The 55,983-nt window shown below is 63.2% G+C and carries 54 protein-coding genes and 1 other RNA gene (2 of these 55 only partly in view); 16 read left to right on the forward strand and 39 right to left on the reverse strand.

What is annotated here, in order from left to right; all coding sequences use genetic code 11:
• The 14 genes from V3314_RS02555 to V3314_RS02620 all read right to left on the reverse strand — a co-directional run.
• Positions 1-593: the 5' portion of a sigma 54-interacting transcriptional regulator gene (locus V3314_RS02555; RefSeq protein ID WP_085601839.1), read on the reverse strand. It extends 238 nt beyond the left edge of the window; 593 of the gene's 831 nt are visible here — the first part of the coding sequence; its start codon is at positions 591-593; its stop codon lies off the left edge, out of view.
• Positions 594-657: 64 nt separating this feature from the next.
• A complete protein-coding gene (locus tag V3314_RS02560; RefSeq protein WP_046613601.1) occupies positions 658-1,239 on the reverse strand; it encodes an alpha/beta hydrolase in 582 nt (193 codons plus the stop codon).
• A gap of 273 nt (positions 1,240-1,512) precedes the next feature.
• Complete coding sequence (locus V3314_RS02565; protein ID WP_046613602.1) at positions 1,513-1,914, reverse strand: biopolymer transporter ExbD; 402 nt, start codon at positions 1,912-1,914, stop codon at positions 1,513-1,515.
• Between the two features lies 1 nt (position 1,915).
• Complete coding sequence (locus V3314_RS02570; RefSeq protein ID WP_046613603.1) at positions 1,916-2,635, reverse strand: MotA/TolQ/ExbB proton channel family protein; 720 nt, start codon at positions 2,633-2,635, stop codon at positions 1,916-1,918.
• A 30-nt stretch (positions 2,636-2,665) separates the two neighbouring features.
• Positions 2,666-3,457: an energy transducer TonB gene (locus V3314_RS02575; RefSeq protein ID WP_025341026.1), complete on the reverse strand. Its 792-nt coding sequence runs from the start codon at positions 3,455-3,457 to the stop codon at positions 2,666-2,668.
• A 318-nt stretch (positions 3,458-3,775) separates the two neighbouring features.
• Positions 3,776-4,765, reverse strand: a complete 990-nt coding sequence (locus tag V3314_RS02580) for a sulfate ABC transporter ATP-binding protein (protein ID WP_013974693.1) — start codon at positions 4,763-4,765, stop codon at positions 3,776-3,778.
• A 3-nt stretch (positions 4,766-4,768) separates the two neighbouring features.
• The gene (gene cysW / locus V3314_RS02585) at positions 4,769-5,641 is read right to left on the reverse strand and encodes a sulfate ABC transporter permease subunit CysW (RefSeq protein ID WP_025341027.1); all 873 of its coding nucleotides are present in this window, start codon (positions 5,639-5,641) and stop codon (positions 4,769-4,771) included.
• 11 nt (positions 5,642-5,652) lie between these two features.
• Positions 5,653-6,471, reverse strand: a complete 819-nt coding sequence (gene cysT / locus V3314_RS02590; protein ID WP_046613605.1) for a sulfate ABC transporter permease subunit CysT — start codon at positions 6,469-6,471, stop codon at positions 5,653-5,655.
• 185 nt (positions 6,472-6,656) lie between these two features.
• Entirely contained in the window at positions 6,657-7,664 is a 1,008-nt protein-coding gene (locus V3314_RS02595) for a sulfate ABC transporter substrate-binding protein (RefSeq protein WP_046613606.1), read from the reverse strand.
• 48 nt (positions 7,665-7,712) lie between these two features.
• Positions 7,713-7,895: a sulfur starvation response protein OscA gene (gene oscA, locus V3314_RS02600; RefSeq protein ID WP_003258557.1), complete on the reverse strand. Its 183-nt coding sequence runs from the start codon at positions 7,893-7,895 to the stop codon at positions 7,713-7,715.
• 238 nt (positions 7,896-8,133) lie between these two features.
• The gene (locus V3314_RS02605; RefSeq protein WP_046613607.1) at positions 8,134-11,199 is read right to left on the reverse strand and encodes an efflux RND transporter permease subunit; all 3,066 of its coding nucleotides are present in this window, start codon (positions 11,197-11,199) and stop codon (positions 8,134-8,136) included.
• On the reverse strand, positions 11,196-12,263 hold the full coding sequence (locus tag V3314_RS02610; RefSeq protein WP_046613608.1) for an efflux RND transporter periplasmic adaptor subunit: 1,068 nt from the start codon (positions 12,261-12,263) through the stop codon (positions 11,196-11,198). The genes V3314_RS02605 and V3314_RS02610 overlap by 4 nt, the downstream gene beginning before the upstream one ends.
• Entirely contained in the window at positions 12,260-13,348 is a 1,089-nt protein-coding gene (locus V3314_RS02615) for an efflux RND transporter periplasmic adaptor subunit (RefSeq protein ID WP_046613609.1), read from the reverse strand. The genes V3314_RS02610 and V3314_RS02615 overlap by 4 nt, the downstream gene beginning before the upstream one ends.
• Before the next feature lie 215 nt (positions 13,349-13,563).
• Complete coding sequence (locus V3314_RS02620; protein WP_046613610.1) at positions 13,564-13,785, reverse strand: DUF3077 domain-containing protein; 222 nt, start codon at positions 13,783-13,785, stop codon at positions 13,564-13,566.
• Between the two features lie 464 nt (positions 13,786-14,249).
• Here V3314_RS02620 and V3314_RS02625 point away from each other — a divergent pair, with 464 nt between their 5' ends.
• Positions 14,250-14,705: a transposase gene (locus tag V3314_RS02625; RefSeq protein WP_085601833.1), complete on the forward strand. Its 456-nt coding sequence runs from the start codon at positions 14,250-14,252 to the stop codon at positions 14,703-14,705.
• A 106-nt stretch (positions 14,706-14,811) separates the two neighbouring features.
• On the opposite strand, the gene V3314_RS02630 is transcribed toward V3314_RS02625, so the two are convergent.
• The 7 genes from V3314_RS02630 to V3314_RS02660 all read right to left on the reverse strand — a co-directional run bounded on the left by V3314_RS02630 (position 14,812) and on the right by V3314_RS02660 (position 23,120).
• Positions 14,812-15,705, reverse strand: coding sequence for an ABC transporter permease subunit (locus tag V3314_RS02630; protein ID WP_046613611.1), 894 nt, complete (start codon positions 15,703-15,705; stop codon positions 14,812-14,814).
• Complete coding sequence (locus V3314_RS02635; RefSeq protein ID WP_015272217.1) at positions 15,702-16,622, reverse strand: ABC transporter permease subunit; 921 nt, start codon at positions 16,620-16,622, stop codon at positions 15,702-15,704. Before V3314_RS02635 ends, V3314_RS02630 begins: the two co-directional genes overlap by 4 nt.
• Entirely contained in the window at positions 16,619-17,761 is a 1,143-nt protein-coding gene (gene potA / locus V3314_RS02640) for a polyamine ABC transporter ATP-binding protein (protein WP_046613612.1), read from the reverse strand. The genes V3314_RS02635 and potA overlap by 4 nt, the downstream gene beginning before the upstream one ends.
• Positions 17,762-17,832: 71 nt before the next feature.
• The gene (locus tag V3314_RS02645; RefSeq protein WP_044047171.1) at positions 17,833-18,927 is read right to left on the reverse strand and encodes a polyamine ABC transporter substrate-binding protein; all 1,095 of its coding nucleotides are present in this window, start codon (positions 18,925-18,927) and stop codon (positions 17,833-17,835) included.
• Between the two features lie 158 nt (positions 18,928-19,085).
• Entirely contained in the window at positions 19,086-20,183 is a 1,098-nt protein-coding gene (locus V3314_RS02650) for a polyamine ABC transporter substrate-binding protein (protein ID WP_338459904.1), read from the reverse strand.
• A gap of 170 nt (positions 20,184-20,353) precedes the next feature.
• Positions 20,354-21,715, reverse strand: a complete 1,362-nt coding sequence (locus V3314_RS02655) for an aspartate aminotransferase family protein (protein ID WP_046613614.1) — start codon at positions 21,713-21,715, stop codon at positions 20,354-20,356.
• A 46-nt stretch (positions 21,716-21,761) separates the two neighbouring features.
• The gene (locus V3314_RS02660; RefSeq protein ID WP_046613615.1) at positions 21,762-23,120 is read right to left on the reverse strand and encodes a glutamine synthetase family protein; all 1,359 of its coding nucleotides are present in this window, start codon (positions 23,118-23,120) and stop codon (positions 21,762-21,764) included.
• A 41-nt stretch (positions 23,121-23,161) separates the two neighbouring features.
• Between V3314_RS02660 and V3314_RS02665 the strand changes: the two genes are divergently transcribed.
• Entirely contained in the window at positions 23,162-23,422 is a 261-nt protein-coding gene (locus tag V3314_RS02665; protein WP_075046702.1) for a hypothetical protein, read from the forward strand.
• 272 nt (positions 23,423-23,694) lie between these two features.
• A complete protein-coding gene (locus V3314_RS02670) occupies positions 23,695-25,071 on the forward strand; it encodes a glutamine synthetase family protein (RefSeq protein WP_015272222.1) in 1,377 nt (458 codons plus the stop codon).
• 89 nt (positions 25,072-25,160) lie between these two features.
• On the opposite strand, the gene argA is transcribed toward V3314_RS02670, so the two are convergent.
• Positions 25,161-26,459, reverse strand: coding sequence for an amino-acid N-acetyltransferase (argA, locus tag V3314_RS02675; RefSeq protein WP_013974710.1), 1,299 nt, complete (start codon positions 26,457-26,459; stop codon positions 25,161-25,163).
• 124 nt (positions 26,460-26,583) lie between these two features.
• A complete protein-coding gene (argE, locus tag V3314_RS02680) occupies positions 26,584-27,726 on the reverse strand; it encodes an acetylornithine deacetylase (RefSeq protein ID WP_085601829.1) in 1,143 nt (380 codons plus the stop codon).
• A 220-nt stretch (positions 27,727-27,946) separates the two neighbouring features.
• Between argE and V3314_RS02685 the strand changes: the two genes are divergently transcribed.
• Positions 27,947-29,314 carry a CYTH domain-containing protein gene (locus V3314_RS02685; protein ID WP_338459905.1) on the forward strand — a complete coding sequence of 456 codons (1,368 nt, stop codon included), beginning with the start codon at positions 27,947-27,949 and terminating at the stop codon, positions 29,312-29,314.
• Positions 29,315-29,401: 87 nt separating this feature from the next.
• Here V3314_RS02685 and V3314_RS02690 read toward each other — a convergent pair whose 3' ends face one another.
• Positions 29,402-29,869 (reverse strand): Lrp/AsnC family transcriptional regulator, encoded by a 468-nt coding sequence (locus V3314_RS02690; RefSeq protein WP_085601828.1) that lies wholly within the window; start codon positions 29,867-29,869, stop codon positions 29,402-29,404.
• A gap of 126 nt (positions 29,870-29,995) precedes the next feature.
• Between V3314_RS02690 and V3314_RS02695 the strand changes: the two genes are divergently transcribed.
• The 3 genes from V3314_RS02695 (at position 29,996) to V3314_RS02705 (ending at position 32,604) form a co-directional block, all read left to right on the forward strand.
• Positions 29,996-30,301 (forward strand): hypothetical protein, encoded by a 306-nt coding sequence (locus V3314_RS02695; protein ID WP_108480284.1) that lies wholly within the window; start codon positions 29,996-29,998, stop codon positions 30,299-30,301.
• A 214-nt stretch (positions 30,302-30,515) separates the two neighbouring features.
• Positions 30,516-32,201, forward strand: coding sequence for a GspE/PulE family protein (locus V3314_RS02700; protein ID WP_338459906.1), 1,686 nt, complete (start codon positions 30,516-30,518; stop codon positions 32,199-32,201).
• 88 nt (positions 32,202-32,289) lie between these two features.
• Positions 32,290-32,604, forward strand: a complete 315-nt coding sequence (locus tag V3314_RS02705) for a DUF2388 domain-containing protein (protein WP_003259356.1) — start codon at positions 32,290-32,292, stop codon at positions 32,602-32,604.
• 111 nt (positions 32,605-32,715) lie between these two features.
• On the opposite strand, the gene gcvP is transcribed toward V3314_RS02705, so the two are convergent.
• From gcvP to V3314_RS02755, 10 genes are all read right to left on the reverse strand, one after another.
• A complete protein-coding gene (gcvP, locus tag V3314_RS02710; RefSeq protein ID WP_338459907.1) occupies positions 32,716-35,589 on the reverse strand; it encodes an aminomethyl-transferring glycine dehydrogenase in 2,874 nt (957 codons plus the stop codon).
• 193 nt (positions 35,590-35,782) lie between these two features.
• The gene (gene gcvH, locus V3314_RS02715) at positions 35,783-36,166 is read right to left on the reverse strand and encodes a glycine cleavage system protein GcvH (RefSeq protein WP_135002109.1); all 384 of its coding nucleotides are present in this window, start codon (positions 36,164-36,166) and stop codon (positions 35,783-35,785) included.
• Positions 36,167-36,217: 51 nt separating this feature from the next.
• A complete protein-coding gene (gene gcvT, locus V3314_RS02720) occupies positions 36,218-37,300 on the reverse strand; it encodes a glycine cleavage system aminomethyltransferase GcvT (RefSeq protein WP_046613623.1) in 1,083 nt (360 codons plus the stop codon).
• Between the two features lie 125 nt (positions 37,301-37,425).
• Entirely contained in the window at positions 37,426-39,048 is a 1,623-nt protein-coding gene (locus tag V3314_RS02725) for an iron ABC transporter permease (RefSeq protein ID WP_085601823.1), read from the reverse strand.
• Between the two features lie 174 nt (positions 39,049-39,222).
• Entirely contained in the window at positions 39,223-40,224 is a 1,002-nt protein-coding gene (locus V3314_RS02730) for an extracellular solute-binding protein (RefSeq protein WP_085601822.1), read from the reverse strand.
• A 122-nt stretch (positions 40,225-40,346) separates the two neighbouring features.
• Positions 40,347-41,564 carry a 2-octaprenyl-3-methyl-6-methoxy-1,4-benzoquinol hydroxylase gene (locus tag V3314_RS02735; protein WP_196174599.1) on the reverse strand — a complete coding sequence of 406 codons (1,218 nt, stop codon included), beginning with the start codon at positions 41,562-41,564 and terminating at the stop codon, positions 40,347-40,349.
• 9 nt (positions 41,565-41,573) lie between these two features.
• Positions 41,574-42,059 carry a DUF4442 domain-containing protein gene (locus V3314_RS02740; protein ID WP_046613627.1) on the reverse strand — a complete coding sequence of 162 codons (486 nt, stop codon included), beginning with the start codon at positions 42,057-42,059 and terminating at the stop codon, positions 41,574-41,576.
• A complete protein-coding gene (gene ubiH / locus V3314_RS02745; protein WP_338459908.1) occupies positions 42,056-43,255 on the reverse strand; it encodes a 2-octaprenyl-6-methoxyphenyl hydroxylase in 1,200 nt (399 codons plus the stop codon). The genes V3314_RS02740 and ubiH overlap by 4 nt, the downstream gene beginning before the upstream one ends.
• Complete coding sequence (pepP, locus tag V3314_RS02750; RefSeq protein ID WP_108480288.1) at positions 43,252-44,586, reverse strand: Xaa-Pro aminopeptidase; 1,335 nt, start codon at positions 44,584-44,586, stop codon at positions 43,252-43,254. Before pepP ends, ubiH begins: the two co-directional genes overlap by 4 nt.
• Before the next feature lie 21 nt (positions 44,587-44,607).
• Positions 44,608-45,162 carry a YecA family protein gene (locus tag V3314_RS02755; RefSeq protein WP_046613630.1) on the reverse strand — a complete coding sequence of 185 codons (555 nt, stop codon included), beginning with the start codon at positions 45,160-45,162 and terminating at the stop codon, positions 44,608-44,610.
• A 181-nt stretch (positions 45,163-45,343) separates the two neighbouring features.
• On the opposite strand from V3314_RS02755, the gene V3314_RS02760 reads away from it, so the two are divergent.
• The 4 genes from V3314_RS02760 to V3314_RS02775 all read left to right on the forward strand — a co-directional run bounded on the left by V3314_RS02760 (position 45,344) and on the right by V3314_RS02775 (position 46,728).
• Positions 45,344-45,526, forward strand: a complete 183-nt coding sequence (locus V3314_RS02760; protein ID WP_046613731.1) for a TIGR02449 family protein — start codon at positions 45,344-45,346, stop codon at positions 45,524-45,526.
• Positions 45,523-45,843, forward strand: coding sequence for a cell division protein ZapA (locus tag V3314_RS02765; RefSeq protein WP_003259368.1), 321 nt, complete (start codon positions 45,523-45,525; stop codon positions 45,841-45,843). The genes V3314_RS02760 and V3314_RS02765 overlap by 4 nt, the downstream gene beginning before the upstream one ends.
• 17 nt (positions 45,844-45,860) lie before the next feature.
• Positions 45,861-46,040, forward strand: a non-coding RNA gene (ssrS, locus tag V3314_RS02770) — 6S RNA.
• A gap of 79 nt (positions 46,041-46,119) precedes the next feature.
• Complete coding sequence (locus V3314_RS02775; protein WP_338459909.1) at positions 46,120-46,728, forward strand: 5-formyltetrahydrofolate cyclo-ligase; 609 nt, start codon at positions 46,120-46,122, stop codon at positions 46,726-46,728.
• Positions 46,729-46,747: 19 nt separating this feature from the next.
• Here V3314_RS02775 and V3314_RS02780 read toward each other — a convergent pair whose 3' ends face one another.
• Positions 46,748-46,900: a hypothetical protein gene (locus V3314_RS02780; protein WP_013974724.1), complete on the reverse strand. Its 153-nt coding sequence runs from the start codon at positions 46,898-46,900 to the stop codon at positions 46,748-46,750.
• A 178-nt stretch (positions 46,901-47,078) separates the two neighbouring features.
• Between V3314_RS02780 and V3314_RS02785 the strand changes: the two genes are divergently transcribed.
• From V3314_RS02785 to V3314_RS02800, 4 genes are all read left to right on the forward strand, one after another.
• Positions 47,079-47,528 (forward strand): EVE domain-containing protein, encoded by a 450-nt coding sequence (locus V3314_RS02785; RefSeq protein WP_046613632.1) that lies wholly within the window; start codon positions 47,079-47,081, stop codon positions 47,526-47,528.
• A gap of 227 nt (positions 47,529-47,755) precedes the next feature.
• The gene (locus V3314_RS02790) at positions 47,756-48,715 is read left to right on the forward strand and encodes an HlyD family efflux transporter periplasmic adaptor subunit (protein ID WP_046613633.1); all 960 of its coding nucleotides are present in this window, start codon (positions 47,756-47,758) and stop codon (positions 48,713-48,715) included.
• The gene (gene rbbA / locus V3314_RS02795; protein ID WP_338459910.1) at positions 48,712-51,432 is read left to right on the forward strand and encodes a ribosome-associated ATPase/putative transporter RbbA; all 2,721 of its coding nucleotides are present in this window, start codon (positions 48,712-48,714) and stop codon (positions 51,430-51,432) included. Before V3314_RS02790 ends, rbbA begins: the two co-directional genes overlap by 4 nt.
• A gap of 1 nt (position 51,433) precedes the next feature.
• Entirely contained in the window at positions 51,434-52,546 is a 1,113-nt protein-coding gene (locus V3314_RS02800) for an ABC transporter permease (RefSeq protein WP_046613635.1), read from the forward strand.
• A 159-nt stretch (positions 52,547-52,705) separates the two neighbouring features.
• On the opposite strand, the gene V3314_RS02805 is transcribed toward V3314_RS02800, so the two are convergent.
• Entirely contained in the window at positions 52,706-53,140 is a 435-nt protein-coding gene (locus V3314_RS02805; protein ID WP_046613636.1) for a type II toxin-antitoxin system PemK/MazF family toxin, read from the reverse strand.
• 163 nt (positions 53,141-53,303) lie between these two features.
• On the reverse strand, positions 53,304-53,708 hold the full coding sequence (locus V3314_RS02810) for a flagellar basal body-associated protein FliL (protein ID WP_025341058.1): 405 nt from the start codon (positions 53,706-53,708) through the stop codon (positions 53,304-53,306).
• Positions 53,709-53,876: 168 nt separating this feature from the next.
• Here V3314_RS02810 and V3314_RS02815 point away from each other — a divergent pair, with 168 nt between their 5' ends.
• Positions 53,877-54,854, forward strand: a complete 978-nt coding sequence (locus tag V3314_RS02815; protein WP_046613637.1) for an NADPH:quinone oxidoreductase family protein — start codon at positions 53,877-53,879, stop codon at positions 54,852-54,854.
• Positions 54,855-54,906: 52 nt separating this feature from the next.
• On the opposite strand, the gene V3314_RS02820 is transcribed toward V3314_RS02815, so the two are convergent.
• On the reverse strand, positions 54,907-55,557 hold the full coding sequence (locus V3314_RS02820; protein ID WP_046613638.1) for a gamma-glutamylcyclotransferase: 651 nt from the start codon (positions 55,555-55,557) through the stop codon (positions 54,907-54,909).
• A gap of 245 nt (positions 55,558-55,802) precedes the next feature.
• Positions 55,803-55,983, reverse strand: the 3' portion of a protein-coding gene (locus V3314_RS02825; protein ID WP_338459911.1) for a CDP-6-deoxy-delta-3,4-glucoseen reductase. The gene runs 788 nt beyond the window's last position; 181 of the gene's 969 nt are visible here — the last part of the coding sequence; the start codon falls outside the window, past its right edge; it ends in the stop codon at positions 55,803-55,805.

Below are 55,983 nucleotides of genomic sequence, written 5' to 3' on the forward strand. Positions count from 1 at the left end.
GGCGGCAGCTCCAGCGCCCCCTCGCGCAGGTACTGGTACAGGCGCTCGTTGAAGCGTCCCGCGCGCACCACCCGCGCCAGGTCGATGCTGGTAGCAGCCACCAGGCGCACGTCCACCGGCTGCGGCTGCTGTGCACCCACCCGGGTAACCTCGCGGTTTTCCAGGGCTGCCAGCAGCTTGCCCTGGATGGCCAGCGGCAAGTCGGCGATCTCGTCCAGGTACAACGTGCCGCCATTGGCCGAGCCGAACCAGCCGGCGCGGCTGCTGGCTGTGCCGCCCTGGCTGCCCGCACTGTAGCCGAACAGCTCGGCATCGGCGTAGGTGGGGCTGATGGCCGCGCAGTTGACCGACACGAACAACCCGCTGCGGTCACTGGCACGGTGGATCTGCCGGGCCAGCAGTTCCTTGCCAGTGCCGGTTTCGCCGCGGATCAGCACTGGCAAGGGCTGTGGCGCCAGGCGCTCGAGCTCCTCGCGCAGCTGCTGTGACCGTGGGTCGATGAACACCAGTGCCTTGGCGCGGATGCTCAGCGGGCTCTTGTCCAGCTCAGGGAAGGTCAGCAATGGCTGGCCAAAAGGGTTTTGAAAAGTCATGACGAACTCCCGCCCCAGGCCTGCAATGGCCGGGCGTCAGGCAAGCGGTAAACAGTAAGGGCGATCAGGCGCGGCGCAGTGCGCGCTGCTCGACCCGGCTCTGCAAGCGATACAGGTAGGCGAAACCTTGTTCCCAGCGCTCATGGCCGGACTTGACGTTGATGTGCCCGGCATTGGTCAGCAGCCCTGCTTCGGCGCCCCAGACCTGGGCCAGGTATAACGCCCTTGGCACGCTCACGGCCGGGTCGTTGTCCGAGCTGACCACCTGGCTGGGAAATGGCAGTGCTTCGGTCGGGATCGGCGCGAAATTGCGCAGAGCCGGCGCGCAGGTCGGCCGCTCTACGTCTGCTGGCGCCACCAGCAGCGCGCCCCGTACCCGCCGCAGCAGGGCCGGGCTGGCTTGCGCGGCCCAATGAGCGACGGTTATGCAGCCCAGGCTATGGGCAATCAGAATCACCGGCGAGCGCTCGGCGGCAATCGCCTGCTCCAGTGCCTGCACCCAGTCCTGGCGTTGCGGGGTCAGCCAGTCGTGCTGCTCGACCCGGGTGCTATTGGGCAGGGTGCGCTGCCAGTGACTTTGCCAATGGTTGTCTGGCGATCCTTGCCAGCCCGGCACAATCAGGTAACGAATCGACTCATTGCGCATGGGGACGCCTCCAGTGAGTTTGCGTGCTTGGAGACAAGTATAGGGAGGGAGTTATATCAGTAAAGGAATAAGAAGCTATTTATTAATAACCGAAATGCAATCCCTGTGGGAGCGGGTTTATCCGCGAATGCGTCGGTGATACCTACATCGCATCCGCGGGTGAAACCGCTCCCACAGGGGGCATTGATAGCCATGAAATCCTGGCAAAAAAAAGGGCCATCCCCTGCCAAGAGATATGGCCCCTAAGCACTTGCCTGAAGAAAGTCGACGAGATCAGCGCGCGGTAATCACTGCCAGCTTGCTGATCCCGGCACGTTCGATAGCCGCCATGGCCCGCGCCACTTCGCCGTAGTTCACACCGTCATCGGCCTGCAGTTGTACGCGCACGTCCGCGTCCTTGCTTTTGGCGGCCTTGAGGCTGGTTTCCAGCAAGTCGGGCTGGATCTCATCCTTGTTGATGAACAACTTGCCGTCACCATCGATGCTGACCACCAGCGGGTCCTTCTGCTCCACCGGGGCCACGGCCTCGGTCTTGGGCAGGTTGATGGGTATGGCATTGGTCAGCAGCGGCGCGGTAACGATGAACACCACCAGCAACACCAGCATGACGTCCACCAACGGCGTGACGTTGATTTCACTGAGGACTTCATCACTGTCCTGGGTCGAAAAGGCCATGTCAGGATGCCTCCTTCACAGGCTGGGTGAAACCGGCCTGGGGCCTGTGCACCGCCGGGTGCACCAGCACGCGGAAGGCACTCTTCTGCGCCAGGCTGTAGAAGTCGTGGGCGAAATCATCGAGGTCGGCGGCGGTAAGCTTGAGGCGGCGCAGGAAGTAGTTGTAGACCAGCACCGCCGGCACCGCGACGGCGATACCCACGCCGGTGGCCACCAGTGCCGCGCCAATCGGCCCGGCCACGGTTTCCAGGCTGGCGGAACCGGCCGCGCTGATGCCCTTGAGCGCTTCCATGATGCCCCACACGGTGCCGAACAGGCCGATGAAGGGCGAGGTACTGCCAATACTGGCGACCACCGCCAGGCCGGTTTCCAGCGAACGGCGCTCACGCACGATCTGCTGGCGCAGGGCGCGTTCCAGGCGGTCCTGGTGATTGATGGCGTGGCTCAGGTCATTGGCCTGGCTGTCACCGACGGCGATGGCGGCATAACCGGCCTGGGCAACACGGGCGGCAGGGCCAGGCAGTTCGTGGCTAGGCTCGGCAGCCGAGTCCAGGCTCGAAGCGGCCCAGAACTGCTGGTGGAAGCGCTTGTCCTGGTTCTTCAGCCGCACGAACTGCACGACCTTGACCAGGGCCAGGCCCCAGGTGACGACAGAAAAACCGACCAGCAGCCAGATGACTGCGCTTTCAACGGATTCGAGGGGGGATGCCAGCAGGCTCATGATGATGTCTTCCTGTGTTCTGCGAAAAAGTTAGCGAAGCTTGAAATCGATCGGCACGCTGACCCAGCCGGTCTGGGCCACGTCGCCCTGCTTGGCAGGCACGAAGCTCCAGCGCTTGACCGCAGCCAGTGCGGCAGCGTCGAGGGCATCGCGGCCGCTGCTCTTCTGGATCTGGATCTGCCCGGGCTTGCCGCTGGGCAGCACCTCGACGCGCAGCAGCACGGTGCCTTCCCAACCGCGGCGCTGAGCCATCTGCGGGTACTCGGGCGCCGGATTCTTCAGGTACGCAGCGTTGGCCGATGCCGGGGTGACCGGGGCCGGCGCGGGTGGCGCTGGCGGTGCCGGAGCGGCTACAGGGGCTGGCGGCGGGGCCTCGACCGGCTTGGGCTGCGGTTTTGGCTGTTGCTTGACCACCGGCTTGGGCACGGGCTTTGGTTTGGGTTTGGGCTTGGCGGCCAGTTCGTCGACAACAGGCGGCGGTGGCGGCTGGACTACCGGCGGTGCCGGGGCTGGTGGCGGTGGCTCGACCACAGGCGGTGCCGGCGCGGCGAACTCGATGGTCATCGGTGGTACTTGCGGTGGCACCACCGGCAGCTCGGGCGTTGGTGCCTGGCTGACCCAATACGCTGCTGCGCCATGCAAGGCCAGCACCAGCAGGCCCAACACCAGCTTGTCGCGGCGCTTGAGCCCACTGACGGGCGTGCGTTGCAGGCGCAGCTGGCCAAGCGGGAGGCGAAGCGTGCGTCCAAGGTCGACCAGGTCGCCCGGGGCCGGGCGCCATGGCTGGTCGTAGGCCCTGACGGCCGACTGGACATTACCCATTGATCAAACTCCTGGGGTCTCGATTCAGGTGTGTGGCTGAATCATCGGGGTCAGGGGCTTATCTCTTAAAGTAATGTTTAAAATTATGGTTAGAACTTTACTGAATATATATTTTGGCAAGTTTTCTCAACGCCGCGAGTTACGCGGGGTGTAGCAGAGCGAGCCGTGAATCATGCTTTGCAGGCATTCAAAATATTCGCGCAAGGCATGAGATTGCCGCGAGGGCTTGCCGGCGATGGGCTGAAAAGCAGCCCCGACAATCTCCCAGGCAATAAAAAACCCGGGACCAATCCCGGGTTTTCCATCATCAAAGGCGTCTCAGATATCCGCTACCTTCTGCCAAACCTTCGGCCGGAAGAACAATGTCTCCCCCCGCGCCAACCCGGTCAGGCTGTCATGGTCCTTGACCACTTCGGCCTCGATCAGCTCGCTCTGCCCCTCCACCTTCAAGGTCACCCGCGTGGTCGCGCCCAGCGGCCGAATATCCCTCACCTCGGCTGCATGGTGCCCTTCGGTCTCGTGCCGCGACAGCGACACCTCATGCGGGCGGAACAGCACATGATGCCCTTCGCTCAAGGCCAGGCGGTTGGAGTCACCAAGGAAGTGGTAGACGAAGTCGTTGGCCGGGTGCTCGTACACCTCGCCCGGCGAGCCGATCTGCTCGATCACGCCCTTGTTCATCACCACGATGCGGTCAGCCACTTCCATGGCCTCTTCCTGGTCGTGGGTGACGAACACCGACGTCAGGTTGATGTCCTCGTGCAGGCGCGCCAGCCAGCGACGCAGCTCCTTGCGCACCTTGGCATCCAGCGCACCGAACGGCTCGTCCAGCAGCAGCACCTTGGGCTCCACCGCCAGCGCACGAGCCAGGGCGATACGCTGGCGCTGGCCACCGGACAACTGCTCGGGGTAGCGGTCGGACAGCCAGTCCAGCTGCACCATGTTCAGCAGTTCATGCACCTTCTCGGCAATCTTGCTCTCGCTCGGACGCTCGCCCTTGGGCTTCATGCGCAGGCCGAAGGCGACGTTGTCGAACACACTCATGTGGCGGAACAACGCGTAGTGCTGGAACACGAAACCGACGTTGCGGTCGCGAACGTCATGGCCGGACACGTCCTCGCCATGGAACACGATATTGCCCTGGTCCGGGGTTTCCAGGCCGGCGATGATGCGCAGCAGGGTGGTCTTGCCGCAGCCGGACGGGCCGAGCAGGGCCACCAGCTCGCCGCTGTTGATGTCCAGGTTGATGTTGTCCAGGGCCTGGAAGCTGTTGAAGCGCTTGCTGACGTTACGAACTTCGATCGACATGAATCATTCCTCCGCGGCGCTGTGGCGCAGGCGGTTAATACGGTTCTCGCTCCACTGCTTGAGCAGCAGGATGAAGAGCGCCAGGATCAGCAGCAGGCTGGCCACGCTGAAGGCCGCGACATGGTTGTACTCGTTGTAGAGGATCTCCACGTGCAGCGGCAAGGTATTGGTCACGCCGCGAATGTGGCCCGACACGACCGACACCGCACCAAACTCGCCCATTGCCCGCGCAGTGCACAGCACCACGCCATAGATCAGGCCCCATTTGATGTTCGGCAGGGTCACGTGCCAGAACATCTGCCAACCATTGGCACCGAGCAGGCGCGCGGCCTCCTCTTCCTGGGTGCCCTGCTCCTGCATCAGCGGTATCAGCTCACGGGCCACGAACGGTACGGTGACGAAGATGGTGGCCAGAACGATGCCCGGCAGGGCGAACACGATCTGGATATCGTGGTCCTGCAGCCACGGCCCGAACAGGCCTTGCGCACCGAACATCAGCACGTAGACCAGGCCGGCGATCACCGGCGACACCGAGAACGGCAGGTCGATCAGGGTGACCAGGATACTCTTGCCACGGAAGGTGTACTTGCTCACGCACCAGGCGGCGCTGACGCCGAACACCAGGTTCAGCGGCACCGAAATGACCACGGCGAGCAGGGTCAGCTTCAGCGCCGACAACGCATCCGGCTCGAAGATCGCCTCGAAGAAGGTGCCAAAACCGTTCTTCAGTGCCTGCGATACCACGATCACCAGTGGCAGCAGCAGGAACAGCGCGAACACCAGCCAGCCTAGGCCGATCAAGATACGCCGCGAAGTGGCGCTGCCCCGGCGGGCGGCGTTGGCGGCGGCGGTTGCATTCAGGGATGAACTGGACATGCCGGCCTCCTTCAAGGGGTTTCGATGCGGCGCTGCAGCAGGTTGATCAGCAGCAGCAGGATGAAGGAAACCACCAGCATCAGCACGCCAATGGCGGTCGCGCCGGTGTAGTCGTACTGGTCGAGCTTGACCATGATCAGCAGCGGCAATATCTCGGTCTTCATCGGCATGTTGCCGGCAATGAAGATCACCGAACCATACTCGCCCACGCCACGGGCGAAGGCCAGGGCAAAGCCTGTCAGCCAGGCAGGCAGCAACGCTGGCGCCAGCACGTGGCGGAACACTTGCAGCGGCTTGGCGCCCAGGCAGGCGGCGGCCTCCTCCACTTCACGCGGAATGTCGGCCAGTACCGGCTGCACCGTCCGCACCACGAACGGCAGGGTGACGAAGGTCAGCGCCAGGGTGATACCCAGCGGGGTGTAGGCGATCTTGAAGCCCAGGTCGGTGGCGAACTGGCCAACCCAGCCCGAGGGTGCGTACAGGGCGGTCAGGGCGATACCGGCTACGGCCGTGGGCAGGGCGAACGGCAGGTCGATCATCGCATCGATGATCTTGCGCCCAGGGAAGGTGTAGCGCACCAGCACCCATGCCAGCAGGGTACCGATCACACCGTTGATGATGGCGGCGAACAGGGCGGTGCCGAAACTCAGCTTGAGCGCGGCAATCACCCGCGGCGCGCTGATGACGTTCCAGAACTGCTCCCAGGTAAGCTGCGCGGCATGCACGAACATGGCGGCCAGCGGTATCAGCACGATCAGGCTGAGGTACACCAAGGTGTAGCCCAGCGTCAGCCCGAAGCCGGGTATGACGGGGGAAATGCGGCGTGACATAAATATCCCTGGTTGAACGCACGAAACCCGGAATCAATCCCGGGCCGGTGCAGGCTTCTGAATCTTGGGGCTGCTTTGCAGCCCAATCGCGACGCAAGGCCGCTCCCACAGGAGATTGCGGTTCCTTGTGGGAGCGGCCTTGCGTCGCGAATGGGCCGCATGGCGGCCCCGCTTTTCCTTGGCGATTACTGTGCCTGATAGATCTGGTCGAACACACCGCCATCGTTGAAGAATTTCGGTTGTGCAGTTTTCCAGCCACCAAAGTCCTTGTCGATGGTTACCAGCTCAAGTTTCGGGAATTGCTTGCCGAACTCGGCAGCGACCTTCTCGTCACGCGGGCGGTAGAAGTTCTCGGCGGCAATCTTCTGCCCGGCCGGGCTGTACAGGTGCTTGAGGTATTCGGTGGCAATCTCGGTATTGCCCTTCTTCTCGGCGTTCTTGTCCACCACCGCCACCGGCGGCTCGGCGAGGATCGACAACGACGGCACGACGATGTCGAACTTGTCGGCACCACCGTCTTCCTTCAGCGCCAGGAAGGCCTCGTTTTCCCAGGCCAACAGCACATCGCCCTGGCCGTTATTGACGAAGGTGATGGTCGAGCCACGGGCGCCGGTATCCAGCACCGGAACGTGCTTGAACAGCTCCTGCACGTATTCCTTGGCCTTTGCTTCGCTACCGCCGGCCTTCAGGCCATAGGCCCAGGCAGCCAGGAAATTCCAACGGGCGCCGCCGGAGGTTTTCGGGTTGGGGGTGATGACCGAAACGTCTTTCTTGATCAGGTCGCCCCAGTCCTTGATGCCTTTCGGGTTGCCCTTGCGCACCAGGAACACAATGGTCGAGGTGTACGGGGTGCTGGCATTCGGCAGGCGGCTCTGCCAGTTGTCCGGTAGGCTCTTGCCGAGCTTGGCGACTTCATCGATGTCGCCGGCCAGGGCCAAGGTCACCACGTCGGCACGCAGTCCGTCGATCACCGCACGGGCCTGCTTGCCCGAACCGCCGTGGGATTGCTGGATCTTCACCTTGTCGCCCGGGTGAGCCTGCTGCCAGTGCTTGATGAACTCGGCGTTGTATTGCTGATAGAGCTCGCGGGTCGGGTCGTAGGACACGTTCAGCAGTTCGTAGTCCTTGGCGATGGCGGAACCGGCAAAAACAGCACTGGCCAGGGCGGCGAGCGCATAACGGCGGATGGACATGGTGAAGCTCCCGATTGGCATTTTTCTAGTTTTGAATGTGTGGCGCGATCAGCCGGTCTTGTTGCCGGGCTGCTGCAGGCGGAACTTCTCCTTGCGCTCGATCTGTACGACCTGAGCGTTGTGCACGGTAATCTCCACCGCACCGAATCGCAGGTCGCGCAGAGCGCTCTGGATTTCACGCAGAATGGTGGCTTCGTCCTGACCGTCGATGCTACGCAGAGATGCACTCATGCTCGTTCTCCTTGGAGTGAGGGTGCCGGGCTGAGGTTTGAAGGGGGATTTGCGCCTGGCTTGAGGGCAATAGTAGTGAGGCGGGGTTATTCTTAAAAATAATGTTTAAGAATGTTTATATAACCGAAAATAAAAGCTCGTTTTCAAGACAACAGAAGGCCCTGTGGGAGCGGGCGTGCCCGCGAATGCGTCAGTAAATTCACCATCGCATTCGCGGGCACGCCCGCTCCCACAGGGTTCAGTGCTGGGTTTCGGTCTTGTGTTCAGGCTCGCGGATCTTGTACCAGGCCACATACAGGGCCGGCAGGAACAGCAGCGTCAGCAGGGTCGCCACGATGATCCCGCCGATCATGGCGTAGGCCATCGGCCCCCAGAACACCTCGCGGGCAATCGGGATCATGCCCAGGCTCGCCGCCGCCGCAGTCAGCAGAATCGGCCGGCGCCGATGGTTGGTGGCCTCTACCACCGCATCCCACGGCGACAAGCCCTGGGCTTCGAACTCGTCGATCTGGGTCACCAGGATCACCGAGTTACGAATGATGATGCCCGCCAGCGCGAGAATGCCGAGAATCGCCACGAAGCCCATGGGCGTACCTGTGGGCACCAGCGCGATGATCACGCCAATCAGCCCCAGCGGCGCCACGCTGACCACCAGGAACAGCTTCTGCACGCTGTGCAGCTGGATCATCAGGAACGTCGCCATCAGGAACAGCATCAGCGGGATGACCTTGCGGATCGGCCCCTGCGCCTTGGCGCTTTCTTCCACCGTACCGCCGGTGGCCACTTCGAAGCCCACCGGCAACTTGCTGGCGAACTCGTCGATCTTCGGCTTCAACTGGGCCACCAGGTCGGTTGGCTGGATGTCGCCGTTGACCGAGGCCTTGATGGTGATGGTCGGCTTGCGGTCACGGCGCCATACCAGCGGCTGCTCCAGCTCGTAGCGCACGGTGGCGAACGCCAGCAGCGGGATCGAGGTGCCGTTGGGTGTCAGGATCTGCAGGTTCTGCAGCGTATCGGGCGAGCCACGCTCGCTATCCTCGGCACGGGCGACCACGTCGACCAGGTAGATGTTGTCGTTGACCTGGGTGATCTGCACACCGCTGACGATGCTGTTCATCACATTGGCCACATCCTCCGACGACAGGCCCAGCTGGCGCGCCTTGTCCTGGGCGATTTCCACGCGCAACACCTTCCCCGGCTCGTTCCAGTCGTAGATCATCTCGCCAATGTGCTCGTTCTGGTCGAGCAAGGTGGCTAGCTCGATGGCATGTTTGCGCACCTCGTCGATATTGGCGCCGCTGACCCGATACTGGATCGGCCGGCCCACCGGTGGGCCCATTTCCAGCGATTGCACGTTGGTGCCGATGCCAACGAACTCTTCATGCAGGATCTTCTGCAGGCGGTCCATCATGGCCTGGCGTTCCTCGAAGCCCTTGCTGACGATCACCAGCTGCGCGTAGTACGGGTTCTGCAACTGCTGGTCGAGGGGCAGGTAGAAGCGGATCGCGCCCTGGCCGATGTAGGTACTCCAGTGCACCAGGTCCGGGTCGTCCTTGATCCGCGCCTCGAAGCGGTCGACCACCTTGCGCGTCTCCTCGATCGAGGCGTTCTGCGGCAGGTTGAGGTCGACGAGGATTTCCGGGCGGTCCGAGGACGGGAAGAACTGGTTCTGCACGAAGCGCTCGCAGAAGATCGCCAGGGCGAACAGCACCACGGTGCCGATGATGGTCAGCCAGCGGTTGCGCATGCACCACAACAAACCATGCTCGAAGGCCCGGCCGACACGGCCCGGCTCGGCCTCATGGGGCTTGAGCTTGGCGCTGCTGAGAATGTGCACACCTAGCACCGGGGCGAAAAACACCGCCACAACCCACGACACCATCAGTGCCACGGCAATTACCGCAAACAGCGTGTAAGTGTACTCACCCGCCGAACTGGCATTGAGGCCGATCGGCACGAAACCGGCCACCGTCACCAAGGTGCCGGTGAGCATGGGGAAGGCTGTGGAGGTATAGGCAAAAGTCGCCGCCTGCTCCTTGCTTTCGCCCATTTCCAGCCGGGTGACCATTACCTCCACGGTGATCATCGCATCGTCCACCAGCAGGCCCAGGGCGATGATCAGCGCGCCCAGCGAAATCCGCTGCATGGTGATACCGCTGTATTCCATGAACACGAACACCATGGCCAGCACCAGCGGGATCGAACAGGCCACCACCAGCCCGGCACGCACGCCGAGGCTGACGAAGCTCACCGCCAGCACGATCACCACCGCCTCGAACAGCGCACTGGTGAAGCCGCCCACCGCTTGCTTGACCACCACGGCCTGGTCGGAAACAGTGTGCACCCCGACGCCCACCGGCAAGTCTTCGATCACCTTGTCCATGCGCTTTTTCAGAGCCGCGCCGAACACCTGGATATTGCCGCCGGCCTTCATGCCGATGGCCAGGCCCAACGCCGTCTGGCCGTTGTAGCGGAACATCGGCGAAGGAGGGTCGACGTAGCCGCGCTCGATATCGGCGATATCGGCCAGGCGGAAGAAGCGGTCGTTGATCTTCAGGTTGACGGTTTGCAGGTCCTTTTCCGAGGTGAACTGCCCGGAGGTACGCACCGAGATACGTTCCGGCCCGGCCTCGATCACACCGGCAGGGGTCACGGCGTTTTGCGATTGCAGGGCCTGCATGACCTGGCGCTGATCGATGCCCAAGGCTGCCAGCTTGCGGGTGGAGAAGTTCAGGTACAGCACTTCGTCCTGGGTACCGATCAGCTCGATCTTGCCGATGTTGGGCACATCGCGCACTTCGGCCCGCGCCTGTTCCACGTAGTCGCGCAGCTGGCGCAGGGTCAGGCCGTCGGCGGTGAAGGCGTAGATCGAACCGAACACATCGCCGAATTCATCGTTGAACCCTGGCCCCTGGATGCCCGCAGGGAATTCACCGCGAATGTCCTGGATCTTCTTGCGCACCTGGTACCAGATTTCCGGGATGTCCTTGGCCTTGGTGGTGTCGCGCAGGTACACGTAGACCGTGGATTCGCCGGGGCGGGTGTAGCTTTTGGTGTAGTCGAGGGAGTCGAGTTCCTCTAGCTTCTTCTCGATACGGTCGGTGACCTGGTACAGGGTTTCGTCCTGGGTCGCGCCGGGCCAGCGGGTCTGGATGACCATGGTCTTGATGGTGAAGGACGGGTCTTCCTCACGGCCCAGGTTGAAGTAGGAGAAGATCCCCATCAGCAGGCCAACGAACATCAGGTACCAGACGAACGATTGATGCTTGAGTGCCCAGTCGGACAGGTTGAAGCTTCCTTTCATTGCGCATCCTCGTCGAAGGTGACCTTCTGGCCGGGCTTGAGGCTGTTCACGCCCGCTGTCACCACCCGCTCGCCGGGCTGTACGCCCGAAGTCAGGACGATGCTGTCGGCGGTGCGGCCGATCAGGGCCACGTCACGAGTGGCCACGGTCTTCTGCTGCGTATCGATCACCCATACCTGGGTCTTGCCGTCGCGCTCGAGCAAGGCACTCAAAGGCAGTTCGCTGCGTGGCGATACCTCCGAACTCAGGGTCACGCTGATGGCGGTGCCCAGGTGGAAGGCCGCCGGGGTGCTGGCCAGGGTCAGGCGAGCGCGGCGGGTGCGAGTGGTGGCGTCGGCTTGGGGTTCCAGTTCCCGCAGGCTGGCGGTGGTGTTGATGGTCGGGTCCAGCTGCGAAGCAACGGTGAAGGTCAGGCCTTTGCTCAACTGCTCGGCCAGGCCGATCGGCAGGTCGATCACTGCTTCCTTCACATCCGGCCTGGCCAGGGTTACCACGGCCTGGCCGGCGGTGACGGTTTGCCCGGCTTCGGCCTGCCAGGCAGTGATTACCGCAGCGTGGTCGGTGCGCAGGGTACTGTAGTCGAGCTGGTCACGCGCCTGGCTGAGCGCGGAGCGCGCCTGCTCCAACGCCGCGCTGGTGGTTTTCAGGTTGGTCTGGGCGATATCCAGCTGGGCCTGGGCGCCTACGCCACGGTCGTAAAGCTGTTGCTGGCGGCGGGCATCGGCCTGGGCGTTGATCCACTGCGCCTGCACCTTGGCCAGGTCGCCTTCGGCGGCGCGCAACTGGTTCTGCTGGTCGGTCGGGTCGAGGGTGGCCAGGATGTCACCCGGTTTCACCTGAGCGCCCACATCCAGCCAGCGCCGAGCAATACGCCCGGAAACCCGGAAGCCCAAGGTGCTTTCGAAACGCGCCTGGATACTGCCGGCGAAACGGCCCAACTGCGACTGCACCTGGGGTTCGACCTTGACCGACAGCACCGGCCGAATCGGCTCTGGTGCTTCGTCCTCGCTACTGCAACCGGCCAGCAGCACGCCGGCCGACAGGATCATCAGCAGGCGATTCATAGCTCCCCCCCTTGGGCGCTGGCATCTACCTTCTGCACCTGCATGCCGGGGTGCAGCAACTGCCCGCCATTGACCACCACGGTTTCGCCGCCTTTCAGGCCACTGGCGACCACGATCCTGCCGGTGAGATAACGGCTGACCTCGACCTTGCGCAGCTCTACCTTGTCACCCTCGCCCACTACCCAGACGGCGGGTTCATGCAGGGCCTTGGTCAGTGCCGACCATGGCAGCTCGATGCTTGGCCGACCCTGTGCATTGGTGGTGGCCGTCACCGGTGCACCCAGTTGCATCCCTGGCGGTACATCCCGCAATCCGACCTTGACCTGTACCGTGCCGCTTTGCGCAGACACTGTTGGAGTGATTTCGCGCACGAAGCCACGGGCCTGGACCTTGGGGTCGTCCAGCAGGCTGACGATCACGCCGGCATCGCTGGCTGGAGCCACCAGCAGCGATTCGTAGACATTGAACACAGCATCACGGTCGCCATCGGTGGCGAGGCTGAAGATTGGCATGGTCGCCTGCACCACCTGGCCGACCTCGGCCTGGCGCTCGGTGATGACCCCATCGGCCTCGGAGACCAGCGCGGTATAGCTCAGTTGTTCGTTGGCGTTGGCCAATTGCGCCTGTGCGGCCTTGAGCGCGCTCTGGTTGCTACGCAGCGCGGCTTCGGCGGAATCGTATTCGCTCTGGCTGGTGTAGCCCTTGGGCAACAGCTTCTGCTGACGAACGAAGGCAGCGCTGGTCTGGGTGACCCGCGCCTGCGCGGCGAATACCTCGGCCTTGGCCGAGTCGACATTGTTCTGCAGGTCTTTCGGGTCCAGCCGCGCCAGCACTTGGTTGGCCTTTACGTGGTCACCGACATCGACACTGCGCGAAATGATCTTGCCGCCCACACGGAACGACAGGTCGGTCTGCACCCGCGCCTGTACATCGCCGGTCAAGGTGACCCTGGCCGCGAAGTCGGTGGGTGATACCTGTTGCACGCCTACGCGAGGCAGTGTTTCGGTGGTTTCTTCCTTACTACAGCCCGACAGCAGGGACACAAGCCCCAGGCAGACGACCAACAGCGGACGCATCAACGTCATGCAGGCTCCTTGCTTGCGCGCAAATGATTCGTGGGATGCGACTGTTAGCGTAGATCAGGGTTCGATAAACATCACTGACCGCGACCAAGCTGGCACTTTCGGCGCCTGCGCGAGCCTCTTCGCGGGTAAACCCGCTCCCACAGGGCATGCGCAAGCCCTGAAGGCTGCACAGTCCCTTGTGGGAGCGGGTTTACCCGCGAAAGGGCCGGTACAGGTCAGAGCTGAACTGAAGCCTTGTTCAGCCCCAGTTCGATGTCATCGATCAGTGCTTTGGCAAAGCCGCTGAGAATTCTCGCGGCACTACCGGCCAGCCGGTCATTTTCCATCTCGGCTTCAGTCGTCAGGTGATTGATGCACCCGAGCATTACGGAGAGTTCGGAGAAGGCATGGTTGAAGGGAATATCTCCTATATCTGGACAAGGAGTTGCCACCTTCATCTTTCTCACGGATCAGGGCGGCAACCGTACGCGAGGTGAGAAACCGCGGATATAGGAACGCAGCCAGACGTAAGTCTGCCCGCGCACGGTTGCCATGACGAAAGCACTATATCGTTGGGTTCTCACACCCAGTCCCAAGTACGTTATCCCTGAGGCATTTCCCCAGCAACAGAGCAGCTTCCACACGGCTCGTAGGATAATTCCCAAGCCGATCCAACTGAAGCCTTTGGTTTGAGTTGATGAAAAGTCGTACGCCTCGAGGGCCTCTTCGCGGGCATGCCCGCTCCCACAGGAATGTCGCCAGCCCCAGGCCAGTGCTGTACCTGTGGGAGCGGGCGCGCCCGCGAAGAGGCCGGCACAGCAACGCATAAGCTTCTGCCATATTCAGAAACCATCAGCCACCCGGTGGCCTCCGCTTCAGCCACTACCTTTCAAAAGGAGGTTCAATTTCAAGGAAGATCACAATGCCATTAGCCGAATCCCACCGACTGCGTCGTGGGCGCTACTCCGAGCCAGGCAGGCTCTACCTGCTGACTACCATCACGCACAAACGAAAACCACTGTTCCATGACTTCGACAATGCTCGCCTGGTGGTCAAACATCTGCGGGTTTCAAATGACATTCAGGATTGCCATTCTTTGGCCTGGGTAGTGATGCCGGACCACCTGCATTGGCTGGTCGAGCTGAAGGATGTGGCATTGGGAACGTTGATGCGCAAGTTCAAATCACGCACGGCCATTGCGTTGCGCAAGGCAGGTGTCAGGCACAAACCGATCTGGCAACCCGGTTACCATGACCATGCGCTGCGACGGGAAGAATGTGTGGTGCATGTAGCCCGGTACATTGTTGCCAATCCCTTGAGGGCTGGATTGGTCAGGAGTGTCAGGGACTATCCACACTGGGATGCGGTATGGCTTTGAGTCGGCGTTGGGGCCTTCGCGGGCTTGCCCGCTCCCACAGGGATCATCACAAGCCTGAAGGCTGTGATGTCCTTGTGGGAGCGGGCAAGCCCGCGAAAGGGCCGGATCAGACCGACGCAGCCACCTGCGCCGGGCGCTTGACCTGTGGCTGCGAAGCATTCGCCGCAGCGCCCTCTTCGATCGCCTGCTGAATCGCCTTGCGACGACGCTCTTCGGCCTGGCGGCTGAAGTACCAGACGAAGAAGGTCACCAGCGACACCGACAGCAGGATCAGGCTTGCCACGGCGTTGATCTCCGGTTTCACGCCCAGGCGCACTGCCGAGAACACTTCCATCGGCAAGGTGGTAGAACCAGGGCCTGACACGAAGCTGGCCAGCACCAGGTCATCCAGCGACAGGGCGAACGACATCATGCCGCCCGCCGCCAGCGACGGCGCGATCATCGGGATGGTGATCAGGAAGAACACCTTCCACGGCTTGGCACCCAGGTCCATCGCCGCTTCCTCGATCGACAGGTCCAGCTCACGCAGGCGTGCCGACACCACCACCGCCACATACGCCGCACAGAACGTGGTGTGGGCGATCCAGATGGTGACGATGCCGCGCTCCTGCGGCCAGCCGATCATCTGCGCCATGGCCACGAACAGCAGCAACAGCGACAGACCGGTGATCACCTCGGGCATCACCAGCGGCGCGGTGACCAGGCCACCGAACAGCGTGCGGCCCTTGAAGCGGGTGACCCGGGTCAACACGAACGCCGCCAGGGTACCCAGCGCCACCGCCGCCACCGCCGTGTAGCAGGCGATTTCCAGCGAACGCATCACCGAACCCATAAGCTGGGTGTTGTCGAGCAAGCCGACGTACCACTTCACCGACCAGCCGCCCCATACCGTCACCAGCTTGGAGGCGTTAAACGAGTAGATCACCAGGATCAGCATCGGCAGGTAAATGAACAGCAAGCCGAGCACAAGCATCAGCTTGGAGAAACTGAAGCGCTTCATGCCCTGCCCTCCATTTCTTTGGCCTGGCTGCGGTTGAACAGCAGGATCGGCACGATCAGGATCGCCAGCATCACCACCGCCAGTGCAGAGGCCACCGGCCAGTCACGGTTGTTGAAGAACTCTTGCCACAGCACCTTGCCGATCATCAGGGTTTCCGGGCCGCCGAGCAGTTCAGGGATCACGAACTCACCCACCACCGGGATGAACACCAGCATGCAGCCGGCGATGATGCCGTTTTTCGACAGCGGCACGGTGATCTTCCAGAAGCTGTTGAAGGTGCTCGAACCCAGGTCCGAAGCGGCCTCGAGCAGGCTCGGGTCGTGCTTCACCAGGTTGGCGAACAGCGGCAGGATCATGAACGGCAGGTATGAATAGACCACACCGATGTACACCGCCAGGTTGGTGTTGAGGATCTGCAGCGGCTGGTCGATCAACCCGGTCCAAAGCAGGAAGCCGTTGAGCAGGCCGTTGTTGCTGAGAATGCCCATCCAGGCATAGACGCGGATCAGGATCGCGGTCCAGGTCGGCATCATGATCAGCAACAGCAGGACCGTCTGGGTTTCCTTCTTGGCGTTGGCAATGGCATAGGCCATCGGGTAGCCGATCAGCAGGCACAGCAGGGTGCTGAAGAAGGCCATCTTCAGCGAGCCAAGGTAGGCCGAGATATACAGCTCATCCTCGGTCAACAGGCCATAGTTGGCCAGGTTGAGCACCAGCTGGACCTTGTCTTCGACGTAGCTGTAGATCTCGGTATACGGCGGGATCGCCACGTCGGCTTCGGCGAAGCTGATCTTCAACACGATGAAGAACGGCAGCATGAAGAACAGGAACAGCCAGATGAACGGCACGCCGATCACCAGGTGCCGCCCCTCCGGGGTAATACGCTGGAAGGCTCGCTTGAGCTTGCGCAGTTTCATGACCGCAGTACCACGCCGCTGTCGTCTTCCCACCACACGTACACTTCATCGCCCCAGGTCGGGCGCGTGCCCTGGCGCTCTGCGTTGGCGACGAACGACTGGACGACCTTGCCGCTCGGCAACTCGACGTAGAACACCGAGTGCCCACCCAGGTAGGCAATGTCGTGAACCTTGCCACGCGACCAGTTGTGCTCGCAGGTCGGTTGCTGGGTGGTGACCAGCATCTTTTCCGGGCGCAGGGCGTAGGTGATGTGCTTGTCTTCTACCGAAGTGGTGATGCCGTGGCCGACATAGATCTTGCGCTCCAGCTCCGGGCTGGCAATGATCGCGTGGCCTTCGGCGTCGTCGACCACTTCACCTTCGAACAGGTTGACGTTGCCGATGAACTCGCACACCAGGCGGCTGGTAGGCGTCTCGTAGATATCCACCGGCGAGCCGATCTGGGCGATCCAGCCCAGATGCATGATGGCGATACGCTGGGCCATGGTCATGGCCTCTTCCTGGTCGTGGGTCACCATCACGCAGGTCACGCCCACGCGTTCGATGATCTCTACCAGTTCCAGCTGCATCTGCGAACGCAGTTTCTTGTCCAGCGCACCCATCGGCTCGTCGAGCAGCAGCAGCTTGGGGCGCTTGGCCAGCGAGCGGGCCAGGGCCACGCGCTGGCGCTGGCCGCCGGACAGCTGGTGCGGCTTGCGCTTGGCATACTGTGTCATGTGCACCAGCTTGAGCATCTCGGCCACACGGGCCTCGATCTCTGCCTTGGGCATCTTGTCCTGCTGCAGGCCGAAGGCAATGTTCTGCGCCACGGTCATGTGCGGGAACAGCGCGTAGGACTGGAACATCATGTTGATCGGCCGCTCGTAGGGCGGCATGTCGGTGATGTCGACGCCATCGAGGAAGATCCGCCCTTCGGTCGGGCGCTCGAAGCCGGCCAGCATGCGCAGCAAGGTGGACTTGCCGGAACCGGAGCCACCCAGCAGGGCGAAGATCTCGCCCTTGCGGATTTCCAGGGACACATCGTCCACGGCTACCGTTTCGTCGAACTTTTTCGTGACCCGGTCGATCTTGACCAGCACCTGCTTGGGTTGCTGGCCACCCTCGAGGGCTTTTTTATAGGCACCGGAGGCAACTGCCATGAGTGAAACTCCCAACAAGATTTTTGTGCCCGCGAGCCCTGTTCTACAGGTGCCGCCACGGGCCTGGATTTTTACTTGCCCGACTTGACCTTGGTCCAGCTACGGGTCATCAGCCGTTGCACCTTGGGTGGCAACTCTGAGTTCACGAACATCTTGTTCAGCACTTCCTGCGGTGGGTAAACCGCGGCGTCAGTCCTCACGGCCTGGTCCATCAGGTCGCCAGCCTTGGGGTTCGGGTTGGCGTAACCGACGTAATCACTGACCTGGGCGATAACCTCAGGCTTCAGCAAATAGTTGATGAAGGCATGCGCCTCTTTGACGTTTTTGGCGTCCTTGGGAATCGCCAGCACATCGAACCAGAGGTTGCCGCCTTCCTTGGGAATTGCGTAGGCCAGGTTCACGCCCTTCTTCGCTTCTTCGGCGCGCGCCTTGGCCTGGAACACATCACCCGAGAAACCTGCCGCGACGCAGATGTCGCCGTTGGCCAGGTCGGTGATGTACTTGGACGAGTGGAAGTAGGTCACGTACGGGCGTACCGCCAGCAGCTTTTTCTCGGCGGCCTGGTAGTCCTTGGCATTGGTGCTGTTGGGGTCCAGCCCCATGTAGTTGAGCACCGCCGGCAGCATCTCGTCCGCCGAGTCGAGGAAGGCCACGCCGCACTTGGCGAGCTTCTTCATGTTCTCGGGCTCGAACAGCACTGCCCAGGAGTCAATGGTGTCCACGCCCAGCGCGGCCTTCACCTTGTCGACGTTGTAACCGATGCCGTTTGTGCCCCACAGGTAAGGCACGGCGTACTGGTTGCCCGGGTCGTTCCTTTCCAGGCGCTTCATCAGCGCCGGGTCCAGGTTGGAATAGTTGGGCAGCAGGTTCTTGTCGAGCTTCTGGAACGCGCCCGCCTTGATCTGCTTGCCGAGGAAATGGTTGGATGGCACGACCACGTCATAGCCGGTGTTGCCGGCCAGCAGCTTGCCTTCCAGGGTTTCGTTGGAGTCGAACACGTCTTGCACGGGTTTGATGCCCGTGGCTTTCTCGAAGTCCGCGAGTGTGGTCGGGCCGACGTAGTCGGACCAGTTGTAGAAGTGCACCGTAGGCGCCGCTTGGACGCTGCATGCCAGCGTCAGGCCCGCTCCAGCCATCAAGGCCTTGCGGAATACAGAAATGGACAAGTGGGTGGTCCTCACAATCAGTGCCTGGGTAGCGACAATGCTGCCGCACACGCAAAACCGGCGCGCAACTTACCTTCGCAGCTTCGATGCCGCAATCATCAATTGCCTTTCACTGGCTCTGGGCCGGGGTTCCCCGGCCCAGAGGTACCGCATCGGGCTTATTTGCCCGACTTGATCTTGGTCCAGCTGCGGGTGATCACACGCTGGGCAGACGCTTCAGGCGCAGCGATCGCGTACAGCTGCTTCTTCACGTCAGCTGGCGGATAGATGCTCGGATCGCTGGTGATTTCCTTGTCCACGAACTGAGTGGCGGCAGCGTTGCCGTTCGGGAAGCGCACGGCGTTGGTGATCTCGGCCATGATTTCCGGCTGCATCAGGAAGTTCATGAACTGGTAGGCAGCGTCTTTATGCTCGGCATCCTTGGGGATGGCGACCATGTCGTAGAAGGTACCGGCACCTTCCTTCGGAATGACGTAGTCCACTTTTACCTTGTCGCCGGCTTCGTGGGCACGGGCCTTGGACTGTTCCAGGTCACCCGAGTAACCGACAGCTACGCAGATGTTGCCGTTGGCCATGTCGCCGATGTACTTGGACGAGTGAAAGTAGGTGATCGAAGGACGGATCTTGAGGAACAGGTCCTCGGCGGCCTTCAGGTCTTCCTTCTTGGTGCTGTCGGTCGGCAGGCCCAGGTAGTGCAGCGCGGCCGGCAGCATTTCGGTCGGGGCATCCAGGAAGCTCACACCGCAGCTCTTGAGCTTGGCGATGTTCTCAGGCTTGAACACCACGTCCCACGAGTCGATCTTGTCCACGCCCAGCGCGGCCTTGACCTTCTCCGGGTTGTAGCCGATGCCGATCGAGCCCCACATGTACGGGAAGGCGTGCTTGTTGTCCTTGTCGCTGGCATCGCCAACGGCCTTGAGCAGGTCAGGGTCGAGGTTCTTCCAGTTCGGCAGCTTGGAGCGGTCCAGTTCCTCGTACACGCCAGCCTTGATCTGCTTGGCCAGGAAGTTGTTAGAAGGCACGACGATGTCATAGCCCGACTTGCCTGCCAGCAGCTTGGCTTCGAGGGTTTCGTTGCTGTCGAAGACGTCGTACTTGACCTTGATGCCCGACTGCTTCTCGAACTTGGCGATGGTGTCCGGAGCGATGTAGTCCGACCAGTTGTAGACGTTCAACACCTTGTCTTCAGCCTGAACAGCGGTAGCCATGGCACCCATCAGGGCGGCGGCCAGCAACGTCTTGCCTATTTTATTCATGCGTAATGCTCCAGAATTTTTTATTTAGCCATCTGTTCAGCAGCCAGGACCTACGGTGCAGAGCGCGCGGCGACTGAAACAGTCGCTAGTCTGGCAAGTTACAAGGCTCTGTATCAAGGAAAGCAGGGCCTTGTAACGACTTAATGTCACATCGCTAGCCTAGCAAACTGTCAACGAATCGCTTCAAGCGTCAGGTCCAGGCATTTGCGTGCCTTTTCCACCAGTTCGTCGATCTCTGCATGGCTGATTACCAGCGGTGGCGCAATGATCATGGTGTCACCCACCGCGCGCATGATCAGGCCGTTGTCGAAGCAGAAGGTGCGGCAGATCATGCCCACGCCCTTGCCTTCGTAACGGCTGCGGGTGGCTTTGTCCTTGACCAGCTCGATAGCGCCGAGCAGGCCCAGGCCGCGTACTTCACCCACCAGAGGATGGTCCTGCAGTTCACGCAAACGCTTTTGCAAATACGGTGCCGCTTCTGTGCGCGCCTTCTCGACGATTTTCTCGTCACGCAGGATGCGCAGGTTTTCCAGGCCTACGGCGGCCGCTACCGGGTGGCCCGAATAGGTGAAGCCGTGATTGAAGTCGCCGCCTTGGCTGAGTACCTGGGCCACGGTGTCACGCACGATCACACCGCCCATGGGGATGTAACCGGAAGTCAGGCCCTTGGCGATGGTCATCAGGTCGGGCTTGAGGTCGTAGTAGTCAGAGCCGAACCACTCGCCGGTACGGCCGAACCCGCAGATCACTTCGTCGGCGACGAACAGGATGTCGTACTTGGCGAGGATCTCCTTCACCTTCGGCCAGTAGGTTTCCGGCGGGATGATCACGCCGCCGGCGCCCTGGATCGGCTCGGCGATGAAGGCGGCGACATTGTCTTCGCCGACTTCGAGGATTTTCTGCTCCAGCTGCTCGGCCGCCCACACCCCGAACTCATCCGGGGTCATGTCGCCGCCTTCGCCGAACCAGTAAGGCTGCGGGATATGCACGATGCCCGGGATCGGCAGGCCACCCTGCTCGTGCATGCCGCTCATGCCGCCCAGGCTGGCGCCAGCCACGGTGGAGCCGTGGTAGCCGTTGATGCGGCCGATGATGGTCTGCTTCTGTGGCTTGCCTTTCAGCGCCCAGTAATGGCGGACCATGCGCAGCACGGTGTCGTTGCCTTCCGAGCCGGAGCCGGTGAAGAACACATGGGTCATGCCTTGCGGCGCCACGTCGGAGATTGCCTTGGCCAGTTCCAGCGCAGGCGGGTGGGCAGTCTGGAAGAACAGGTTGTAGTACGGCAGCTCGCGCATCTGCTTTTCTGCCGCCTGCACCAGTTCTTCACGGCCATAACCCACTGCCACGCACCACAGGCCAGCCATGCCGTCGAGGATCTTGTGCCCCTCGCTATCCCACAAATGCACACCCTGGGCCTTGGTGATGATGCGCGGCCCCTTCTCCTTCAGCTGCTTGTAGTCACTGAAGGGCGCGAGGTGGTGCTCCCCGCTCAGGGTTTGCCATTCACGGGTTTGCGGGTTGTTGACGCTCATGTGCTTCTCCGTTGTTCGACAGCCGCGTCCTGCGGCACCAAGTTGATCAGACAGCAAACAGCAGGAACTCACGCTCCCAGGAACTGATGACTCGCTTGAAGTTCTCGTGCTCGGCGCGCTTGGTGGCGACGTAGCCGGTAATGAACTTCTTGCCCAGGTACTGCACCAGTGCACGGCTGTTTTCCATGCGTTCCAGGGCATCTTCGATGGTCAATGGCAGGCGCAGGTTGCGGCGTTCGTAGCCACGGCCCTGCACCGGCGCGCTGGCATCGATGCCTTCGACCATGCCGATGTAGCCACACAGCAGGCTGGCGGCGATGGCCAGGTAAGGGTTGGCGTCGGCGCCCGGCAGGCGGTTCTCGACCCGGCGGCTTTGCGGGCCGGCGTCCGGCACGCGCAGACCGACGGTACGGTTTTCCTCGCCCCATTCCACGTTCACCGGTGCCGAGGTGTCGGGCAGGAAGCGGCGGAACGAGTTGACGTTGGGGGCGAACAGCGGCAACGCCTCGGGGATGAACTTCTGCAAACCACCAATGTGGTGCAGGAACAGTTCGCTCATGCTGCCGTCGTCGTTGCTGAAGATGTTCTTGCCGGTGGTCACGTCGACCACGCTCTGGTGCAGGTGCATGGCACTGCCTGGCTCGCCGGTCATGGGCTTGGCCATGAAGGTGGCGGCCACATTGTGCTTGAGCGCGGCCTCGCGCATGGTGCGCTTGAACACCAGGATCTGGTCGGCCAGGTGCAGGGCGTTGCCATGACGGAAATTGATCTCCATCTGCGCCGTGCCGTCTTCATGGATCAGCGTGTCGAGGTCCAGCTGCTGCAGTTCGCACCAGTCGTAGACGTCTTCGAACAGCGGGTCGAATTCGTTGGCGGCTTCGATCGAGAACGACTGACGGCCGGTTTCCGGGCGGCCCGAACGGCCTACCGGGGGCTGCAACGGGAAGTCCGGGTCTTCGCTGCGCTTGGTCAGGTAGAACTCCATCTCCGGCGCGACGATCGGCTGCCAGCCCTTGTCGGCGTAAAGCTTGAGGACTTTCTTCAGCACGTTGCGCGGCGACAGCTCGACCGGGTTGCCCTTCTTGTCATAGGTGTCGTGGATCACTTGGGCGGTCGGCTCGATGGCCCATGGCACAAGGAACACGGCGTTCTCGTCGGGGCGGCAGATCATGTCGATGTCCGCCGGGTCCAGCAGTTCGTAATAGATGTCGTCATCGACATAGTCGCCGGTCACGGTCTGCAGCAGCACGCTCTCGGGCAGGCGCATGCCTTTTTCGGCGATGAACTTGTTGGTAGGCGAAATCTTGCCGCGCGTGATGCCGGTCAGGTCACTGATCATGCATTCGACTTCGGTGATCTTGTGCTCTTTCAACCAATCGGTGAGCTGGTCGAGGTTGTTACTCATAAATACCTCAGGAGGTAAGGTGGTCCGCGCACTGATTCTGGATGGAGTACATTGCTAAAGCAAAAACCCCCGCGCAGAGCCACAGTGGATACACTGAAAACAGGTGCGTCCGTAATGAGTTCGAAGGGCAGGAAGACGAAACGAAGGGCGGCAAGCCGCTACGAGGGCAGGTCCGGGAGCGCCAAACGTCAATTATTGCGGCCAGGGCGGCCACGCCATCGACGAAGCTTGCAAAAATGACGGATGTACCCGATGGCACCGCGCAGGCAGTGCTTTCAGGTCTCGGCAAGCGGACCATGTGACCCTCGTATTATTGTGTTCTGGGTTGAGACCGAGCTTAGCCTTGTTCATTTTTTTACACAACACCTCCGTAAAAAATAAAACACGGTTGGTCGGAGATAGCCCTTTGCGCGGGAAATAGCGGATAATGGCTTGCCCCGAGATGCAGCAAATCTGCCGTCGATGTGCCATTTCAGGGCATCATGGGGTTGGCTTGACATCAGTTTGTCTTTTCGATTGACTGGTCTTGCAAGCCCCCCTTGATTGATATTTTTAACAACAAAGGTGTTGCATCATGTCGGTACCCCCGCGTGCCGTTCAGCTTAACGAAGCGAACGCGTTCCTTAAGGAACATCCTGAGGTTCTCTACGTTGACCTTCTGATTGCAGATATGAATGGTGTGGTGCGTGGCAAGCGCATAGAGCGCACCAGCCTCCACAAGGTTTACGAGAAAGGCATCAACCTGCCTGCCTCCCTCTTCGCCCTGGACATCAACGGTTCCACCGTTGAAAGCACCGGGCTGGGCCTGGACATCGGCGATGCTGACCGCATCTGCTACCCGATCCCCGGCACCCTCTCCAACGAACCCTGGCAGAAGCGCCCGACCGCCCAGCTGCTGATGACCATGCACGAGCTCGAAGGCGAGCCATTCTTCGCCGACCCGCGTGAAGTGCTGCGCCAGGTGGTCGACAAGTTCACCGAGATGGGCCTGACCATCTGCGCCGCGTTCGAGCTTGAGTTCTACCTGATCGACCAGGAGAACGTGAACGGCCGCCCGCAGCCACCGCGCTCGCCAATTTCGGGCAAGCGCCCACAGTCGACCCAGGTGTACCTGATCGACGACCTCGACGAATATGCAGACTGCCTGCAGGACATCCTGGAAGGCGCGAAGGAGCAAGGCATCCCGGCCGACGCCATCGTCAAGGAAAGCGCCCCGGCGCAATTCGAAGTGAACCTGCACCACGTGGCCGACCCGCTCAAGGCCTGCGACTACGCGGTACTGCTCAAGCGGTTGATCAAGAACATCGCCTACGACCATGAAATGGACACCACCTTCATGGCCAAGCCCTACCCGGGCCAGGCAGGCAATGGCCTGCATGTACACATTTCCGTGCTGGACAAAGATGGCAACAACATCTTCACCAGCGAGGATCCCGAGCAGAACGCCGCGCTACGTCACGCTGTCGGCGGTGTGCTCGAGACCCTGCCCGCGTCCATGGCGTTCCTTTGCCCGAACGTCAACTCGTACCGCCGCTTCGGCGCGCAGTTCTATGTACCGAACGCGCCAAGCTGGGGCCTGGACAACCGCACCGTGGCCCTGCGCGTGCCGACCGGCTCGCCGGACGCCGTGCGCATCGAGCACCGCGTGGCCGGTGCCGACGCCAACCCGTACCTGATGATGGCCGCTGTACTGGCCGGTGTGCACCATGGTCTGACCAACAAGGTCGAGCCGGGTGAGCCGATCGAAGGCAACTCGTACGAGCAGCTGGAGCAGAGCCTGCCGAACAACCTGCGCGATGCCCTGCGCGAGCTGGACGACAGCGAAATCCTGAACAAGTACATCGATCCGAAGTACATCGACATCTTCGTCGCGTGCAAGGAGAGCGAGCTGGAGGAGTTCGAGCACTCGATCTCCGACCTTGAGTACAACTGGTACCTGCATACCGTGTAAACGAAAACGCCGCCCACAAGGGCGGCGTTTTTGTTCAAGATCGGTGTCGCCTGCTTCGCGGGTAAACCCGCGAATAGGCCCGTACAGGTTTACAAGGGCTTCTCGAAGATCTTCGAATTGCGCTGGTAGTTGTACAGCGAAGCCCGCGCCGCTGGCAGCCGCTCGACCCCGCTCGGCGCAAACCCGCGTTCGCGGAACCAGTGCGCGGTACGCGTCGTCAGCACGAACAGGGTGTTCAGCCCCAGCTGTCGCGCCCGGCTTTCGATGCGCTCCAGCAGCTCGTCACCACGCCCGCCATGGCGGTACTCCGGGTTCACCGCCAGGCACGCCAGTTCGCCGGCGTCGGAGTCGGCAATCGGATACAACGCCGCACAGGCGATGATCATGCCTTCGCGCTCGACCACGCTGAACTGCTCGATCTCCCGCTCCAGCACCTCACGCGAGCGGCGCACAAGGATGCCCTGCTCTTCCAGCGGGCTGATCAGTTCCAGCAAACCGCCCACGTCCTCGATGGTCGCCTCGCGCACCACTTCGAACTGCTCCTGCGACACCAGCGTGCCACCACCGCCACGGGTGAACAGCTCGGTCAGCAAGGCGCCGTCCTCGGCATAGCTGACGATATGGCTGCGTGCCACGCCGCCCTTGCAGGCTTCGGCCGCAGCATCCAGCAATTCGCCCTGGTAATCGCTGCCCAGGCGCTGCAGATGCGGGGCAACCTGCTGCGGGCGCAGCTCACGCACCAGCTTGCCATCGGCATCCAGCAGGCCTGGCTCGGCACCGAACAGCAGCAACTTGTCGGCCCCCAGTTCGATGGCGGCGCGGGTGGCCACGTCTTCGCAGGCCAGGTTGAAGATTTCACCCGTGGGCGAGTAGCCCAGCGGCGACAACAGCACGATGGAGCGCTCGTCTAGCAGGCGGCTGATGCCCTTGCGGTCGACCCGGCGCACCTCGCCGGTATGGTGGTAGTCCACACCTTCGAGCACACCAATCGGCCGCGCCGTGACCAGGTTGCCGGACGCCACGCGCAGGCGCGAGCCCTGCATGGGCGAAGCGGCGATGTCCATCGACAGGCGTGCCTCGATGGCCAGGCGCAGGGCGCCGACGGCATCGATCACGCAATCCAGGGTGGCGGCATCGGTGATACGCAAGCCCCGGTGGTAGTGCGGGGTCAGGCCGCGATCAGCCAGGCGGCTTTCGATCTGCGGGCGCGAGCCATGCACCAGTACCAGGCGCACGCCCAGGCTGTGCAGCAGCACCAGGTCGTGGACGATGTTGCCGAAATTAGGGTGTTCCACCCCATCGCCAGGGAGCATGACCACGAAGGTGCAGTCGCGATGGGCATTGATATACGGGGAGGCATGACGCAGCCAGTTGACGTAGTCGGGCATGACAGGGCCTGTGGATAAGTGGACGGAGAACGGCGATACAGGGGGCGTTCAGGATCATCGTCGGAACAGGCTTGCGGTCACGCGCGGTCTCCTCTAGGCAGGAACGAAACAGTTCGGTTGACGTTTAGTCCAGGCAATAGTGCCGGATCAGGTCACGCAATAGACGCACGGTAGGCTCGATTCGTGACATTTCCAGGTATTCGCCGGGCTGGTGGGCACAGGCGATATCGCCGGGGCCCAGCACGATGGTCTGGCAACCCAGTTGCTGAAGATAAGGCGCTTCGGTGCCGAACGCCACCGCTTCGGCGCGATGGCCGGTCAGGCGCTCCGCCACTTGCACCAGCTCGGCGTCGGCGGCCTGCTCGAATGGCGGCACCTCCGGGAACAGCGGCGCATAGTCGATGCGCACCTCAAAACGCTCTGCCACCGGCACCAGCTTGGCGCGGATGGCTGCGCGCAGTTGCTCCACGTCCATGCCTGGCAGCGGGCGCAGGTCGAATTCCAGGGCGCACTGGCCGCAGATACGGTTGGGGTTGTCACCGCCGTGGATGCAGCCAAAGTTCATGGTCGGGGTCGGTACGGTGAATTGCGGGTTGCGGTAGGTTTGCTGCCATTGCTGGCGCAGGCCCATCAGCTCGCCCATCACCGCGTGCATGGCCTCCATGGCGCTGCGGCCCAGGCTTGGGTCCGAGGAGTGGCCGCTGCGCCCGAGGATGTCGATGCGGTCCATGAGGATGCCCTTGTGCATGCGGATCGGCCGCAGCCCGGTGGGCTCGCCGATCACCGCCGCACGGCCGAGCGGCTGGCCGGCCTCGGCCAAGGCGCGGGCGCCGGACATGGAGCTTTCTTCGTCACAGGTGGCGAGGATCAGCAGCGGTTGCTTGAAATCGTGCTCGAGCAGCGGGATGACCGCCTCGATGACCAGGGCGAAGAAGCCTTTCATGTCGCAGCTGCCCAGGCCGACCCAGCGGCCATCGGTTTCGGTGAGCTTCAGCGGGTCGCTGGCCCACAGCTGTTCGTCATAGGGTACGGTGTCACTGTGCCCCGCCAGCACCAGGCCCCCCGGGCCGGTGCCACGGCTGGCCAGCAGGTTGAACTTGCCGGGGCTGACCTGCTGGATGTCGCACTTGAAACCCAGGTCGCCCAGCCAGCCGGCCAGCAGGTCGATGACCTGGCGGTTGGACTGGTCCAGCACAGGTTGGGTGCAACTGACCGAGGGCGCGGCGATCAGGGCGGCGAACTGGTCTTTCAGCGTCGGCAACGGCATGCGCGTACTCCTCGGAAGCGTTGCCCATCATAGCAATGCCGTCCAACCGTGTGGGCCTCTTCGCGGGTAAACCCGCTCCCACAGGGAAAGCGCCACACCTGAGGGCAGCACAGAAACTGTGGGAGCGGGTTCACCCGCGAAGAAGGCCACCACGATCCAACAGACGAGAGCCGACTCCTGTAGACTGCTGGGCAACCACGCCCCCTCCTTCGAGCCTGTGATGCACAAAGAAACCGAACTCAAGCTCCGCGCCAGCCGCGAGACCCTTGCCGCCCTGCGCGAGCACCCTCTGCTGAAAAAGCGCAACAAGTCCGGCTGGCAGACCCGCGAACTGCTCAACCAGTACTTCGACACCCCCGAGCGCGAGCTCTCCGCCGCCCGTGTCGCTCTGCGCCTGCGCCGCGATGGCGAGGCCATCATCCAGACCCTCAAGTGCCGCGGCACCAGCGTGGCCGGCCTGTCCGAGCGCAACGAGCACGAATGGCAACTGGACAAGGTCAAGCTCGACCTGAAGAAGCTCGACGACAGCTGCTGGCCCGCGCAACTGGCCAACCTGGACAAAAAGACCATCAAGCCGCTGTTCACCACCGACTTCAGCCGTGAATACGCCGAAATCGCCTGGGGTCGCGGCAAGAGCAAGGTGGTGATCGAGGCAGCGCTGGACCAGGGTTTCGTGATCGCCGGCAAGCGCAAGGAAGAGATCTGCGAGCTGGAACTGGAACTGCGTGAAGGCGAGCCACAGGCTCTGCTGGAGCTGGCTGCCGAGCTTGCCGCCAGCCTGCCGCTGATGCCATGCGACATCAGCAAGGCCGAGCGTGGCTACCGCCTGCTGGAGCCGGACAGCTACGAGCTGGACCTGCCGCACACCGAACTGGAAGCCGAAATGGCCGTGGACGACGCCTACGCCGCACTGGCCTGGCAACTGCTGGGCAGCAGCCAGCGCCTGGCCGAGCAATACCGCCACAACGGCCACTGGCGCCTGCTGCAGGACTGGGTCGAGTGCCTGAGCGAGCTGCGTGCCATTACCGCCAGCCTGGGCCAGGCCGCGCCGCGCGCCACCACCCGCGATCTGCGCAGCAGCCTCGACGCCCTGCTCGAAGACTGGCGCCCGCTGGTGCAGGCCGGCAACGAAGACGAAGATATCCGTCGCGCCGCCCCCGAGCAGTTCGCCGAAGAGCTGGAAGACGTGCGCTGGGGCCAGTTCTCGCTGGAAACTTCACGCTGGTTGCTGGCCCGTGCCTGGACCGTGGAGCGCAAAGGCCGTGGCGAGCGCCAGGGCAAGGCGCAGCTGGCAAGCTGGCTGGCGCACCTGTTGGGCGAAGAAGGCCGAGCGTTGAAGCTGCCGTTGTACACACAGCGTCCGGAAGACCTGGCCGAGCAACTGCCGCGCATCGAACAGCTGCTGGCCTGGCTGCACCATGCCCGTCAGGTGCTGGAAGCGCCGCAGATGGACCGCCTGTATGGCGACCTGAAGAAGCTGCATGAGCTGGCTGAACAGCCGATCAGCGATGAAGTGCTGGAAGCGCGTATCGAACAGGCTCGGGCGGTGGACCAGAGCCGCGGTTGGAAGCACCTGCTCAAGGCGTGATACCGAGTCGCCTGCTTCGCAGCGCAAGGCTGCTCCTACAGGTCACCGATATCCCTGTAGAAGCAGCCTTTTGCTGCGAAAGCCTCATCACGAAAGTGGCAGGCTGGTGGTGGACTTGATCTCAGACAGCGCCACGATCGAGTTCACCTCCTGTATCCCCGGCACGTTCGACAGTTTTTCGAAGAAGAACCGTTCATAAGCCTCGATATCCGGGGTGACGATGCGCAACAGAAAGTCCACCGACCCCATCAGCACATAACACTCCAGTACCTCCGGAAACCCGCGGATTGCGTCGGTGAACTCGTTGAAGTTGGAGCGCCCGTGAGCGTTCAGTTTCACCTCGGCGAATATCTGCGTGTTCAGGCCGACCTTCTTGCGGTCCAGCAAGGTCACCTGCCCGCGAATCACTCCCTCCTCCTTCAACCGCTGGATACGCCGCCAGCACGGCGATTGCGACAGCCCCACTCGCTCGGCGATCTGCGCACTGGACAGCGAAGCGTCCTCCTGAAGCAGCTCGAGGATACGGCGATCATAGGCGTCCAGCTCGCTGCGCATAAATAATTCTCCTGAAAAGGATTTAATGGCTAGAACAATTCGCCAGCACAGCGAAACGATCAAATCATAGCGAAAAAATACCACCTCCAACGTGCAAGAATTTCTCCTACATTTGCGGAGATCAGCATGAACGCACAGCCCCGTACCGACGCCTGGGCCGCCAACAGCGCCCACAGCACCGTGCACTATCGCCTGCAGGCCGAGGCCGAGCCTGACAGCCTGTGCCGGGTGCTCAATCTGTTTGCCCTGCAGTTCCTGACCCCGCACAGCGTGCAGGTGAGCCAGCAGGATGACTGGCTGGATATCGAGGTCGGCATCGGCGGCCTGAGTTGGCACCGGGCCGAGGTGATTGCGCAGAAACTGCGTAACCTGGTGTGCGTGGGTGAGGTGAGCCTGAGCAACCTGCAGCGGGTGGAGCTGGCGGTGGTCTGAGCCATGCTCGGTGCTTGTGCCGGCCTCTTCGCGGGTAACCCCGCTCCCACAGGTACTGCAAAACATTCAGGTTTGTGCGGTCCTGTGGGAGCGGGTTTACCCGCGAAGAGGCCGGCACAGGCACTGCAAGATTCCGAAACCTTTCTCCCTCGGTAACCCTCCCTTGCCCGGCTAGCCTTGAGCAGGACTCCCCTATCAGGCACGGACGCCAACCATGCATACCCCCGACAACGCGGCACTCGATCTCAAGCACGTGCTCCAGGCCCTGCTCGCCGACCAGCACCTGCACGCCAACGACACCCTGCAGGTCCTCGAGCATGCCGTCACCCACCCCACCGCACACCCGCTGGAACAGATCGCTGCCTGCGCCCTGGAAGACCGCGAACATCCTGGCCAGCTCTTGGACCTGGACCGACTCTGCCAATGGCTGGCCAACAAGGTCGGCCAGCCCTACCTGCGCATTGACCCGCTGCAACTGGACCTGCCCCAGATCGCCGGCCTGATTTCCCCGGCCTTCGCCCAGCGCCACGGCATCCTTATCGTCGCCGCCGATGCGTCCAGCGTCACCGTCGCCAGCGCCCAGCCCTACCAGGATGACTGGCTGGCCGACCTCACCCGCAGCCTGGGCCGGCCGGTCCGTCGCGTGCTGGCCAACCCGCAGCAGGTCCGCCAGGCAGGGCAGTCGTTTCATCGCCTGGCCCAATCGGTAAAAGGCGCGCAACACCAGCAGTCAGCCAGCCTGGGCGAACTCGAACAGCTCCTGGAGCTTGGCAAGCGCCAGGCCGAGGCCAGTGCCGACGACGCGCACATCGTGCATATCGTCGACTGGCTGCTGCAGTACGCCATCGAGCAACGCGCCAGCGATATCCACCTGGAACCACGCCGCGAGCAGGGCCAGCTGCGCTACCGTATCGACGGCCTGCTGCACAACGTCTATGCCTTCCCCGCCGGGGTGACCCTGGCGCTGGTCAGCCGCTTGAAACACCTGGGGCGCATGGACGTCGCGGAAAAGCGCCGACCGCAGGATGGCCGGCTGCAAAGCCGCCTGCCTGGCGGCGGCGAGGTGGAACTGCGGCTGTCGACCTTGCCGACCCCGTTCGGCGAAAAACTGGTGCTGCGCCTGTTCGACCCGCAACAGCTGCAAGAAGGCTTCGACCGGCTGGGCCTGGATGGGCCGCAACTGGATCAGTGGCAAGGCCTGCTACGCCAACGCCAGGGCATCATTCTGGTCACTGGCCCCACCGGGTCCGGCAAGACCAGCACGCTGTACGCCAGCCTCAAGCTGCTGGCCACGCCGCAGGTCAACCTGTGCACTATCGAAGACCCGATCGAGCGCCTGGACCCCGCCTTCAACCAGTTGCAGGTACAGCCCGCCCTGGACCTGGGTTTCGCCAACGGTGTGCGGGCCATGCTGCGCCAGGACCCGGACATCATCATGATCGGCGAAATCCGTGACCGCGAGACTGCCCTGGTGGCGGTGCAGGCTGCCCTGACCGGGCACCTGGTGCTGTCGACCCTGCATACCAACGACGCCTGTGGCGCGATCACCCGTCTTCAGGAACTGGGTGTGGCCGACTACCTGATCAAGGCGACGCTGGTGGGGGTGATGGCCCAGCGCTTGGTGCGTACTCTGTGTGCGGATTGCCGCGGTGGTGCGACGCTGGCCGAAGGCCAGCCGTGTCGTACCTGTCGTGGCACGGGGTTCCATGGCCGCACAGGATTGTTCGAGCTGCTGGTTCCCAGCGACAGCCTGCGCGCCCTGATAGGTCCGGGCAGCGATCTGGCCAGTTTAAGGCGCCAGGCCGTGGCCGATGGATTGCTGGATCTGCGCCGCTGCGGCGAAGCCAAGGTAGCCTGCGGGCAGACCCGCCAAGAGGAAGTGCTGCGGGCCTGTTCCTGAGCAAAAATCCCTTGTATTCAAGGAACTTGCAACCCCGCTGCAGATCAAATCGCGCATCTTCAACCCTCACCCTTCGAGGTGTTTCAACATGCGTTTCAAAACCGCCATCGCTGCCGCTGCCTTGCTTTCGCTGCCTATCGGCTCGGCCATGGCCGATACCTTCTGGCGTAACGTGATGACTACCGGTGCTACCACGGCATCGAGCTACCTGACCTCCGGGGATCACAAGCTGGTGATGGCGGCGCAGGATGACGCCGGCAGCTTCGTGGCCAGCGAAGGCGCGATCCGCGGGCCGTTCCTTGAAGCGGCGATTCGCCAGGCCCGCGCAGAGAACCCGGGGATGCAGGCTTCCGACATGGAACTGGCAAATGCCATCCTGGCCAAGAATGCGGTAGCCGAGTAACCACGTCGCCTGCTTCGCGGGCGCGCCCGCTCCCACAGGGACCGCACAAGGCTTGAATCTTGTGCAAGTGCTGTGGGAGCGGGCAAGCCCGCGAAGAATCCAGCACCGATCTCAGCGATACGCCTCCACCGGCACACAAGCACAGAACAGGTTCCTGTCCCCATACACATTGTCCACCCGGTTCACCGCTGGCCAGTACTTGTGCTGGCGCACGTGAGCACTGGGCGCCACCGCCTGTTCCAGGCTGTAGGGCCTGTCCCACACCGCCAGCACATCGGCCAGGGTATGCGGTGCATGCTTGAGCGGGTTGTTTTCCGCCGGCCAGTTGCCCTCCTGCACTTCGCCAATTTCCGCCCGAATCGCCAACATCGCCTCGACAAAGCGGTCCAGTTCAACCTTGGACTCACTCTCGGTCGGCTCGACCATCAGCGTGCCCGGCACCGGGAACGACATGGTCGGCGCATGGAAGCCATAGTCCATCAGGCGTTTGGCCACGTCCTCTTCGCTTATGCCGGTCAGCGCTTTCAGCGGCCGCAGGTCGAGGATGCACTCATGCGCCACGCGCTGGTTGCGCCCGCGGTAGAGCACCGGGAAGGCTCCACCCAGCTGGCTGGCCAGGTAATTGGCCGACAGGATCGCCACCTCGCTGGCATCGGCCAACTGCGGCCCCATCATGGCTATGTACATCCAGCTGATCGGCAGGATGCTTGCACTGCCCCAAGGCGCGGCACTGACCGCGCTGTTGTTCGGGTCCAGGCCGGGTACCGGCACCACCGGGTGGCTGGCGACGAACGGCTTGAGGTGCGCGCGAATGCCGATCGGGCCCATGCCCGGGCCGCCACCACCGTGGGGAATGCAGAAGGTCTTGTGCAGGTTCATGTGTGAAACGTCAGCGCCGATATCCGCCGGACGCGCCAGGCCCACTTGGGCATTGAGGTTGGCGCCATCCATGTACACCTGGCCACCGTGCTGGTGGACCACTTCGCAGATTTCGCGGATCCCCTCTTCATACACGCCGTGGGTCGACGGGTAAGTGATCATCAGGCACGACAACCGATCCCCGGCCGAGTGGGCCTTGGCCTTGAGGTCGGCCAGGTCGACGTTGCCATCATCGTCGCAATCGACAATCACCACCTCCATGCCGGCCATTTGCGCCGACGCCGGGTTGGTGCCGTGGGCCGACGACGGGATCAGGCACTGCGTGCGTTGTGGCTGGTGGCGGCTGCGGTGGTAGCGAGTAATGGCCATCAGGCCGGCGTACTCGCCCTGGGCGCCGGAGTTGGGCTGCATGCAGATGGCATCGAAGCCGGTAATGGCGCACAGCCAGCTTTCCAGCTCGTCGATCATTGCCTTGTAACCGGTGGCCTGGGCCGCCGGGGCAAACGGGTGCAGTTGGGCAAAGCCAGGCCAGGTAATGGGGATCATCTCGCTGGTGGCGTTGAGCTTCATGGTGCACGAACCCAGCGGGATCATCGACTGGTTCAGCGCCAGGTCCTTGTTCTCGAGCTGCTTGAGGTAGCGCAGCATCTCGGTTTCGCTGTGGTGCAGGTTGAACACCGGGTGGGCGAGGAACGGCGTGCGCCGCACCAGGCTTGCGGGGATGCCTTCGGGCAGGGCCAGCTGGTCAAGTGCGGCTATATCCAGGCCGTGGTTCACCCCCAGGAAGATGTCGAACAGGCGCAGCACCGTCTGCTCCGAGCAAGTCTCGTCCAGGCTCACGCCCAGGTGCCCGCGGCCAAGGATGCGCAAGTTGATCTGCGCGGCCTCGGCGCTTTCGATGATTGCCGCCTGGGCACCGCCGACGTCCAGGGTAAGGGTGTCAAAGAAGTGCTGGTTGAGGCGCTTGATGCCCTTGGCCTCGAGGCCGGCTGCCAGGATGAAGGTCAGCCGGTGCACGCGCTGGGCAATGCGCTGCAGGCCTTCCGGGCCGTGGTACACCGCGTAGAAGCCGGCAATGTTGGCCAGCAGCACCTGGGCCGTGCAGATGTTGGAGTTGGCCTTCTCGCGGCGGATATGCTGCTCGCGGGTTTGCAGGGCCATGCGCAAAGCGGTGTTGCCACGGGCATCGCGCGACACGCCGATGATGCGCCCCGGCATGGCTCGCTTGTAGTCATCGCGGCAGGCGAAATAGGCCGCGTGGGGGCCGCCATAGCCCATCGGTACGCCAAAGCGCTGGGTCGAGCCCAGCACCACATCGGCGCCCAGTTCCCCGGGCGGTGCCAGCACCACCAGGCTGAGCAGGTCGGCGGCTACGCAGGCCAAGGCATGCTGGCTGTGCAAATGGTCGATTTGCGGGCGCAGGTCGCGCACCTCGCCGTGGGTATCCGGGTACTGCAACAAGGCCCCGAAAACCGCGTGTTTGCCAAGGTTATCCACAGAGTCGACGATCAGCTCGAAGCCGAAGCCCTCGGCACGGGTCTTGAGTACCGACAGCGTCTGCGGGTGACAGTGCTCGTCGGCGAAGAAGGCATTGCTCTTGTTGCGCGCCACCCGCTTGGCCAGGGCCATGGCCTCGGCGGCGGCGGTGGCTTCGTCGAGCAGCGAGGCGTTGGCCAGGGCCAGCCCGGTGAGGTCGATGACCATCTGCTGGAAGTTCAGCAGTGCTTCCAGCCGGCCTTGGGCGATTTCAGGCTGATAGGGCGTGTAGGCGGTGTACCAGCCCGGGTTTTCCAGCACGTTGCGCAGGATGACCGTGGGGGTGATGGTGCCGTGGTAGCCCATGCCGATCAGGCTGGTCCAGACCTGGTTCTGCCCGGCGTAGCCGGCGAGCTTGGCCAGGGCGGCCTGTTCGTCCAGTGCCGGCGGCAGGTCCAGGGGGCGATTGAGGCGGATGTCTGGCGGTACGGTCTGCTCGATCAGCTCACTGCGGCTGGCGACACCCAGCGCATTTAGCATGGCCTGCTGCTCCGTGGCATCCGGGCCCAGGTGGCGACGCAGGAAAGGGTTGAGCTCTTGCAGTTGATGCAGGGATGGCGACTGGGACATGACGACGCTCTCTTCCTGGAACAGCTCTCATGGAGACTTACAAGTCTAGGAAGGGATTGCCGATTTTGCGGGGAAACTTGTTTTGCCAGTACCGGCCCTATCGCCGGCAAGCCAGCTCCCACAGGTAACCACAGGCCCTGAGGCGCGCGCTATCTCTGTGGGAGCTGGCTTGCCGGCGATGAGGCCTGAAGCCTTATTCGCCGATAGCGGCTGCGTAACCAGCACCATCCAGCAGCTTGTCCAGCTCTGCCGGGTTGCTTGGCTTCAGCTTGAAGATCCACGACTCGTAAGGTTCTTCGTTGAGCAGCTCTGGGCTGTCGGCCAGCTCTTCGTTGACCGCGATCACTTCGCCACCGACCGGGGCGTAGATGTCCGAAGCGGCCTTGACCGACTCGACCACACCGGCAGCATCGCCAGCGCCAAACACCTTGCCGACTTCGGCCAGCTCGACGAACACCACGTCACCCAGGGCTTCCTGAGCGTGGTCGCTGATACCCACGGTCACGGTGCCGTCGGCTTCCAGGCGAGCCCACTCGTGGCTTTCGGCAAAACGCAGGTCGGCGGGGATATTGCTCATGTCTTGAATTCCTCGATTGGCTCAGCGGTACGCCCGCCGGTTAAAAATTGTTCAGATCAGGATCTTGCCGTGGCGCACGAAGGTCGGTTTGACCACCCGCACCGGGTACCACTTGCCGCGGATTTCCACCTCGGCCCGGTCGCCGGTGGCCATGGGCACGCGTGCAAGTGCAATGGACTTGCTCAGCGTAGGCGAGAAACTACCACTGGTTATCTCCCCTTCGCCAATCCCGGCTACACGCACCACCTGGTGGGCACGCAGCACGCCACGCTCTTCCAGTACCAGGCCGACCAGTTTTTCCTGCACGCCATGTTCGATTTCCGCCAGCAGACCGGCGCGGCCGATAAAGTCACGCCCGGCCGGCTCCCAAGCGATGCTCCAGCCAAGGTTGGAGGTGAGCGGGGTGTGGGTTTCGTCAATGTCCTGGCCGTACAGATTCATGCCAGCTTCCAGGCGCAAGGTATCGCGGGCACCAAGGCCGCTGGGGGCGATTCCGGCACCGACCAGGTCGTTGAAGAACGCCACCGCCTGGTCGCCGGGGAGGATGATCTCCAAGCCGTCTTCACCGGTGTAACCGGTGCGGGCAATGAACCAGTCGCCTTCGGCAAAACCTTCGAACGGACGCAGTTCGCGGATCAGCGCGGCACGCGCGGGGCTGAGCAGCGCTGCAACCTTTTCTCGGGCATGCGGGCCCTGGATGGCAAGAATGGCAAGGTCGGGGCGGACCTTGAAGTCCACGGCAAAACCGTCACGCTGCAGTTGCAGCCAGTCGAGCACCTTGGCGCGGGTGGCGGCGTTGGTGACCAGACGATAGCCATCTTCCGTGCGGTAGACGATCAGGTCATCGATCACCCCGCCCTGCTCCTGCAACAGCGGGCTGTACAGCGCCTTGCCGGTGTCGTCGAGGCGGGCCACGTCATTGGCCAGCAGACGCTGCAGCCAGGCGGTGGCTTCGCTACCATCGACATCGATAACGGTCATGTGGGAAACATCGAACACCCCGCAATCGCTGCGCACCTGATGGTGCTCCTCGACCTGCGAGCCATAGTGCAGGGGCATGTCCCAGCCACCGAAATCGACCGTCTTGGCGCCAAGCGCCAGGTGCAGGTCATACAAAAGCGTGCGCTGTCCCATGGGTTTCTCCTTCCGGGCGTGGCGAAGCGGCGGCGGTCGATGACGTCGGGTCGTCAGCTCTTCTTGTGTAGGACCCGCCGCGCGAATGCCGCGCATTGTAGCCGCAAGGGCGCGGGCTGGCACCCTTAGTGACTGTGACCGGGTCGACGTGCCGAACGGCGGATCAGGCCGATGACCGGCAGCAGGCCCACCAGCACCAGGGTCAGTGCCGGCAACGATGCACGCGCCCACTCACCCTCGCTGGTCATCTCGAACACCCTTACCGCCAAGGTATCCCAGCCGAACGGGCGCATCAGCAAAGTGGCCGGCATTTCCTTGAGCACGTCGACGAACACCAGCAGGGCGGCGCTGAGCGCGCCAGGCACCAGCAGCGGTAGATACACCTTGAAAAACAATCCCGCGCCACCGACGCCCAGGCTACGGGATGCCTCGGGCAATGACGGGCGGATACGCTCCAGGCTGCTCTCCAGCGGCCCGTAGGCCACCGCGATGAAGCGCACCAGGTAGGCCAGCAGTAACGCCGCCAGGCTGCCCAGCAGCAGCGGCTTGCCGGCACCGCCCAGCCAGCTGGACAGCGGGATGACCAGATGGTTGTCGAGGTAACTGAAGGCAAGCATGATCGACACCGCCAGCACCGAGCCGGGCAAGGCATAACCCAGGTTGGCCAGGCCTACCCCGGCGCGGATACCGCCCGTCGGCGCCTGGCGCCGGGCAAAGGCCAGCAGCAACGCCACGCACACCGTGACCAGCGCCGCCATGCCACCCAGGTACAGGGTGTGCAGCACAAGGCCGACATAACGCTCGTCCAGGTCATGCCGGCCGCGCTGCCAGAACCACGCCAGCAGTTGCAGCAGCGGGATGACGAAGGCGCAGGCGAACACCAGCAGGCACCAGCCACTGGCCAGCAACGCCTTGAACCCGCGCAGGTGGTACAGCGCCTGCCCGCGCGGCCGCTCGTTGCCGCTGCGGCTGGCCCCCCTGGCACGGCGCTCGCCATACAGCACCAGCATCACCGCCAGCAGCAACAGGCTGGCCAGCTGGGCCGCGCTGGACAGGCTGAAGAAGCCGTACCAGGTCTTGTAGATGGCCGTGGTGAAGGTGTCGAAGTTGAATACCGCCACCGCGCCGAAGTCGGCCAGGGTTTCCATCAGGGCCAGGGCAATACCGGCGCCAATCGCGGGCCGAGCCATGGGCAGCGCCACACGCCAGAACGCCTGCAGCGGGGACAGCCCCAGCACTCGCGCCGCTTCCATCAGGCCCTTGCCCTGGGCCAGGAATGCGGTACGCGCCAGCAGATAGACATAGGGGTAGAACACCAGCACCAGGACGACGATCACCCCGCCGGTGGAGCGCACCCGGGGCAGGCGCATCGGCCCGAACACCTCGCGCAGGGCGCTCTGCACCGGGCCGGCGAAGTCCAGCAGGCCGACGAAGACGAACGCCAGCACATAGGCCGGGATGGCGAACGGTAGCATCAGCGCCCAGTCCAGCCAGCGCCGGCCAGGGAACTCGCATAGGCTGGTCAGCCAGGCCAGGCTGACGCCCAGCACGGTGACGCCGATGCCCACACCCACCACCAGCGTCAGGGTATTGGTTAGCAGGCGCGTCATCTGGGTGTCGAGCAGGTGCGACCAGATCTGCAGGTCGATCGACTGCCAGGACAACAGCAGGACGCTCAGGGGCAGGAGCACCAGGGCGGCGACCAAGGTGACCGGGAGGTACCAGCGGCGTTGAGGGGTGTGGGGCAAGGCTTGACTCTCGATTGCGATGGCGACCGCTGCGCGGTCGTTCGCGGGTGAACCCACTCCCACAGGATCTGCACTGCCTTTGAGGGTTGTGCGGTCCTGTGGGAGCGGGTTTATCGGAACGCCGAACCGCCGCGAATGGGCCCTTGCAGGCCCCGGAAGGATAAAGCCTGGCGCTTAGTTCCAGCCAGCCCGATCCATCAAGCGAATCGCTTCAGCCTGGCGCTTGCCAGCGATTTCCACCGGAATGCTGTCAGCCTTGAAGCTGCCCCACGCTGCCACTTCGTCCGAGGGCTTGACCTTCGGGTTGGCCGGGAACTCCTGGTTGATGTCGGCGAACAACTTCTGCGCCTCTTCACCAGTCATCCATTCCACCAGTTTCTTCGCCGCCTCCGGGTGTGGCGCATGCTTGGTCAGGCCGATGCCCGACAGGTTCACGTGCACGCCACGGTCACCTTGGTTGGGCCAGAAGATCTTCACCGGCAGTTTCGGGTTCTGCTTGTGCAGGCGGCCATAGTAGTAGGTGTTGACCACGCCCACGTCGCACTGGCCGGCCTCGATGGCCTGGATCACGGCGTTGTCGTCGGAGAACACGTCGGTAGACAGGTTGTTGACCCAGCCTTTGACGATCTGCTCTGTCTTCGCCTCGCCGTGGGTTTCGATCAGGGTGGCGGTCAGCGACTGGTTGTACACCTTCTTCGCCGTGCGCAGGCACAGGCGGCCTTCCCACTGCTTGTCGGCCAAGGCTTCGTAGGTGCTCAGCTCCTGCGGCTTGACCCGCTCGGTGGAGTAGATGATGGTGCGGGCGCGCAGGCTCAGGCCGGTCCAGTCGTGGGACGAGGCGCGGTACTGCGACGGGATGTTCTGGTCGATGATGTCGGACTTGATCGGCTGCAGGATGCCCATCTGCTCGGCTTGCCACAGGTTGCCGGCATCGACGGTCAGCAGCAGGTCGGCCACGCCGTTTTCGCCCTCGGCCTTGATGCGCTGCATCAGCGGGGCTTCCTTGTCGGTGATGAACTTGATCTTGACCCCGGTCTTGGCGGTATAGGCATCGAACACCGGCTTGATCAGCTCGTCGATGCGCGAGGAGTACACCACCACTTCGTCCGCTGCCTGGGCGGTGCCGCCGAACAGGGTCAGGGCCAGGGCGGCCAGTAGGGGCTTGCGTGGCAACATGGAAAGCACTCCTCGGATCGTATGAGAGGCGCAAATGGTAGTGAATCCCATTTTCCGACTCATCTACCTAGGCGTTACCGGATGTTGCAGAACTTGCTCCTACTGCTCATCGTGCAAGACCTTCACGCCTTGGCCAGATCCGGCAGGTCACCACTCAAACCCAGCGCCTGGCGCACGAACAGTGCCTTGGCCTCCGGCATCTGCTCCACAAGCTTCAACCCACTGTTACGCAACCAGCGCAACGGCAACGGGTTGGCCTGGAACAACCGCTCGAACCCTTCCATCGCCGCCATCAGTGCCAGGTTGTGCGGCATGCGACGTCGCTCGTAACGGCTCAGCACCTTCACATCCGCCAGCCGCTCGCCACGCTCGCAGGCGTTGACCAGCACCTCGGCCAGCACCGCAGCATCGAGAAAGCCCAGGTTGACGCCCTGCCCGGCCAGCGGGTGAATGGTGTGCGCGGCATCGCCGATCAATGCCAGGCCTTCATCCACATAGCGCTTGGCGTGGCGCTGGCGCAGCGGTACGCACACCCGCGGGTCGGCCTGCAGCACATCACCCAGGCGCCCCTCGAATGCCCGCTCCAGGGCTTTCAGGAAGGCCGCTTCATCCAGCGCCATCAATTGCTCGGCATGCTCCGGGGTGGTCGACCACACGATCGAGCACCAGTCCTGCTGGCCATCACGGGATAGCGGCAGGAACGCCAGTGGTCCTTCATCGGTGAAGCGCTGCCAGGCCGTGGCCTGGTGCCCGGCGCTGCAGCGCACGCTGGTGACGATGGCATGGTGCAGGTAATCCCACTCACGGGTTTCGCAACCGGCCAGGCGCCGCACTGCCGAGTTGGCACCGTCTGCCGCGATCACCAGCGGTGCACGCAGCTGGCGGCCATCGGCGAGGGTAAGCAGCCACTCGTCGCCAGAGCGGCGCAGCTGTTCGAGCCGCGCATTGGGCAGCAGGCCGATATCGCTGTCATGCAAGCGTTCCAGCAGGCCATCCTGCACCACCCGGTTCTCGACGATATGGCCGAGCACCTGGGCGTGCACGCTGGCGGCCGAGAAGTGAATCTGCCCGGTGCCACTGCCATCCCACACATGCATGTCCGAATATGGCGTGGCACGCCGCCGGGCAATGCCATCCCAGGCGCCAAGGCGCTCGAGGATGCGCTGGCTGGCTGCCGACAACGCGCTGACACGCGGCTCGAACGGGGCCTGGGCATCGAACGGCTTGACCGTCAGCGGGCCGCCGTCGAGCAGGAGGATTTGCAAGCCACTGTGGCGCAACGCCAGGGCCAGGGCGCTGCCGACCATACCGGCACCGACAATCAACAGATCTGCGCGCATTTCCATGCCTTACGCCAGCCTCGCTTGCGGCTTGAGCCGCACATATAGGGTTTTATCGACCCGCGCCACCAGCTCGCCGGCGCCGTCACGGATATCGACCTGCAAACGCGGCAGGCACTTCTTGCCGGTGGCAGTCTGCTGGCGGATTTCATCCAGCAGCGCGTCATCGACGTGGAGTTCGGCATACACCGGGCCTTTGCCCGGCGAAATGAAATCGATGCTGGCGGCCTTGTCCCAGACGATGTAGTCACGACCCAGCTGTTCGATCAGCAACAGCATGTAGAACGGGTCGACCATCGAATACAGGCTGCCGCCGAACTGAGTACCGACATAGTTGCGGTTCCAGCGGGTCAGCTTCATCGCCACCTTGACGCTGCGCAGGTCCGGGCTGATGTGCAGCACGCGGATGCCAGCACCCAGATACGGCGGGTAAAGGTTCAACCGCCAACGCAACAGGCGCGCCCGGCGCGCCAGCCTGCGCGCGTTGCCACTCATGCCTGACCTCGCGGATTGGGGCGAGTGCCCAGGCCCATGGCCTGGCGGGCGAACCAGCTTTTCGCCGGAGGCAGCAAGTCGAGACCGAGCAGGCCCAGATTGCGCCCGGCGGCCAGCAACGGCTGGCTACTGCCGAACAGGCGAGTGACCTGGTCGGAAAAACCGATGGTCATGGCCTGGTCCAGGCGCTGGCGCTGGTGGTAGGCCTGCAACGTGGTCAGGTCGCCAGGCTGCTGCGGGCCGGCCAGCAGCGCCTCGGCAAGCGCCTGCACGTCACGCAGCGACAGATTGAAGCCTTGGCCGGCAATAGGGTGAAGGCTGTGCGCGGCGTTGCCCAGCACCACCAGATGCGGCCGCACCTGCTCCTGGGCTTCGATCAGCGACAGTGGGTAGAGGTGCCGCGCGCCGACCTGGCGCAAAGCGCCCAGGCGATAGCCGAACACGCCCTGCAGCTCGCGCAGGAAACTGCGCTCGTCGATGTCGGCCAGGCGCCGCGCGTCCATGCCCTGGCGGGTCCAGACCAGCGCGCAGCGGTTATCCGGCAGCGGCAGCAGGGCCATGGGGCCTTCTTCGGTGAAACGCTCGAAGGCTTGGCCGCCGTGGGCCTCGCCCGGAGTGATATTGGCGATCAGCGCGCTCTGTTGGTAGGGCGTGTGGCGCACATGAATGCCCAGCTGTTCGCGCAGGCCGGAGCGGCCACCGTCGGCCAGTACCGCCAGGTCGCACTCCAGTTGAGTGTCGTCGTTCAGCAGCAGGCGGTAGCCACCTTCGATGGCCTGCATCGCCGTAACTTCCGCCGGGCAACGCCAGCTCACCACCTCGCTGTCCAGCCCTTGCCACAGGCACTGACCCAGCCAGGCGTTTTCCACTACGTAGCCAAGCGCCGGCACGCCCTCTTCCAGGGCATCCAGGCGGGTGGCGCCGAAGCGGCCGCGGTCGGATACGTGAATCTGCCGGATCGGCTCGGCGCGATGGCCGATTGCCTGCCACAGGCCCAGCTGCTGGTAGATCTGCTGAGTGCCAAACGACAGTGCCGACGAACGCGCATCGTAGCTGGGCTGGAAGCTGTCACCGGGGGCGAAGGGCTCGATCAGCAGGATCTTCCAGCCTCGCGCCTTGGCCCCCGCCTGCAGCGCCAGGGCCAAGCTCGCGCCCACCAGGCCGCCACCAATGATCGCCAGATTCACCCGATTCATGCCGCGTCCTTGCGGGCGGCCTGCATCAGTGCCTCGATCTCGGCGACCGTACGCGGTACGCCCGAAGTCAGGATTTCACAGCCTTGCCTGGTCACTACCACGTCGTCCTCGATCCTTACACCAATGCCGCGCCATTTCTTGGCCACGGCCTGATTGTCGGCACCTATGTAGATGCCCGGTTCGACGGTCAGCGCCATGCCGGGTTCAAGCACCCGCCACTCGCCGCCCACCTTGTACTCGCCCACATCGTGCACATCCATGCCCAGCCAATGCCCGGCACGATGCATGTAGAAGGCACGATAGGCCTCGCTGTCGATCAGCGCCTGTACCTCGCCCGTCAACAGGCCCAGTTCCACCAGGCCCTCGGTGATGACCCGCACGGTCGCCTCATGGGCGTGGTTCCAGTGCTTGCCGGGGGCGATTTCGGCAAACGCCGCGGCCTGGGCCTTGAGCACCAGCTCGTAGATGGCCTTCTGCTCCGGCGAAAAGCGCCCGCTGACCGGGAAGGTACGGGTGATGTCGCTGGCGTAGCAGTCGATCTCGCAGCCGGCGTCGATCAGTACCAGGTCGCCATCCTTGAGCGGGGCGTCGTTCTGCTGATAGTGCAGGATGCAGCCATTGCGCCCGGCCGCGACGATCGAGCCGTAGGCCGGCATCTTCGCCCCACCCTTGCGGAACTCGTAGTCCAGCTCGGCTTCCAGGCTGTATTCGTGCAAGCCGGCCCGGCAGGCCTGCATGGCCCGCACGTGGGCCCGCGCCGAAATCTCTGCGGCAGCACGCATCACCTTCACTTCCGCTGCCGATTTATACAGGCGCATGTCGTGCAGCAGATGATCCAGCGCAACGAACTCGTTCGGCGGCTGGGCGCCCAGGCGGGCCTTGGAGCGGATCACGTTGATCCAGTCCATCAGCCGGCGGTCGAACTCGGGGTTGCTGCCCATGGCGCTGTACACCCGCTCACGGCCTTCGATCAGGCCCGGCAGGATCTCGTCGATGTCGGTGATGGGGAAGGCATCGTCTGCGCCAAAATCGCGCACCGCACCTTCCTGGCCAGCCCGAAGACCATCCCACAGCTCGCGCTCGGGGTTGCGTTCACGGCAGAACAGCACGTATTCGCCATGCTCGCGCCCCGGAATCAGCGCAATCACCGCTTCCGGCTCGGGAAAACCACTGAGGTACTGGAAGTCGCTGTCCTGGCGGTAAACGTGCTCTACGTCGCGGTTACGGATGGCAACCGCGGCAGCGGGCAGGATGGCGATACTGTTGGGTACCATCTGCGCCATCAGCGCCTTGCGCCGACGGGCATACTCGGCCTTGGGAATGCGGCTCATGGGCAGATTACCCCCGGTTGATCAGTGCAGCGATGGCTTGGGTGCGGGGGCGGCCGGCTTGGCCAACTCGGAGAACAGCAGCAACGGCGCCACGCGCAGGTATTCCATGACCTCCATGTAGTCGCTCTCGCCGTCCTCGGACTCCTCGAGGGCTTCCTGGACCTGGGAAATGGCCACCAGGTCCTGCAGCACTTCCTTGGCCTCGTCGGACAGGTCCTTGCCACCGGCATTCAGGCCGAAACCGGTGATGAAGCCTTGGCACCACTGGCCCAGCGCGGTGGCGCGGTCGTTCAGGGCGGCGTCGTCGGAAGGCAGCAGCAGGACGATCGCCATGTCGTCGCTGGTCAGCTCGCCCTTGACCATTTCCTGCAGGCCGACCAGGGCGTTGCGCACGGTGTCACCGGGCTCGGTTTCCAGCAGCTGGGCGGCATCGGCCAGCCAGCCGTCGGCGTCGAAGCCGGCACCGGCGCAGCTGCGGCCGATCAGCAGGCCGTGCAGTTCGGCCGGGGTGACAGGATGGCCATTGCTGGACAGCAGCATGGCGAAGGCGATGTAGGGCGATTGGGTATTGGGCATGGGCAGCTAGGCGCCAGACGGCGCAATGACTAGAATGGAGACCTTGTATCCTAGCACCGGCAGGCGCGCCAAGACCATCGGCACTGGCCGTCGCCGCCCAGGGAGAGGCATCATCGCCAGGTGACTCAACGACGGAGCGAATCGAGTGCAACCCACGCAAGAGAACGACCTGCAGGCACTGATGAGCCGATTCGAGTTGCTGATCGAACGTGTCGAGCAACTAAAACGGCAAAATGCACTCCTAGTAGCTCAGGAAAAAACCTGGCGCGAAGAGCGCGCCCACCTCATCGAAAAGAACGAGATCGCCAAGCGCAAGGTCGAGTCGATGATTTTACGCCTCAAGGCCCTGGAGCAAGACTCATGAGTTCAAGCAATAGCGTCACCGTGCAGATCCTCGACAAGGAGTATTCGATCATCTGCCCGCCGGAGGAGCGCAACAACCTGGTCAGCGCCGCACGCTACCTGGACGGCAAGATGCGCGAGATCCGCAGCAGCGGCAAGGTGATCGGCGCCGACCGCATCGCGGTCATGGCAGCGTTGAACATCACCCACGAAATGCTGCACCGCCAGGAAGACCGCAACGATGCCCCGGCAGGCGGCACCACTCGCGAACAGGTGCGCGACCTGCTGGAACGGGTCGACCAGGCACTGTCCGACGACGCGGATACCAAAATCGGCTGAGATTGGTATACTGGCGCCACTCCCTGGGGGATGCGCCAGTCGGTTATGTCCCTGAGCCGATACGCACAACCACGGGGGTTGCACGCTGGGGCCGGTGTGCATGTCCGCCCGACGGAAAGCCTTAACGCCCCCTGCAATCTCCACCTTGAACTTTCGGGTTCAAGGGCTACACCGATAGCGGTCTTGTCGGGGAGCCTGAATTCTCTTGCCCGCCCCTTCCGGCGGGCAATTCGTTTTGGCCGACCACGTCGGCCAGCATCTGGGATCGCCCGTGCCATGACCGACACCGCGCAGCTCACCCGCCCCCAGCTCCGTCGCCTGCTCCGCAATGCCCGCCGCGCCCTTACCCCTGCCCAGCAACGCCAGGCCGCCCTTGGCCTGTACCGCCAGCTGGCGCAGCACCCGCTGTTCCGCCGCGCCCGGCACATTGCCCTGTACCTGCCCAACGACGGCGAAATCGACCCTTGCCTGCTGCTGCGCGAGGCCCAGCGCCGTGGCAAGCGCACCTACCTGCCGGTGCTGCACGCCTGGCCGCGCACGCGCATGGTGTTCCAGCGCTTCGAGCAGGGCGAGAAGCTCAAGCCCAACCGCTTTCGCATTCCGGAGCCGGTTACCGAGCGCAAGCGCCAGCGCCCGATCTGGTCGCTGGACCTGATCCTGCTACCGTTGGTCGGTTTCGACGAAGTGGGCGGTCGCCTGGGAATGGGCGGTGGTTTCTATGATCGCAGCCTGGCCTACCAGGCGCGTCGCCAGACCTGGAAAAAGCCGTTGCTGTTGGGGCTGGCACATGAATGCCAGAAGGTCGAGCGGCTGGCTCAGGCCAGTTGGGATGTACTGCTGCAGGGGACGGTCTCGGACCGTGGCTGGTACTTGGCGCCGCGTTGAACGGCGCCGACGTGGGGCATCAACGTTGCGGCTGGCTGGCGTCGACCGGCATCTGATAGGCATTGTCCAGCTTGCGCTCCCAGATACCTTGCGCATAACCGGTAGTGACCACACCCAGGCCGAAAATGAACACCAGGATCCACAGCAGATCCGGCTTGTTACGTTGATTCATCGAAGAATGCCCCCCAGGCAAACTGTTCAGGCTCGGCAATTTTCTGGGTATCGCCGGAGCATCGCGCTTTAAACGGGGCGCATTTTCCGACAACCTGCGTCTGCACGCAAACCTTGACGCCAACCGACTGTCGGTTTCATGCAACAGGTTATTTCAAACCTTTTCAGGAGCAGCACCCATGGCCTACTGGCTGATGAAATCCGAGCCCGACGAGCTCTCCATCGAAGCCCTCGGCCGTCTCGGCGAAGCGCGCTGGGACGGCGTGCGCAACTACCAGGCGCGCAATTTCCTGCGGGCCATGAGCGTTGGCGACGAGTTCTTCTTCTATCACTCCAGCTGCCCGCAGCCGGGCATCGCTGGCATTGCCAGGATCACTCGCGCTGCCTACCCCGACCCGACCGCGCTGGACCCGCAAAGCCACTACTACGATGCCAAGGCCACGGCCGACAAGAACCCGTGGAGCGCGGTGGATGTAGCCCATGTGCAAACCCTGCCACGGGTGCTGGAGCTGGCCTGGCTGAAACAGCAGGCAGGCCTGGCCGAACTGCCGCTGGTGCAGAAAGGCAGCCGCCTGTCGGTGATGCCGGTGACGCCAGAGCAATGGGCGGTGATTGTCGCTTTGCGTTGAAACTGCGGCTAAGGTCATAAAACAAAGGGGCCGCCCTGCGGCCCATCGCCGGCAAGCCAGCTCCCACCCCGACCGCATAGACCTCAAGCCATGCGCTGCCCCTGTGGGAGCTGGCTTGCCGGCGATGGGCTGCGAAGCAGACCCAGTCATGGATTTGACTGATATCAACACGCCGCGCGTGGCCGCAGACCATGATGCAGTGTGCATGACCGCAAGGATGCAGACCGATGAACCGATACGCCCCCAGGATCTTCGCCACCGCGCTGATCGCCCTGCTCGCAACAGCCGGCGGGCTGGGGTACTGGAAGTCGCTCCACGACCAGTTGCCCGAAGGCCTGAGCATGGGCAACGGCCGCCTGGAAGCCACCGAGGTGCAGATCGCCAGCAAAATCCCTGGTCGCCTGGCCGAAGTGCTGGTCGAAGAAGGTGACAAGGTAAATCGCGGCCAGCTGCTGGCGCGCATCGACACCCGTACCATGGAAGCCCAGCGCAGCCAGGCCGAAGCCGAAGTGCTGCGCGCCCGGGAGAACTACGCCGCCGCCCAGGCCAGCGTGCAGCTGCGCCAGAGTGAACTGCTGCTGGCCAGCCAGGAGCTCAAGCGCGTGCGCGAGATCTTCCAGCGCAAGTACGCCAGCCAGCAGTTGCTCGACCAACAGCAGGCGCGCTTCGACACGGCCAACGCCGCCGTGGTCGCCGCCCGCGCCCAACTGGCGGCGATCAAGGCCGCCATCGGTGCCGCCGAGGCCCAGGTGGCGCAGCTCACCAGCGAAATCGACGACAGCAGCCTGCGCGCACCGATCGACGGCATCATCCAGCTGCGCCTGGCCGAGCCCGGTGAAGTGCTGGGTGCCGGCGGCCGCGTACTGATGCTGATCGACCCCAGCGACCAGTACATGAACCTCTACCTGCCCGCCTCCACCAGCGGCCGCCTGACCGTCGGCGACCAGGCGCGGATCGTGCTCGACGCCCTGCCCGAGCGGGCGCTGCCGGCGAAGGTGGCCTTTGTCGCGGCCAAGGCCCAGTTCACCCCCAAGCAGGTGGAAACCCGCGACGAGCGGCAAAAGCTGGTGTTCCGGGTCAAGTTGCGCCTGACCGACCCGGGCGCCGTGCCGCAGGCCAAGCCGGGTATGCCAGGCGCCGGCTATGTACGCACGGCTGATGTGGACTGGCCGGCCAACCTGCAATGAACGCCGCGGCACTGCTGGCCGAGGGTATCAGCCATCGCTACAGCGACCTGGTGGCCCTGCACCCCCTAGGGTTCAGCCTGCCGGCGGGCACCCGCTGCGCGCTGATCGGCCCTGACGGGGCTGGCAAATCGACCCTGCTGGGGCTGATCGCCGGCGTCAAGCGCCTGCAACAGGGCGAACTGCAGGTGCTGGGTGGCTCGATCCGCCAGCGGCGCCATCGCGCGGCGCTGTACCCGAAAGTGGCGTTCATGCCGCAGGGGCTGGGCAACAACCTGTATCCGGAGCTGTCGATCAGCGAGAACATCCGCTTTTTCGCCACCCTGTTCGGCCTCGGCCGCCGTGAATGCGAACAGCGCATGGCCAACCTGCTGCAGGCTACCGACCTGCAGCGCTTTGCCGAGCGCCCGGCGGGCAAGCTGTCGGGCGGCATGAAACAGAAGCTGGGCCTGTGCTGCGCGCTGATCCACGAGCCGGACCTGCTGATCCTCGACGAGCCGACCACAGGTGTCGACCCACTGTCACGGCGGCGCTTCTGGGAGCTGGTCGAACAGGTGCGCGCACAGCGCCCGCAACTGACCCTGCTGGTGGCCACTGCCTACATGGAGGAGGCCGAACAGTTTGAACATTGCCTGATGCTCGATGGCGGTCGCCTGCTGGCGGCCGGTCCCAGCCATGAACTGGCCGCAGTCACCCCCAGCGGCAAGCTGGACGACGCCTTCACCCACTACCAGGGCGCGGGCAAGGCACAACACCCTCTGCTCATCATTCCACCACGCCCGGCCACTGACACCTCGGTCGCCATCGAGGCCAACGACCTGACCCTGCGCTTTGGCGATTTCACTGCCGTGAACAAGGTCAGCTTCGCCATTGGCCGCGGGGAGATCTTCGGCTTCCTCGGCTCCAACGGCTGTGGCAAAACCACCACCATGAAAGTGCTCACCGGCCTGATGCCGGCCAGCGAAGGCAGCGCCAGCCTGCTCGGCCGCCCGGTGGATGCCAGCGACCTGGCCACGCGCAAGCGGGTCGGTTTCATGTCGCAGAGTTTTTCGCTGTATGGCGAGCTCAGCACCCGGCAGAACCTGAACCTGCATGCGCGCCTGTTCGACCTGCCCAAGGTCGAGAGCGGCCAGCGTATAGACGAACTGATCGAGCGCTTCGACCTGGGTGCCATCGCCGACCAGCCATCCGGCGCCCTGCCCCTCGGCCTGCGCCAGCGCCTGTCACTGGCAGTGGCGGTACTGCACCGCCCGGAAGTGCTGATCCTCGACGAACCCACCTCCGGCGTCGACCCGGCTGCCCGTGACGACTTCTGGCGCCTGCTGGTGGAGCTGTCACGCGAGCAGGGCGTGACCATTTTCCTGTCCACCCACTTCATGAACGAAGCCCAGCGCTGCGACCGTATCTCGCTGATGCATGCAGGCCGGGTACTGGCCTGCGACACGCCGGGTGCCCTGCAACGCCAGTACCAGGGCAACACCCTGGAGGACGCGTTCGTACGCTGCCTGGAACAGGCCCAGGAACTGGCGCCACAAGCTACCGACAACGCCGTGCTGGAGCAGGCCACCACACCTGCGCCAGCGCTGCGCCAGGGTTTCAGCCTGCGTCGCCTGCTGGCGGTGGCCAGCCGTGAGGGCAAGGAGCTGCTGCGCGACAAGGTACGCCTGGCCTTCGCCCTGCTGGGGGCGGTGTTCATGATGGTGATCTTTGGCTATGGCATTTCGCTGGATGTGGAAAACCTCGCCTTCGCCGTACACGACCAGGACCAGAGCCCGCAAAGCCGGGCCTACCTCGAAGCCTTCCGTGGTTCACGCTATTTCGCCGAACAGGCGCCCATCCGCGATACCCGCGAAATGCACCAGCGCCTGCAGCGCTCCGAAATCAAACTGGCGCTGGAAATTCCGCCCGGCTTTGGCCGCGACCTGTACGCCGGGCGTCAACCGGTCGTGGCTGCCTGGCTCGATGGCGGCATGCCGTTCCGCGCGGAAACCAGCCGCAACTACGTTGAAGCTGTGCACCAGGCCAACCTCGAGCAACTGGCCAAGGCCAGCACACAGCCGCAGCCGCGCCAGGACCTGGTGCGCCTGGAAACCCGTTTTCGCTACAACCAGGATGTGGTCAGCGTGAACGCCATCGGTCCAGGAGTAATGGCGCTGATTTTGGCCTTCATCCCGGCCATGCTCACCGCGCTGGGTATCGTCCGCGAGAAAGAGCTCGGCTCCATCACCAACTTCTACGCCACACCCCTCACCCGCCTGGAATTCCTGCTCGGCAAGCAGATGCCCTATCTGGCCGTGAGCCTGGTCAACCTGGCGCTGCTGGTGGCGATGAACCGCTGGCTGTTCGCCGTGCCGCTCAAGGGCAGCGTGCTGGCCCTGGCCTGTGGCGGCGTCGCCTATCTGCTGGCGACCACCAGCCTTGGCCTGCTGATCTCGGCCTTCACCCGCACCCAGATCGCCGCCATCCTGGGCACCATGATCATCACCAGCCTGCCGACCATCCAGTTCTCCGGGCTGATCGTGCCACGCTCGTCGCTGGACGGCGCGGCGGCGATGATGGGCCAGCTGTTCCCGGCGGGCTACTTCCTCGATATCGCGGTCGGCACCTTCACCAAGGCGCTGGGCCTGCGCGAACTGTGGCCGCAGTGCCTGATCCTGCTCAGCTTCTTTGCCGTGTTCACCGGCTTGAGCCTGGCCATGCTGAAGAAGCAGGAGGCCTGAGATGTCACGCCTGAACCATACCCTGCGCCTTGGCCTGAAAGAGCTTACCAGCCTGCGCCACGACAGCGTGCTGCTGTTGTTCCTGCTGTATGCCTTCAGCGTGGCTATCTACATGCCCGCAGCCGGCTCGGTGATCGGCGTGCACAACGCCAGCGTCGCAGTGGTGGACGAAGACCACAGTCTGCTGTCGCGCAAGCTCGGCGAAGCCCTGCAACCGCCCGAGTTCCAGCCCGCCGTACCGCTGGCCCCGGGGCGCCTGGACCAGGCTATGGACAGCGGCCAGTACACCTTCGTGATCAACGTGCCGATGAATTTCCAGAGCGACCTGCTGGCCGGACGCTCGCCGGAACTGCAGATCAATGTCGACGCCACGGCCATGAGTCAAGCGTTCATGGGGGCCGGCTACATCGGCCGCATCTTCGAACGCGAGTTGCTCGACTACAGCCAGCGCAGCAACACACAGAGCCCGGTGGTAATCAACGCCAAGGCCCTGTTCAACCCCAACCTGGAGGGTGGCTGGTTCCTGGCGGTGATCCAGATCATCAACAACATCACCATCCTGGCGATAATCCTCACCGGGACAGCGTTGCTGCGCGAGCGCGAGCACGGCACCCTCGACCACCTGCTGGTGCTGCCGCTGACCGCGCTGGAAATCATGCTGGCGAAAATCGCCAGCAACGCGCTGGTGGTGGTGATCTGCACCTGGATTTCGCTGGTGGTGGTGGTCAAGGGCGCGCTTGGCGTGCCGCTCTCCGGTTCGATGGGCCTGTTCCTGGCCGTGACCGCGCTGTACCTGTTCGCCAGCACCTCACTGGGCATCTTCCTCGCCACTCTGGCGCGCTCGACGCCACAATTCGGCCTGCTGGCAATCCCGGTGATCATCCCGATGCTGTTGCTGTCCGGCGGCAGCACACCGCTGGACAGCATGCCGCAGTGGCTGCAGTGGGTGATGCAGGGGTCGCCGTCGACGCATTTTGTCAGCCTTGGCGCCGCAATCCTGTTCCGTGATGCCGGGTGGACGGTGGTGTGGCCGGACATCCTGGCGCTGGCTGTGATCGGGCTGGTGTTCTTCGGCGTGGCGCTGGCGCGGTTTCGCCGAAGCCTGGCGTCCTGATCCAAATTGGGATCTAGCACAAAGACAAAGGGCGCCTTTCGGCGCCCTACTCACAGACAGGTCGGCTTGTCATCGCCATACACCTGCCCGGCTCTGTAATTGCTGGTTGAACCAGGATCCGCAGAGTCTTGCAAGCCCCTTACGGGAACAGGCCCATTATCACGTATCGAGCGTTACATTGCCAACAGACTGCACTGTTGCTGGATGTGTGAAGCCCAGCGTAAAGCCAACAGCAGCCCTCACGGCGGCGAAATGCTCTGGCCGCATTGTAAAGGTGATGTATTCCCGACCACCGCCCTGCCGCGACCTGACCCGGCATCTGTCCAGTCTGGAGGTAGCTACCGTGTAGATCATGTCGCACTTCGCCCAGCATGTCAGGGCCGGGCCGGGGAGATAACTCGGCAGCACAACGTGATGCCTTGTCATGTGATCCGGAGCGGTGGTGCTCAGCGGGATTATCGTCACCAAATGACGGTTTTGACTGTGCTTGCGAAGAACGACAACCGGGCGCACCTTGATCATTTCAGGCACTTGAAAGCCTGAAAAGTCGCACATCAGTACAGTCGCCTCTTTCGGCTGGTACTTCAAAGGCATTGCCAACACTCTCAAGCAACTGAAGACAAGGCACAATTTAGCTTGGCCTTGGCTTCAGAAACCGAAAACTGGCGGGCTTACAGGAAAGACGGAAAGGTCCTACAACCGTGGTAAGCCTGACTTCAATCCAGCTCACCAGCAATCGACCTCACAGTGCTTCAGGTCACTGCACGATCAGGTTGTTGAACAGCAGGTCTTCGACGATCGGTTTGCCCTCTTCGGCTTCCATTACCTGCTGCACCTGTTTCAGCGCTTCCTGGCGAAGATGCTCCTTGGCCTCGACGTTGCTCATGCTGTCCACCGACTGTTGGGTGAACAGCGCCACCAGCTGATTGCGGATCAGCGGCTCGTGGTGCTTCACCGCCTTCGCGGCTTCGTCGCCGGTCACGCGCAGGGCCACGTCGGCCTTGTACACGCGCAGCCGCGGGCTGCCGTCGAGGGCATAGTTGCCGACAAAGGGCGGGCTCAGGCTGATGTAGGCGACTTTTGGCGCCCCTTCCTTGGCTTCCTCGGCCATGGCCGCAGCCGGCAGCAGCAGCGCCAGCACCATCAAGATCCACGCTTTCACGAATTCGCTCCTCAATACAGTTGGCGCCAGCTTACCCAGCACACCGCTCAAACCCAAGCCCGGGCTCATGCCGCACTTATGCCTGCACATCAGGGCAGGCCATGCTCGTTGACCGGGCAGGCGGCCCTCCTACACTTATCGGCCACGACCCGCAAAGGAATAGCCCCGATGAAAGCTGTGTTGTGCAAAACCCTTGGCCCGGCGCGCGATCTGGTGCTGGAAGAGGTGACCAGCCCGGTGCCGAAGAAAAACGAGATCCTGCTGGATGTGCAGGCCGCCGGAGTCAACTTCCCCGACACCCTGATCATCGAAGGCAAGTACCAGTTCCAGCCACCGTTGCCGTTCTCCCCCGGCGGCGAGGCGGCGGGCGTGGTGGCCGCCGTCGGAGAAAAGGCCGGCGCGTTCAAGGTCGGCGACCGGGTCATGGCACTGACCGGCTGGGGAGCGTTTGCCGAGCAGGTGGCTGTGCCGTTCTACAACGTGCTGCCGATCCCGGCGAGCATGGACTTCACCACCGCTGCAGCATTCGGCATGACCTACGGCACCTCCATGCACGCCCTGCGTCAGCGCGGCCAGTTGCAGGCGGGCGAGACACTGCTGGTGCTGGGCGCGTCCGGCGGGGTCGGCCTGGCGGCGGTGGAGATCGGCAAGGCCATGGGCGCGCGAGTGATCGCGGCCGCCAGCAGTGCGGAAAAACTGGCCGTGGCCAAGGCAGCCGGGGCGGATGAACTGATCGACTACAGCCAGGCCAGCCTGCGTGACGAGATCAAGCGCCTGACCGGTGGCCAGGGCGTGGACGTGATCTACGACCCGGTGGGTGGCGAATTGTTCGAACAGGCAGTGCGCGGGCTGGCCTGGAATGGCCGGTTGCTGGTGGTGGGCTTTGCCAGCGGGACCATCCCGCAGCTGGCGGCCAACCTGGTGCTCCTCAAAGGTGCCGCGGTACTGGGGGTATTCTGGGGAGCGTTTGCCCAGCGTCAGCCGGAGGACAATGCGGCCAACTTCCGGCAGCTGTTTGCATGGCATGCCGAAGGCAAGTTGAAGCCGCTGGTATCGCAGACTTATCCACTGGCTGAAGCCGGGGCTGCCATTGAAAAGTTGGGGCAGCGGCAGGCTGTGGGTAAGTTGGTGGTGCTGGCCAGGTAAGACAGTTCCGGCCTTTTCGCGGGTTCACCCGCGAAGAGGCCGGCACAGGTAATCAAACCTCCCGCAGGTTATGGCAGCGCCTGAACCGTGCCTCCAGGTTGCGATCGGGCATCTGGTGGCTGCGCAGGGCGTTCAAGGTCTGTTCGACATAATCACGCGTGGTGCCATAGCGCCCCTTGGCACTGGCCAGTATCTGGCTGAGCAGGGTGTCCGGCAGGTTCCCGGCATAGCACGGCAAATGCCGCTCCAGCACGAAGCCCAGGGCCTGCACCTTGCTGCCATCACCCAACCGACAACTGAGCCAGTGCGGCCGGTACGCCGGGTACGGCATCTCGCGCTGCCACAGGGCCATCAGCGACTCGTCCAGGCAGCTGTCATCCAACCGATAGGCAAAACCACTGCAGGAGCCACCGCGGTCCAGGCCAAACACCAGCCCGGGGGTTTCCGGGGTGCCACGGTGTTCGTGCGACCACAGGTACAAGCCGCGGTGGTAACCATGTACACGCGCGCGTTGGCGTTCCACCGAGTTGCACTCCGGTCGCCAGATCAACGAGCCATAGGCGAACAGCCAAACCGGCCCACCCTGATGGCGAGACATGGTTGTCTTCATGGAATTGAACAACTGTTCGCGAGTATGTTGCTGACCGAAGTCGAGTGTCGGTGGATATGAAACTTCCCAGGACATACTTTCAAGTGCCGACATAAGCTGCCGCCATTATCCCTGTAAACTACGGATGTAGCGAGATTCGATTACGATGCGTCCCTAGCCTCTGTACCAAGGGCGCTTGCAGTAACCATAGGACAGAAGTGCGGGAATACTCAAGCCCTTGCGCCAGAGTTTCATCCGCACTCCCGACGACTGGAAAGTACTGTTTCGGCAACTGTGAAAGTTATTAGCCAAGGCGGTAACAATTACCGCCTTATACCCATACTTTCAAACTTCGGTTATTAGCCGCGTGGTGCGTAGGCAAATACATCGGCACGCATGCGGTGCGCATCCATGCCAGCTTCGACCAGGGCGTCGAGAGTGGCATAGATCATGTTCGGCGAGCCGCTGGCATATACATGCACGCTGTTGAGGTCGGCGATGTCCTCGCAGACCGCCTCATGCAGCATGCCGCAACGGCCT

The organism is Pseudomonas sp. TE3-3-F2023 (assembly GCF_036784815.1).
GTDB classification, from domain to species: Bacteria; Pseudomonadota; Gammaproteobacteria; order Pseudomonadales; family Pseudomonadaceae; genus Aquipseudomonas; species Aquipseudomonas pudica.

Excerpts from the sequence above, each read along its gene's own strand:
- V3314_RS02560 (WP_046613601.1), bottom strand. The coding sequence starts at position 1,239 with ATGCGCAATGAGTCGATTCGTTACCTGATTGTGCCGGGCTGGCAAGGA.
- V3314_RS02565 (WP_046613602.1), bottom strand. The coding sequence starts at position 1,914 with ATGGCCTTTTCGACCCAGGACAGTGATGAAGTCCTCAGTGAAATCAAC.
- V3314_RS02570 (WP_046613603.1), bottom strand. The coding sequence starts at position 2,635 with ATGAGCCTGCTGGCATCCCCCCTCGAATCCGTTGAAAGCGCAGTCATC.
- V3314_RS02575 (WP_025341026.1), bottom strand. The coding sequence starts at position 3,457 with ATGGGTAATGTCCAGTCGGCCGTCAGGGCCTACGACCAGCCATGGCGC.
- V3314_RS02580 (WP_013974693.1), bottom strand. The coding sequence starts at position 4,765 with ATGTCGATCGAAGTTCGTAACGTCAGCAAGCGCTTCAACAGCTTCCAG.
- cysW (WP_025341027.1), bottom strand. The coding sequence starts at position 5,641 with ATGTCCAGTTCATCCCTGAATGCAACCGCCGCCGCCAACGCCGCCCGC.
- cysT (WP_046613605.1), bottom strand. The coding sequence starts at position 6,471 with ATGTCACGCCGCATTTCCCCCGTCATACCCGGCTTCGGGCTGACGCTG.
- V3314_RS02595 (WP_046613606.1), bottom strand. The coding sequence starts at position 7,664 with ATGTCCATCCGCCGTTATGCGCTCGCCGCCCTGGCCAGTGCTGTTTTT.
- oscA (WP_003258557.1), bottom strand. The coding sequence starts at position 7,895 with ATGAGTGCATCTCTGCGTAGCATCGACGGTCAGGACGAAGCCACCATT.
- V3314_RS02605 (WP_046613607.1), bottom strand. The coding sequence starts at position 11,199 with ATGAAAGGAAGCTTCAACCTGTCCGACTGGGCACTCAAGCATCAATCG.
- V3314_RS02610 (WP_046613608.1), bottom strand. The coding sequence starts at position 12,263 with ATGAATCGCCTGCTGATGATCCTGTCGGCCGGCGTGCTGCTGGCCGGT.
- V3314_RS02615 (WP_046613609.1), bottom strand. The coding sequence starts at position 13,348 with ATGACGTTGATGCGTCCGCTGTTGGTCGTCTGCCTGGGGCTTGTGTCC.
- V3314_RS02620 (WP_046613610.1), bottom strand. The coding sequence starts at position 13,785 with ATGAAGGTGGCAACTCCTTGTCCAGATATAGGAGATATTCCCTTCAAC.
- V3314_RS02625 (WP_085601833.1), top strand. The coding sequence starts at position 14,250 with ATGCCATTAGCCGAATCCCACCGACTGCGTCGTGGGCGCTACTCCGAG.
- V3314_RS02630 (WP_046613611.1), bottom strand. The coding sequence starts at position 15,705 with ATGAAGCGCTTCAGTTTCTCCAAGCTGATGCTTGTGCTCGGCTTGCTG.
- V3314_RS02635 (WP_015272217.1), bottom strand. The coding sequence starts at position 16,622 with ATGAAACTGCGCAAGCTCAAGCGAGCCTTCCAGCGTATTACCCCGGAG.
- potA (WP_046613612.1), bottom strand. The coding sequence starts at position 17,761 with ATGGCAGTTGCCTCCGGTGCCTATAAAAAAGCCCTCGAGGGTGGCCAG.
- V3314_RS02650 (WP_338459904.1), bottom strand. The coding sequence starts at position 20,183 with ATGAATAAAATAGGCAAGACGTTGCTGGCCGCCGCCCTGATGGGTGCC.
- V3314_RS02655 (WP_046613614.1), bottom strand. The coding sequence starts at position 21,715 with ATGAGCGTCAACAACCCGCAAACCCGTGAATGGCAAACCCTGAGCGGG.
- V3314_RS02660 (WP_046613615.1), bottom strand. The coding sequence starts at position 23,120 with ATGAGTAACAACCTCGACCAGCTCACCGATTGGTTGAAAGAGCACAAG.
- V3314_RS02665 (WP_075046702.1), top strand. The coding sequence starts at position 23,162 with ATGGAGTACATTGCTAAAGCAAAAACCCCCGCGCAGAGCCACAGTGGA.
- V3314_RS02670 (WP_015272222.1), top strand. The coding sequence starts at position 23,695 with ATGTCGGTACCCCCGCGTGCCGTTCAGCTTAACGAAGCGAACGCGTTC.
- argA (WP_013974710.1), bottom strand. The coding sequence starts at position 26,459 with ATGCCCGACTACGTCAACTGGCTGCGTCATGCCTCCCCGTATATCAAT.
- argE (WP_085601829.1), bottom strand. The coding sequence starts at position 27,726 with ATGCCGTTGCCGACGCTGAAAGACCAGTTCGCCGCCCTGATCGCCGCG.
- V3314_RS02685 (WP_338459905.1), top strand. The coding sequence starts at position 27,947 with ATGCACAAAGAAACCGAACTCAAGCTCCGCGCCAGCCGCGAGACCCTT.
- V3314_RS02690 (WP_085601828.1), bottom strand. The coding sequence starts at position 29,869 with ATGCGCAGCGAGCTGGACGCCTATGATCGCCGTATCCTCGAGCTGCTT.
- V3314_RS02695 (WP_108480284.1), top strand. The coding sequence starts at position 29,996 with ATGAACGCACAGCCCCGTACCGACGCCTGGGCCGCCAACAGCGCCCAC.
- V3314_RS02700 (WP_338459906.1), top strand. The coding sequence starts at position 30,516 with ATGCATACCCCCGACAACGCGGCACTCGATCTCAAGCACGTGCTCCAG.
- V3314_RS02705 (WP_003259356.1), top strand. The coding sequence starts at position 32,290 with ATGCGTTTCAAAACCGCCATCGCTGCCGCTGCCTTGCTTTCGCTGCCT.
- gcvP (WP_338459907.1), bottom strand. The coding sequence starts at position 35,589 with ATGTCCCAGTCGCCATCCCTGCATCAACTGCAAGAGCTCAACCCTTTC.
- gcvH (WP_135002109.1), bottom strand. The coding sequence starts at position 36,166 with ATGAGCAATATCCCCGCCGACCTGCGTTTTGCCGAAAGCCACGAGTGG.
- gcvT (WP_046613623.1), bottom strand. The coding sequence starts at position 37,300 with ATGGGACAGCGCACGCTTTTGTATGACCTGCACCTGGCGCTTGGCGCC.
- V3314_RS02730 (WP_085601822.1), bottom strand. The coding sequence starts at position 40,224 with ATGTTGCCACGCAAGCCCCTACTGGCCGCCCTGGCCCTGACCCTGTTC.
- V3314_RS02735 (WP_196174599.1), bottom strand. The coding sequence starts at position 41,564 with ATGCGCGCAGATCTGTTGATTGTCGGTGCCGGTATGGTCGGCAGCGCC.
- V3314_RS02740 (WP_046613627.1), bottom strand. The coding sequence starts at position 42,059 with ATGAGTGGCAACGCGCGCAGGCTGGCGCGCCGGGCGCGCCTGTTGCGT.
- ubiH (WP_338459908.1), bottom strand. The coding sequence starts at position 43,255 with ATGAATCGGGTGAATCTGGCGATCATTGGTGGCGGCCTGGTGGGCGCG.
- pepP (WP_108480288.1), bottom strand. The coding sequence starts at position 44,586 with ATGAGCCGCATTCCCAAGGCCGAGTATGCCCGTCGGCGCAAGGCGCTG.
- V3314_RS02755 (WP_046613630.1), bottom strand. The coding sequence starts at position 45,162 with ATGCCCAATACCCAATCGCCCTACATCGCCTTCGCCATGCTGCTGTCC.
- V3314_RS02760 (WP_046613731.1), top strand. The coding sequence starts at position 45,344 with ATGAGCCGATTCGAGTTGCTGATCGAACGTGTCGAGCAACTAAAACGG.
- V3314_RS02765 (WP_003259368.1), top strand. The coding sequence starts at position 45,523 with ATGAGTTCAAGCAATAGCGTCACCGTGCAGATCCTCGACAAGGAGTAT.
- V3314_RS02775 (WP_338459909.1), top strand. The coding sequence starts at position 46,120 with ATGACCGACACCGCGCAGCTCACCCGCCCCCAGCTCCGTCGCCTGCTC.
- V3314_RS02780 (WP_013974724.1), bottom strand. The coding sequence starts at position 46,900 with ATGAATCAACGTAACAAGCCGGATCTGCTGTGGATCCTGGTGTTCATT.
- V3314_RS02785 (WP_046613632.1), top strand. The coding sequence starts at position 47,079 with ATGGCCTACTGGCTGATGAAATCCGAGCCCGACGAGCTCTCCATCGAA.
- V3314_RS02790 (WP_046613633.1), top strand. The coding sequence starts at position 47,756 with ATGAACCGATACGCCCCCAGGATCTTCGCCACCGCGCTGATCGCCCTG.
- rbbA (WP_338459910.1), top strand. The coding sequence starts at position 48,712 with ATGAACGCCGCGGCACTGCTGGCCGAGGGTATCAGCCATCGCTACAGC.
- V3314_RS02800 (WP_046613635.1), top strand. The coding sequence starts at position 51,434 with ATGTCACGCCTGAACCATACCCTGCGCCTTGGCCTGAAAGAGCTTACC.
- V3314_RS02805 (WP_046613636.1), bottom strand. The coding sequence starts at position 53,140 with ATGCCTTTGAAGTACCAGCCGAAAGAGGCGACTGTACTGATGTGCGAC.
- V3314_RS02815 (WP_046613637.1), top strand. The coding sequence starts at position 53,877 with ATGAAAGCTGTGTTGTGCAAAACCCTTGGCCCGGCGCGCGATCTGGTG.
- V3314_RS02820 (WP_046613638.1), bottom strand. The coding sequence starts at position 55,557 with ATGTCGGCACTTGAAAGTATGTCCTGGGAAGTTTCATATCCACCGACA.